Genomic DNA, 56,453 nt, shown 5'->3' with positions numbered 1-56,453 from the left:
CCGGTGCCCTCGCACGCCGCGCACATGCCGCCGAGGATGCTGAACGTGCGCTTCTCCTTGACCTGCTTCCCGCCGCGTTCCACGGTGATCGCACCCGCGCCGCTGGCCGAGGCGACGTTGAACGAGAACGCCTTCGGCGACCCGATGTGCGGCTCACCGAGCTTGCTGAACAGGATCCGCAGCATGGCGCCGGTGTCGGTGGCGGTACCGACGGTCGAGCGCGGATCGGCGCCCATGCGTTCCTGGTCGACGATGATCGCCGTGGTGAGCCCGTCGAGGACGTCGACGTCCGGCCGCGCGAGCGTCGGCATGAACCCCTGCACGAACGTGCTGTAGGTCTCGTTGATCATCCGCTGCGACTCGGCGGCGATCGTCGCGAACACCAGCGAGCTCTTGCCCGACCCCGACACCCCGGTGAACACGGTGAGCCGCCGCTTCGGCAGTTCGACGGTGATGTCGGCGAGGTTGTTCTCGCGCGCGCCCTGCACGCGGATGAGGTCGTGACTGTCGGCCGGGTGGGTCATCGGTTCTCCGCGAGGTCGATCGGACGGGTCGGGGCTGGTCGGGTCGGGGTGTGTCAGGGCTTGCCAAGGTCGAGCCGGAAGCGTCGTCAGCGGCGGGTCAACCGCACGACGGGATACACGCGATCACTCTTGCGCTGGTACTTCGCGATGCGCGGCTGAGCCTCGGCGATCCGCTGCCACGCCTCCTCGCGTTCGGCACCGTCGAGGACCTGCGGCGTGACGTCGACGGGCGACTGGCCGTGCCATTCGACGGCGACCGCGTCGGGACGGCCGGTGACGTTCGCGAACCAGTCCGGGTTCCGGCCGCCTCCGCCCGATGCGACGAGCAGCCAGCTGTCCTTGTTGTCGGGGTCGCCGTCGGCGAACCATGCGAGGGGCGTCTCGCGCGGTTCACCGCTTCGGTGGCCGACGGTGTGCAGGATCAGCAGGTCCATCCCCATCGAGCGGCCGCCCTTGCGGCGTATCCGGTTCGCCGTGGAACTGTTCGCGCGCCGCTGGAGCCACCGCGACAGCCCGCTCGGGCCCGCGTTCTTCGTCGCCATCGCCTGCCTCACCCCGCCTGCTGGATGCGGATCATGGTGCCGGCGGGGTCGCGCAGCGCGCAGTCGCGAATGCCGTACGGCTGGTCGATCGGCTCCTGCACGACCTCGACGTCGCCGCCCTGCTGGACCTTCGCGAACGCGGCGTCGACGTCCGGCGTCGACAGGTTGATCATGGCGAACGTGCCCTTGGCCATCATCTCCTCGATGAGGCGCCGTTCCTCGTCGGTGAGGCCGGGCGTCGAGGCAGGCGGGTAGAGCACGATCGACGTCCCCGGCTGGCCGGGCGGGCCGACGGTGATCCAGTGCATGTCGCCGTACTCGACGTGGTTGCGGACCTCGAAACCGAGCACGTCGCGGTAGAACGCGAGCGAGGCGTCGGGGTCGGCCAACGGGAGCATGGCCTGGGCGATAGTGAGATCTGTGCTGGTCATGGCATCAAACTAGGTCCTGTGCGCGCCGAGCGCTTCTCGATTCCTGATCGGTCGCGTCACCTGCTTGGCCACGCACGCGGGCATCCCCGCGGTCGCGCCCGCCTGCTCCGACCGATATCGACTCGGCGACATGCCGACCAGTTCCCGGAACCGCGTGCTGAACGTGCCCAGCGAACCGCAGCCGACCGCGAAGCAGACGTCGGTGACGCTCAGATCGCCGCGGCGCAGCAACGTCATGGCGCGTTCGATCCGGCGCGTCATCAGGTAGGCGTACGGCGACTCGCCGTAGGCCTCGCGGAACCGGCGGCTGAGATGGCCCGCCGACATGTGCACGCCGCGGGCCAGCGCCTCGACATCGAGCGGCTGGGCGTACTCCCGGTCGATCCGGTCGCGCACCCGCCGCAGCGACGCGAGCACCCGCATGCGCGCATCTGCATCGGTGGTCACCGGACAAGAGTGCCATGAACCCCCGACACCGCGGGTCCGTCAGTACCCCGGGGACTCCTCAGCGCCAGAGCCTCAGCGCCAGGGCACGTCGTCGAAGATCGCCGCCCAGTAGTGCGGCAACACGCGGTGCAGCGGGAGCCAGGTCGGCTCGGCCGGGTCGGCGCGCGTCGGCACCGCGACCACGACGTTCGGTCCGTGCGCCGCCAGTCGCTCCCGGCACACCCCGCACGGACTGAGCACGAGGAACCGGCCCGGTGCCTCGCGCGCGAGACACACCGACGCGACGACCGTCCGGCCCAGCCGGAACGCCGCCGTCAACGGTTCGACCTCGTGGCACAGCTCGACGGCCGGGTTGACGACGTCCGGGGCGGTTCCGGTGTGGATCGTGCCGTCGTCGAGCAGCATCGCCGCCGCGCCCCGCTCGATCTCGTCGGCGAAGCGCGTCTCGATGAGCTCCCGGCACGCGGCGACCGTCGAGGCCAGTCGCCGGGGGTCGGGAACGGTCGAGGTCACGCGCGTGACGGTACGACACGGCCCCCGGTCGCCACCACGAAAACGGGACGAATCGGGCCGTTTCGAGTTTTTTCGCGGCGGTGTCGATTCGCGGGGGTGCCCGTTCGACCTTGTGGTGAGAAGCTCCACCAGGGGGCTTCACAGCGAAGGAGCCGACGATGAAGTTCATGCTGATCATGCGGGCCACCGACGAGACTCTCGCCGCCTACGAGAACGTCGACTTCAACGAGGTCATCGCCGTCATGGGCAAGTTCAACGAGGAGATGATCAACGCGGGGGTGATGATCGGCGGCGAGGGCCTCGACCCCCAGGACCAGGGCGTGGTCGTCGACTACTCGGGCGACACCCCGGTCGTCACCGACGGCCCGTACGGCGAGACGAAGGAACTGTTCAACGGATTCTGGATGCTCGAGGTCGCCTCCAAGGAGGAGGCCGTCGAATGGGCCAAGCGCGCGCCGATGCAGGGGCCGGGCAGCAAGATGGAGATCCGCCGCGTCTCGGAGATCGACGAGTTCCCGCAGGACAACGAGTGGATCCAGAAGGAACGCGGCTGGCGGGAGCAGCTCGGCCAGAAGTGAGCCTCGGGTGACCGAGCACGTCGAGGCCAGGCGCCGCGTCGAGGCGATCTGGCGGATGGAGTCGGCGCGGATCGTCGGTGCGCTCACCCGCTACACCGGCGATTTCGCGCTGGCCGAGGACGTTGCACAGGAAGCCCTCGCGGAGGCGCTGGTCCACTGGCCCCGCGAGGGCGTTCCGCGTGACCCCGTGGCGTGGCTGCTGACGACCGGCCGGCGCCGGGCCGTCGACGCGTTCCGCAGGCGGTCCGCGTTCGACGAGCGACTGCCCGACCTCGCCGCGGCCTCCGGTGTCGACATGTCGCCTGACGGGGGCGGCTCCTCGGGGAGCGCCGCGGGTCCCGACGACTCCTCCGACGACGACGACGTGCTGGCGTTGATGTTCACCTCGTGCCACCCGGTGCTCTCGCGCGAGGCGCAGGTGGCGTTGACGTTGCGCGTGGTCGGCGGTCTGACGAGCGACGAGATCGCGCGGGCGTTCCTCGCCCCGACGGCCACCGTGCAGGCGCGCATCACGCGCGCGAAGAAGACACTGTCGGCGGCCCAGGTCCCGTTCACCGTGCCGCCGGACGACGAGCTCGGCGCGCGGCTCGGATCCGTGCTCAGCGTCGTCTACCTGATCTTCACCGAGGGGTCGTCGGCGAGCTCGGGCGACGCGTTGATCCGCATCGACCTCGCCCGCGAGGCGCGGCGGCTGGGCCGCGTGCTGACGCGCCTCATGCCGGGCGAGCACGAGGTGCACAGCCTGTCGGCGCTGATGGAGCTGACCGCCGCCCGGTTCCCCGCGCGCACCGACGCCGACGGCGAACCCGTGCTGCTCGAGGACCAGAACCGCCGGCTGTGGGACTCCTCGGCGATCCGCCGCGGACGGGCGGCGCTGGCGGCGGCGACGCGCATCGGCCGCGGACTCGGGTACTACGGGCTGCAGGCGTCGATCGCCGAATGCCACGCGGTCGCCCCGTCGGTCGCCGACACCGACTGGGACCGGATCGTCGTGCTGTACGAAGCGCTGGGCAGGCTGGCGCCGTCACCGATCGTGGAGCTGAACCGGGCCGTGGCGGTGTCGATGGCCCGCGGCCCCGCCGAGGCGCTCGACATCGTCGACGGTCTCGCCGACTCCGACGCCCTCGCCCGCTCGCACCAGCTGGCCGGCGTGCGCGCGGAACTGCTCATCCGGCTCGGCCGCGTGTCGGAGGCCCGCACGGAACTCGACCGCGCCATCTCCCTCTGCGCCAACCCCCGAGAACGCACCATCCTCCGCCGCAAACAAACCACCCTGTAACCGCCGCCGCCGTGTCAGCGTTCGGCGTCGCCGTGTCAGCGTTTCGCGTCGCCGTGTCAGCACCCCACGTCGTCGTGTTGGCAATCCACGTCGTCGTGTCAGCGTTTCGGGCGCGGGAAGTGGACCGCCAACTCGGCGACGTTGTCGAGGTACTCGGGGTCGATCTCGCCGTGGACCGGTTCCGTTTCGGCAATCACCGTGGTCTGCCGCATCCGCCGGGAGTCGTAATTGCGGCCGGTCCATTCGATATCGCCCGCCCCGACCACATGTCCCGGCAGTGGTGAGACGTTGCCGGTGCCGTACACGTCGGCGATCCTCCGCAACCGCGCGGCCTGCGCGGACGTCGGCATCCGAACCCAGGAGATCGACACGACCATGCGGTTCCCGTGCTCGTCGTCGAGGGTGAACAACGACCGGTCGAGCGACCGACACGGATTGCGGATCAGGAAACGTTGCACCTCGCCGTACGAGTTGATGCCGCATTCGAGGGCCCGCTCGACCTTCCGCGCCGGCCGTTTCAGTTTCAGGTGCCGCAGCGCCTGCGCCGGTCGGCCCTTCTTCACCGCCTGGGTGCTCTTGGTGAACGCCTGCGGGCTCGCCTGCGTCATTCCCGCCTTCATCGACATCCCACCCGTACCGGCCGTCATTCCACCGGTCACCGGTCCGTAGGCGACGACGGCCGTCACTCCCACGACGGCGACGCTGCGCTTCTTCGTCCAACGACCCTTCGAATCTCGAGGCTGATCCGGCCCGCCCACGTCCACCTCCCCAGCTCGACAACCGCCCGATCATGGGTGAAGCACTCGGAACCTCCAAGATCGCATTTCGATCTTCACCGGAACGGCGCAGTTCTTCCGACGTGGATCGCCAACGAACCGACGCAGATTGCTGACACGCCCGCATGGAATGCCAACACGGCGACGTGAGTTGCTGACACGCCCGCATGAGGTGCTGACACGGCGGGGGTCGTTTTAAACCTCGGTCACGCCAACGGAGCAATCTCGGGGCGTGCCGGGAAAGCGTGGCGGATCGTCGGCGAGCGGGCGGTTTCCAGGCGTGTTACAACCATTCTCGAGGTCCAATCCAGTGCCCTTTCGGGTGGGCGCATTCCGCACCGGGGCCGGGGCCGTGGGATCAGCGAAAGGGGACGGCCAACGTGTCTTCCGGTCGGAAGCCCGCTCGAACGACGCGGCGTGGGCCGCTCGCGCTGCTCGGTGTCCTGGCGTGTGTCGGCATGATGCTGATCCCGCCGCCTCCGACGGCCGCGCAGACCGGGAACACGGCGATCGTGCGCGCCTACGTCGGCGACATCCGCACCGGGCCGAGCACGATCGGACCGCTCCAGGGCGCCGAGTTCGGACTGTTCCCGACGAGTCCGGAGGCGAGCATCGACGACAACGACGGGTTCACCAGGCAAACGCCGTTGTTCAGCTGCACCTCCGACGCCCAGGGCTGGTGCACGTTCACCGTCGACACGGCGCAGTTGCCGCAGAATCGCCGGCTGTGGCTGGCCGCGACGGGCGCCGACGGCGGGCACTACGCGAACCCGCAGTGGCAGACCGGTCCGCTGCTGGGTAACCAGAACGACATGCGCTCGATCCGGCACGTCTTCCAGACGCCCGTGATCGTGGCCGGCCAGACGTACTCCTCGTACGGCGCCGACCGCAACTGGATCACCGACCCCGGCCTGCAGACGAGCCCGCAGAGCAACGTGCCCGAGTTCCAACGCCGGACCGCATCCGGTGGTGTCATCCCGATGTCGCGGGAGAACCCGCCGATGAACGAGGACTGCGGGCTGAACGTGGCGCTGGTCGTGGACCTGTCGAGTTCGGTCGGCGACAACGTCGAGCAGATCAAGGACGCGCTGGACAACTTCGTGACGTCGTTGCGCGGCACTCCGTCCAAGGCGGCGCTGCTGACGTTCGGCACGGACTCACCCGCGGCCGGCTACGACGGCAACACGGGTCTGCTCCCGGTCGCGACGAACTCCGACAACCAGGCGTTCCGCGATCTCTACGCCGACTGGGACTCGCCCGGGACCAACTACACGAACTGGGACCGGGGTCTCGCCGAGGTGGCGGAGGCCAACGAGACGGCGGCCGCGGACCAGCAGTTCGACATGGCGATCATGCTGACGGACGGCAACCCGACCGTGTACGGGCCCAATCCGGTGGGCAGCCGCGGACCGAACGACCCGGGCAGCGGCTACACCCGTTTCCGCGAACTGGGCAACGCCAACGCCTCGGCGAACCTGGTCAAGAGCCAGGGCACGCGGATCATGGCGGTCGGTGTCGGTGCCGGCGTCTCGACCGAGGGCGCCGCGTACAACCTGCGCACCATCTCGGGTCGCACCGGCTACGACGGCACGAACATCCACGAGGCCGACTACTTCCAGACGCCCGACTACGGCGAGGCGGCCGAGGCGCTGCACGGCCTGGTGCTGGGCAACTGCGCGCCCTCGGTGTCGGTGGTGAAGCAGATCGTGCCCTACGACGGGACGATCGACGACGCCTACACCCCGAACAACCCGTGGACGTTCGCCGCGGAGACCAGTTCCGGCACCGTCGAACCGGCGACCGCGCAGACCGATCCGCAGACGGGTGCGACGAACTTCGACCTCGAGTTCGACCCCGGGCCGGTCGACGTGGGCATCACCGAGACGCAGCAACCCGGCTACGAGTCGATGCCGCAGGAGACGGCGTGTGTCAACAAGGCGACCGGCGAGGACGTGCCGGTTCCGGTGACACCCGATCCGGACAACCCCGAGGCGTTCACGATCGAGGACATCGGGATGCACGGGTTCATCTCGTGCACCGTCTACAACAGAGCGCCGGACTTCACCGCGGGCTCGGCCGTCGTGCACAAGCAGTGGGAGGTCACGACGACCACCGGCCCGGACGGTGAGACCAGCACGACCAGCTACAACCACGGTTCGCAGCCGCCCGGGCTCACGGCGTCGCTCACGTTGGACGGCCCGGACGGTGCGCCCGCGAGCGCGCAGCCGTGGAGCGTGAGCCGCGAGGGATACAGCGTCGCCGACGACGGATCGGTGGCGGTGAACGAGAACGTCGGGATCAGTCCGACCAACTGCGAGTTGACGGGCAGCAGCATCGCGGGCACGGGCACCGACGGCACCGACATCACCCCGGGAACGCCGGCGAACATGCCGCTGCAACCGGGCGTCAACGAATGGACGATCACCAACGAGGTGGAATGCCACAGCCGGCTGCGCCTCACCAAGGTCGTCCACGGCGGCGAGCTCGACCCGCAGTGGTGGCAGCTGCAGGGCATCGGCCCGGACGGCGCGCTGCCCGGGCCGAGCGGACGCACCGAGACGGCATGGGCCGACGTGACGCCGGGCGCGGTGTACCAGCTCGCCGAGCAGGCCGACGAGCCCGAACCCGACGGACCCGCACCGCACGACGTCGTGCACTACGTGCAGAACGACCAGCGCACGCAGCCGTTGGAGTTCCCGCAGTCGACGGGTTCCTGGGGTTGCACGCAGACCACGGGCTCCGGTGGCGGCGCGTTCTCGACCGACAGCGAGGGTGCCGTGGCGGTGCCGCTCGGTGAGGACGTCGAATGCACCGCCGTGAACATGACGTCGACGATGAACGTCGTCAAGGTCGTCGAGGGCGGCGACGCGCAGCCGGAGGACTTCACGTTCCGATTGAGCCCGCGCGACCCGGTGCCGCCGGGCGGGCACGACCACGACGTCCCCGGTGGCGGCAACCAGCACGTGCGGCCGAACCAGCCGTACGCGATCGCCGAGGTCGACGGCCCGGACGGATACCTGCTGCACGACCTGACGTGCCGCACCGGCGTCACCCGTGCCTACCAACCGCTCGACCCGAACAACTGGCAGCTCGCGCCGGGCGGGCGAGCCGTGTGCACGGCGGTGAACCGCATGCTGTCCGAACTGACGGTGGAGAAGATCGACGCCGACGACTCCGATCCGTTGCCGGGCAGCGAGTTCGAGCTGTACCGCGACGTCGACGGGGACGGCGAGGACGGCTACACCGACGACGCACCCGATCCGGACGACGAACTCGTCGGCAGCTGCTCGACGGGCGAGGACGGCCGGTGCGAGGTCGGGGAGCTGGACTTCGGCGACTACTACTGGTTCGAGCGCACCGCGCCGGACGGTTACGACCTGCCCGCGGACCGCACGAGCGGCATCATCGCGGTGGACGCCGAGAACGCCGGCGATCCGCACGTCACGACCGTGACCAACAGCCGTACCCCCGATCCGACACCGACCACGACCCCGACGTCACCGACCACACCGACGTCGCCCACGTCGCCCACCACGCCCACGACACCGACGACACCCACGTCGCCGACGTCTCCGACCACGCCGACCCAGCCGCCGACGACCGGTCCGACGGACCCGACGGACCCGACCGGGCCTCCGGTGCCGACGGGGGCCGATCCGGGGCCGCCGCCCGGTGACCAGGGAGCGGTGCCGCCCGGCGGTCCACACGGGACCCACCCGGACGGCGCAGCGGGGGAGGACAAGCTGTCGCAGACCGGCGCGAACATCGGAGTGCCGCTCGCGCTCGGCGTGGCGTTGCTGGTGGCCGGTGCGGCACTGACGGCCCTGACCAAACGCCGCCGCAACGGCGAGTAAGAAGCCCCCGTGGGCCCCATGGTCGCTCCCACCCGTCTCCCACCGCCACCCAACCGGACACGCTCCGCGTGGCAGTGTTGACCAAGCGACATGGCCCTTGGGAACTCCTCGTGCGGGGCCGGGTGAAGGCCGGAATGGCTCCCGCATGGGAATCGCCATGGGCGGGGTGCGTATTACACCTCTGACCTGCGATTTTTCGCACTTTTGCGGGCTGGCGCGTGGGCCTGCGGACATGGCACATTCGGGGGTGCGTTGGGCCACGTCCCCCAGCGCCGAGGGTCTCTCCCGGCAATCCCATAACTCGCGAGTGCGGCAGCGTTATGCGCCGAGGCGTCGAGTCCTTCGCCAATGGGACGGCGAGCGCGGTTCAGGAAGGAGGTGTCACGATGCGAGTGATCTACACCGCGATTCGTCGCTATGTCGCCGAGCTGAACAGGATTCAGGATGTCGGCCGCGGCTTCGTTCCGTACCGGGGCGAGTCGGCCGGCCGCTGACACGCCGGCATCACGGCATTCCCTTGCTGGCAGGTCCGGCGTTCACACGCCGCGGTCGAACACCGGACCTGACCAAAGCCACAGAGCCACAGAGAAACCCATCGAGCCCGGGCCCCGAGCGGCCCGGGCTTTCGTGTTTCCGAAACTTTTCGGCGACCCCTCGCGCGGGCCACCCACTTGGCGTAGGCTGCGGTTGACGGCGCCGCCACGGCACCGAAAATCGCAGGTCACAGCGTTCTGAGCCGCTACTCGAAGCGGCCGCTCCGCGACCTCCGCGAAGATGAAGGCCCTTTCACGACAGCTTCACCGACGATTCAGCGCCGGGCCACAAGCTTGTTGTCATGGTCGAGTTGACAGGCAGCGGCGTGTTCACCCTCGCGGTGTTCGGTGTCGCGGTCATCGCGTGGATGACGGGAAAGCTGGACGACACGTTCGTCGGGCTTTCCGCTGCCGCCGTGCTCGTTTTCGGCGGGATCGTCCCGTCGGAGGAGCTGTTCGGCGCACTCGGCTCCGAAACCATCTGGCTGCTGATCGCCGCGTTCATCCTCGCGGCCGGGCTCACGAGGACGGGCCTGCCGACGCGGTTCGCGATCATCCTGTGCAGCAAGGCCACCTCGGTCCGCGGCCTGGCGCACCTGCTCACCGCGGCGCTCGTCGTCAGTGCGCTGGCGATCCCCGCGACGTCGGGCCGGGCCGCGCTGGCGCTGCCGATCTTCCTGGCACTGGCGGCCACCCTGGCCGACCGGCCCGCGGTGGTCCGCGCGTTCGCGCTGCTGTTCCCGACGGTGATCCTGCTGTCGGCGGCCGCGACGATCACCGGCGCGGGCGCCCACCTGATCACCAGCCAGCTGCTCGAGCAGAGCACGGGCAGCGGCATCGGGTACGCGCAGTGGCTGATGCTCGGCTTCCCGTTCGCGGTGGTCAGCTCGCACCTCGCGGCCGAGATCGTGCTGCTGGTGATGACGCGTCGGGCCGACCGCCGTGAGCGGATCGTCCTCGACGTCGACCGCCTCGCCGAGCACACCGGCATCGACGCCCGCGCCCCGCTGACGTCGGAGCAGCTGCGCGCGGTGACGGTCCTGGCGTTCGTCATCACGCTGTGGTGCACCGAGGCGTGGCACGGCATGTCGCCGGCGCTCGTCGCGCTCTTCGGCGCGATCGTCACGACCGCCCCCGGATTCGGACTCACCGCCCTGCCGAAGGCGCTGTCGACCGTGCCGTGGTCGCTGCTGCTGTTCATGGTGACGACCGCGGTGCTCGGCATGGCGCTCACGACGTCCGGTGCGGCGGAGTGGCTGGGCCAGTCGCTGCTGTCCGGCATGAACGGCGCGGCCGCGTTCCTCGTGGTGGTCGTCATCGTCAGCGCCGCCGCGCACCTGGTGCTGCAGTCGCGTTCGGCGCGCTCGTCGGTGCTGATCCCGCTGCTGATCCCGCTGGCGATGGCCGCAGGGCTCAACCCCGTCGCCGTCGCGTTCGCGTCCACGGTGGCCGCGGGCTTCTGCCACACCCTGCCGTCGTCGGCGAAGCCGGTGGCCATGTTCGCCGCCGTCACCGACGCCCCGACCTACCGCAAGTCCGACCTGCTGCGGATCTCCGCGTTCCTCGGTCCGCTCACGGTCGCCCTCGTCCTGGCATTCGCGCTGGCCGTCTGGCCGGCCATGGGCCTGTCGCTGCAGGCCCACTGAGAGAAGGAGACACCACCATGACCACGACCATTCCGATGCGTTTCGTCATCGCTCCGAGCGGCTTCAAGGAGTCGCTGGACGCCGAGTCGGTCGCGGCGGCCATGGCCGCGGGCATCCGTCGCGTGCTGCCGGGCGCGCACGTCGACACGGTTCCGCTCGTCGACGGTGGTGAAGGCTCCGCGAAGACCCTCGCGGCGGCGACGGACGGCGAGATCGTCCCGGCGACGGTGACCGGTCCGGTCGGCCGCCCCGTCGAGTCGCATTTCGCCGTGCTGGGCGGACCGGCCGACGCGCCGCGCACGGCATTCGTCGAGATGGCCGCGGCCGCCGGCCTGCGCCTGGTCCCGAACGACGAGCGCGACCCCGGTTACACGACGACCTACGGTGTCGGCGAGCTGATCACGGCCGCCCTCGACGCCGGGTGCCGCCGGATCCTCGTCGGCTGCGGCGACTCCGGCACGTCCGACGGCGGTGCGGGTGCGCTGCGCGCCCTCGGCGCCCGGGTGCTCGGCCCGGACGGCGAGCAGGTCGCCGACGGCGGCTACGCGCTCGCCGACGCGATCGACCTCGATGTGTCCGGTGTGGACCCGCGGCTGGCCGAGACCGAGATCCTCGTCGCCTGCAACCAGCACAACGTGCTGACCGGCGACAACGGCGTCGCGCGCATCTTCGGCCCGCAGAAGGGCGCGACCGAGGAGCAGGTCGGTCTGCTGGAGAAGGGCCTGACCCAGTGGGCCAAGCTGATCGAGTACCGCTGCGACCGCGATGTGCGCACCGCTCCGGGCACCGGCGCGTCCGGCGGTCTCGGCGCGGGCCTGGCCGGCGTGCTGGGCGCGCGGCTGCTGCCCCGTTTCGACGTGCTGCTCGACCACGTCGACCTCGACAGCAAGCTCGCCGGCGCGACCTGGTGCTGACGGCCGAGGGCGCGATCGACTTCCAGACCCCCAACGGCAAGATCCCCGCCGAGGTCGCCCGCAGGGCGAAGCTGCGCGGCAAGCCGGTGATCGCGCTGGCCGGCACGATCGGCCGCGGCGCGCGGGCCACACACGAGGCCGGCATCGACGCCTACACCGGCATCCTGTCGGCTCCGGTCGCGCTGAGCGAGGCCATGGAGACCGCGGAGAAGCTGGTCACCGACGCCACGGAGCGCACCCTCCGGCTGATCCTGGTCGGCAGCTCTCTGTGCGCCTGACCCACACGCCCGCCGTGTCAGCAATCCACGACGCCGTGTCGGCACAAAGCGGCGACGCGGAATGCTGACAGGCGTTAGTGGAGTGCCCGTTTCGACCGCAGCTGCGTGACGACGGCCAATGTGGACATCACGACGACCACGGCGAGTCCGACCGCGATCGGCGGCAGCGCATGTCCGAACACCAGTCCGACCACGCCGATGACCAGCAGGGCCGCCGCGGCCAGATACCGTTCGCGGGCCACCGCGCCGGTACGGGACCGCAGGAACAGAATGTTTCCTGCCAGGTAGATCAGCGGGCCGCCGACCGTCGTCAGCACCAACGGGGCGTCGGTGTGGTCGTGGCTGATCCGCAGCTCGATCGACACTGCGACGACGATCGCGCCCGCGACCATCAGCGCGTGGGCGTACGCGAACGCCGACCGCAGCGCGCTGGTGCTCTCGTCGCCGTGGCTGGCCTGCGTGTCGTGGCCGGCGAGCGCAAAGTACGCCCACCACATGACGAACAGGCCCACGAACCCGAACAGCGAGGCGAGCACGGCGCGGACCGTGATCTCCTCCATGCCGTACAGCGTGTTGCCCATGATGAGGATCGACTCGCCGAGCGCGATGATGAACACCAGCCGGTTGCGCTCGGCGAGATGTTCCGCGTCGGTCGCCACGTGTGCATGGGTGCGGATCCGAGCCCGGGGAAGCGGAAGTCGAACCGCGGCCCCGAGACGTCGATCAGCAACGCGATCGCCCAGACGATCAGCCGCGGCACCGTGTCCAGGAACGCACCGGCGAGGAAGAGCACGCCCGCGGACGAACTCCACGCGAGCAGGTTCGTGTAGTTCTTCGCGAGCACGTGCCCGCGCATCGCGACCGCCATGAATGCCGCCCTGCCGACCTGCGCGGCGACGTAGCAGGCGGCGAACAACAGTCCGTCCTCGGTGAACGCGTGCGGCAGGGCCAGCGCCATACCCAGCGAGGCGAGCATGAGCAGTCCGTTGAGGACCCGGACGAGACCGCTGCGCGGGTCGAGCCAGTTCATCGCCCACGCCGAGTAGTTCCACGCCCACCACACCGCGCCGAACAGCACGGCGAACTCGACGAAGCCGAGCCACGTCAGGTGGTCCAGGAGGGTGTGCGAGACCTGGATGATCGCGAAGACGTACACCAGGTCGAAGAACAGCTCGATCGGAGCGACCTCCGACCGTTCGCGCCCCTCGGGCCGCAGTAAGCGGGGCCGTACCACCTGCGAGTTCACGACGAGTCCTCCCGAGAACGTCGACCATGCCGCGCGGGATTCTAAGCATGGACAAGGACGTTCTGCCCGGCACGCGACGTGCCGCGTGCCGGGCAGAACCGTTCAAATAGGACTATTCCGGTGTAACGCGCGCGCCGTGTTGGCGATCCACGACGCCGTGTTGGCACAAAGCGGCGACGCGGAATACTGACACGGCGACGTGGGGTGCTGACACGGCGACGTGGGGTGCTGACACGGCGTTAGTGGAGGCGGTTTCTCGCCTCGCGGTGGGCGTCGTTGACGGCGGCGCCCGCGGCCAGGTGGCGTCGGTGGGGACGCGTTCCGTGCCGTCGTCGGTGGCGCGCCAGCTCGGCGGTTCCGCCTGCCCGCCGAGCGCCCACGCGGCCTGCCGCGCCGCGCCGACCGCCACGTGCTCCATCTCGGGCGGCACCACGACCGGCACGCCGAAGACGGCCGGGGCGACGGCGCGCACGGCCTCCGACCGGGACGCGCCGCCCGTCAGCAGCACGCGCCGCACCGGAACGCCGTGTTCCCGCAGCGCATCGAGGCCCGCCGCCAGGCCGCACAGCATGCCCTCGACGGCGGCGCGCGCGATGTTCGCCGGCGTCATGTTCGCCCGGCGCAGGCCCACCAACGATCCGGTGGCGTCCGGCAGGTTCGGCGTCCGCTCACCGTCCAGATAGGGCAGTAGCGTCACCCCGTCGGCACCCGGCTCGGCCGACAACGCCAACGCGTCGAGTCCCTCGAGGTCCGTGCCCAGCATCGTCGCCGTCGCGGTCAGTACCCGCGCGGCGTTGAGCGTGCACGCCAGGGGCAGGAAACGTCCGGTCGCGTCGGCGAAGCCGGCGACGACGCCCGTGCCGTCGGCGACCGGCTTGTCGGCCACGCCGAACACGGTTCCGCTGGTGCCCAGCGACACCGCGACGTCGCCGTCGGCGAGCTCGAGGGCCAATCCGGCGGCCATGTTGTCACCCGTGCCCGCGGCGACGAGCACCCCGTCGGCGGTGTACCCGGCGGGTTCGGCGGGGCCGAGCACCCGCGGCAGTTCCAGTTCCCTGCCGAACGCGTGCACCAGCAGATCCGGACGGTACCGACCCTCGGCCGGCGAGTAGTAGCCGGTGCCGGAGGCGTCGCCGCGGTCGGTCGTGGGCTCACCGGTGGCGCCGAGCAGCTGCCACGTCAACCAGTCGTGCGGCAGCAGCACGCGGCGGACGCGTTCGGCCGCTGCCGGTTCGTGCTCGGCCAGCCACCGCAGCTTCGTCACGGTGAAGCTGGCCAGCGGCACCGAGCCGACCGCGTCGGCCCACGCCTGCCCGCCGCCCAGTTCGTCGACGAGCTCCTCGGCCGCGGGCGCTGAGCGGACGTCGTTCCACAGCAGCGCATCGCGCACGACCTCGCCGTCGTCGTCGATGGTCACCATGCCGTGCTGCTGACCGGCGACCGCGACCGCGCGGACGTCGTCGAGCAGTCCGTCGCCCGCGGTGCGCAGCGCGCGCCACCACTCGGCCGGATCCACCTCGGTGGCGTCGGGATGCGCCGCCTGCCCGGTGCGCACCACATCACCGGTGGCGGCATCGATGACGACGACCTTGGTGGACTGGGTGGACGAGTCCACCCCCGCTACCAGCTCGCTCACGGTGTCAGACGTCCCTTCTGCTCGCGGCCGCCGACCCCGTGCTCACTGTCCGGACAACCGTTGTCCGGACGCCGGGTCGAAGGCGTGTACCTCCCCAGTGTCGCGCAACGCGACCCGAACCGTCTCGCCCAAACGGGGTGGGGTTCGGCCGTCGGCGCGCACGACCACGCGGTCCGGCTGCCCCTCGAGCGCCCCGTGCACGTAGGCGTCGGCCCCGAGCTCCTCGACGAGCTCGACCCGCAGGTCGAAACCGTCGTCGCCGGCGCCCACCAGTGTCAACGACTCGGGCCGAACGCCCACCGTCACCTCGGCGAGGTCGGTGCGCACGGGCAGGCCGAAGCTCAGGCCGCCGAGCTTGACGGTGCCGCCGTCCACGCCGACCGTCAGCAGGTTCATCGCGGGCGAGCCGATGAACCCGGCGACGAACACGTTGGCAGGGGTGTCGTAGAGCTCGCGGGGCGCGGCGCACTGCTGGAGCAGGCCGTCGCGCAGCACGGCGACCCGGTCGCCCATCGTCATGGCCTCGACCTGGTCGTGCGTGACGTAGATGGTGGTCGTGGCCAGGCGTTGCTGCAGGGCGGCGATGTTCGCGCGCGTCTCGACGCGCAGTTTGGCGTCGAGGTTCGACAGCGGCTCGTCCATCAGGAACACGGCGGGCTCGCGCACGATCGCCCTGCCCATGGCCACGCGCTGTCGCTGACCGCCGGACAGCGCCTTCGGCTTGCGGTCGAGGTACTTGGTCAGGTCGAGCAGCTCGGCCGCCTCGTCCACCTTGACCTTGATGTCCGCATTGGACACACCGCGGAGTTTCAGCGAGAACGCCATGTTCTCCCGCACGCTCATGTGCGGGTAGAGCGCGTACGACTGGAACACCATCGCGATGTCGCGGTCCTTCGGCGGAAGGTGCGTGACGTCGCGGTCGCCGATCGAGATCGTGCCCTCGTCGACGTCCTCGAGACCCGCGGCCATCCGCAGCGCCGTCGACTTGCCCGATCCGGACGGCCCGACGAGGACGAGGAACTCGCCGTCGCCGACGCACAGGTCGAGCCCGTCCACGGCACGGACGGCGTTGGCACCCGGGTAGATCCGGGATGCGCCGGCGTACTGCACTTGCGCCATCGGTAACTCCTTTACTTGACAGCGCCCATGGAAAGGCCGCGTACCAGGTGGTTCTGCGCGAACCAGCCGATGATCATCACGGGCAGCGAGGCCAGCAGCGCGGCCGCCGACAGCTGCGCCCAGAACAGGCCCTCGCTCGTGATGAAGCCGACGAGGAAGACCGGCACCGTGCCGGCCTGGGCCGCGGTCAGGTTCACCGCGTAGAAGAACTCGGTCCACGAGAAGATCACGCAGATCAACGCCGTCGCCGCGATACCGGGCGCCACGACGGGCAGGATCACGCGGTACAGCAACGTCGGCAGGCTCGCGCCGTCCACGCGTGCCGCCTCGATCATCTCCCGTGGCACCTCGAGGAAGAACGAACGCATCATCCACACCGCGAGCGGCATGTTCATGCCCGCGTACAGCACGATGAGCGCCCAGACGTTGTCCAGCATCCGGAAGTTCTGCGAGATCACGTACAGCGGGATGATCGCCGCGACCACCGGGAGCATCTTCGTGGACAGGAAGAAGCCGAGCGCGTTGGCCGTCTGCTTGATCGGTGCGAGCGACAGCGCGTACGCCGCGGGGATGCCGAGCAGCAGCACCAGCAGCGTCGAGGACACGGTCACGAACGCCGAGTTCGCCAGGTACGGCAGGAATCCGCGGTCGAGGATCGTCGTGAACTGGTCGAGCGTCGGCGTGAACGCGAACGTCGGCGGATCGGTCGCCGCGTCCACCTCGTGCTTGAACGAGGTGACGACCATCCAGATCACCGGGAACACGAACAGCAGCGCGAGCACCCACGTCACCGCGGTCAGCGCGCCGCGGCCGAGCCGGTGCGCGGCGGAGCCTCGGGACCTTGCCGTGGAGGACTTCGCCGCGGAGCCGCGGGACCTGGAGTCTTGGGACACTGTGGACACCATCGTCACTTCACCCCGCGGGAGACGTCGAAGGTGCGGAACATCAGGCGCAGCGCGAAGGTCGCCACGATCAGCGTCATGATCACCACGATGACGCCCATCGCCGACGACTGTCCGACGTCGAAGCCCTCGAATGCCCGTTGGTAGATGTAGAACGGCAGGTTGGTGCTCGCCGTGCCGGGGCCGCCCTGGGTCATCAGGTAGATCGCGTCGAAGCTGTTCACGATGTAGATCGCGCCCAGCAGCACCGCCAACTGCAGGTACCGCGACAGCTGCGGCAGGGTGATCGACACGAACGTGCGCCACCGGCCCGCGCCGTCCACCTGCGCCGCCTCGAGGACCTCGCGCGACTGCGCCTGCAGTCCGGCGAGGATCAGCAGCATCATGAACGGCGTCCACTGCCAGGTGATCTGGGCCATCACGGCGGCGAGCGGATAGTCCGACAGCCAGTCGACCTGCACGCCCAGCGCCCAGTTCAGCAGGCCGTAGGTCGGGTCGAACATCGTCGTCTTCCACAGCAGCGCCCCGGCCGCGGGCAGGATCAGGAACGGCGTGATCAGCAACGTCCGGACGACGCCGCGGCCGGGGAACGAGCGGTCCAGCAGCAACGCCAGGCCCAGTCCGAGCAGCATCGCGACGAACACGCAGACCACCGTCAACAGCACGGTGTTGACCAGTGCCTGCAGGAACACCGAGTCGCTGAAGACCGCGACGTAGTTGTCGAACCCGACGAAGTGCTGCGACCCGGGGCGCACCATGTTCCACGACTGGAACGAGTTGAACACCGTGACCAGGAACGGGATCTGGGTGACGGCGATCGTGAACAGCAGCGCCGGCAACAGCGGCGCGCGCCGGCGCCAGCCCTCGGCACGTTCCCGGCTGCGCACCTCCGACGGCGGTTTCTCCGGCCGCTCCGGCGCCGGCTGCAGAGTGGTCGTCATCGCTCACTCTCCTGATAGGACCTGCCGACGACCTCGGCGTACTCCTGCGCCTGCTGCAAGGCGTCGTCGGGCGACTTCTGGCCCGCGATCGCGGCCGAGAGCTGCTGCGACACGCGCGTGCCGAGGTCCTGGAACTCGGGGATGCTCAGGAACTGGAGTCCCTCGTACGGCACGGGCCGGGTCATCGTGTGGTCCTGATCGGCCACGCTGATCGCGTCGAGCGTCGGCTGTGCGTACGCCTCGGCGGCCTCGCGATACTCGGGAATGTCGTATGTGGACAGCCGGCAGCCGCTGGGGACCCGGTTCCAGCCGAACTCCTCGCCGACCGTCTGCACGAACTCCTTGCCGGTCATCCAGCGCAGGAAGTCCCACGACGCCTGCTTGTTGTCGGCGACCTTCGGGATGGCCAGCGACCACGTGTACAGCCAGCCCGCGGCGTCGGTGTCCTTGCGCGGCGCGGGAACGTACCCGGACTTGCCGACGACCTCACTGCTCTGCGGGTCCTCGTTGGTGCCGGCCATGACCGTCGCGTCGTACCACATCGCGGCCTGCCCACGGCCGTAGCGATTGCCGCACTCCTGGAAACCGGCCGACGCGGCGCCGACCTGGCCGTGCTCGCGGACGAGGTCGACGTAGAACTCCCACGCCTGCCGGAACTGCGGCGAATCGAGCTCGGCGTTCCAGTTCTCGTCGTACCAGCGGCCGCCGAAGGTGTTGACCACGGTGTTGAACGGGGCGAGGCTCTCGCCCCAGCCGGGCAGGCCGCGCAGGCAGATGCCCGAGACGCCGCTGTCGGGGTCGTGCAGCTCCGCGGCGAACTCCTGCACCTGCTCCCACGTCGGGTTGGCCGGCATCTCCAGGCCCGCCTCGGCGAACAGGTCCTCGCGGTAGGCCAGGAACGACGACTCGCCGTAGAACGGCACCGAGTACATGTCGCCCTGGTGCGACAGCGAGTCCTTGATGCTCGGGATGAAATCGCCGTCGTCGTAGCTCGGATCGGCGTCGATGTAGGGCTGCAGGTTCTCGAGCCAGCCGTTCTCGGCCCATTGCGGCGTCTCGTAGTTGCTGATCATCACGGCGTCGAACTCGCCGCCCTCGTTGGCGACCGATGCGGTGATCTTGGCGCGTGCCTGGTTCTCCGGCAGCTGCACGAACTTCAGGTCGATGCCCGGGTTCTCGGCCTCGACTGGTGCGACAGCGCGACCGCGTCCTCCATCTGCGGGTTCGACACGATCGCGATGACCAAGGTCTGGTCGCCCGCGCCGAGCGCGCCCGCGCCCGCGCAGCCCGCCGCAGGCAGCACCGCCGTCAGCAGGATCGCCAGCCGCGTCAACACCCCGCGCGGTCGCCCGGACCGGCCGCTGCTGGTGCGCCGGTTGTGGTTAGGCATCGCCGCCTCCGGGCAGCACCTGCGTCTTCAGTCCCTTGCCGCTGCGCATCAACTCCAGCGCCTCGGGGAACCGTTCGAGCGGGAGGCTCTCGGTGAGCAGCGACGTCGTGTCGATGGCGCCGGTGGCGACGAGGTTGAGCGCGGCGCCGTAGCTGTGCAGCACCGCCATCGAGCCGACGATGGTGATCTCGTCGTTGTAGATGCGGAACGGCGACAGCGATACGCGCGCCTCCTCGGGCGCGACGCCGAAGACGAGCAGTCGTCCGCCGCGGCGCAGCGAGTCGAACGCGGCCTCGATCGCCGGCGCGGCGCCGGTGCAGTCGACGGCGGCGTCGAACTTCTCGTCGTCGAGTTCCGCGACGTCGCCGACGACGGCCTCGGCGCCGAGTTCGCGGGGCCGGGCGAGCCGGTCGGGGTTGCGGTCGACCATCGTCACCGCGGCGCCCGCGCGCTGCAGCAGCTGCTGCAGGATCAGGCCCATCGTGCCCGCGCCGAGCACGAGGAACCGTTCGCCCGCCTCGACGCCGATGCGCCGGACGCGTGCACCGCGCACGACACGGGCTCGACGAGCGCCCCCTCTTGGAACGTCATGCCGTCGGGCATGCGGTAACAGGTGTCGGCGGGCACGGCGACGTACTCGGCGAATGCACCGTCGACCGTGTCCCCCGTGGCGCCCCAGTTGGCACACAGGTTCCCGTGGCCGGCGCGGCACGGACCGCAGTAGCCGCAGAACAACGACGGGTCGACCGCGACGCGGTCGCCGACGACGAAGCCGCCGGGCGCGTTCGCGCCCACCTCGACGATCTCGCCGGCGAACTCGTGTCCGGGGACGATGGGATACGGCGACGGCGGGAAGTGGCCGTCGGCGATGTGCAGGTCCGTCCCGCAGATGCCGCACGCGCCCACGCGCACGACGACGTCGCGGTCACGGGGTGTGGGATCGGGGACGTCGCCGACGCGGACCGAGCCCGGCGTATCGATGATCGCGCTCGCATGAGGCGCCACCCTCCTGATGCTCGAGCGACAGTGCTCTGCGGGTGAGGCGTGCTCGCCGGAGCGCTCACGGGGAGCGCTCACCTGTCCACCCGGCCGAGTTCTTCCACTCGGCCGATGCGGATGCGATGCTCAGCTGAGCAACTCCGCTCACTGTCCAAGACTCACTGCCTGGGTACTGACTGACAGGTGCATTCAAGGCTCGGGAGGTCGGTTAAGTCAATGTTTCCATGCGAACTTCGCGATAGATTGCTCATATGAGCACCAATCGACGACGTGGCCCGTCCGGACCGGCCGCGCTCCTGCAGGCCGCGGCGATCGGCCGGCGGTTCTATGTGCAGGGGGCGTCCAAACTCGAGATCGCGGAGGAGTTCGGGATCAGCCGCTTCAAGGTGGCGCGCATCCTGGACAACGCCTTGGCCAGCGGATTGGTGCGGGTCGAGTTCGACCTGCCGCTGCCGCTCGAGCGACGTTGTCGGACGAGGTCGCGCAGGCGTACGGCCTGCGCCGTGCCCTCGTGCTCGAACGAGCAGGAAGCACGGAGATCGAGCTCAGGAAGCGGATCGGCGCGATGACGGCCGACCTGCTCACCGAGATCGTCACCGAGGACGACGTGCTCGGCGTGGTGTGGGCCCGCACGGTGAACGCGATGACGAACTCGCTGCGGAGCCTCGCGCGGTGCCCCGTGGTGCAGCTGTGCGGGGTCTCGTCGCGGATCGACGCACGCGAACATTCGGCCGACCGGTCGGTGGAGACGGTGCGGCAGATCGCGGCGGTCTCGGGCGGCGAGGCGTTCCCCGTGTTCGGCCCTCTCGTGCTGCCGGACCACCGCACCGCGCACACGTTGCGCCAGCAGCCGGGGATCGCCGAGGCGTTCGAGCGATTCTCGCGCATCACGACCGCGGTGGTCAGCATCGGCGCGTGGCGCTCCGGTCAGTCCACTGTGTACAACGTGCTCGGCGAGCAGCAACGGGAGGCGTTGGCCCGCAAGGGCGCGATCGCCGAGGTCGCGGCGCGGCTGTTCGACGCCGACGGCAACGAGCTGTCCGGCGACCAGGGGCATCACGTGCTGGCGATCAGCGTCCCCGAGCTCAAGCGGGTGCCCGAGGTGATCGCACTCGGCGGCGGCGAGGAGAAGGCCGACGCCATCGCCGCGGTCCTCCGGTCCGGCATGGTCAACACCCTGATCACCGACGCCGGCGCCGCGCAACGCCTCGTCGAACTCGCCTGAACCGGACGCTCGTCGGCCGGGGGTCAGAAGTCGACCGCGTCGGCGACGTCGGCCTCGTGCACGTGGCGGACGTCGTTGCGGGGCGGAGGATCGGCGAACTTCGCCGCACCCGACTCGTTCAGCACGTACAGCCGTCCATTGTGGTCGGTGATGCCCTGGGTCATGCTGGGCGCGCGGTAGCACCGGGCCGTCGGGTCGATCTCGGTGGCGCCCTCGTCGACCGTGTAGATGTTGCTGCGGTTGGTGCGGCCGTACGAGGTGCTGTAGATGAACGTGCCGTCGGCGACCGTCATGCCCTGCGTCTTCATCGGCACTCGTACTCGGTGCCCTGGGTCAGCGTGCCGTCGGCAGCGACCGAGAAGGCGTGCATGACGTCGCGGTCGACGTCGTTGAACTTGCCGGAGTACAGCGTCGTGCCGTCGGTGCCGAGGAACGAGGCCGCCGGCACCTCCTGCGCCTCGCCGACCTGCGTGAGGTACGGGGTGCCGCCGGCCTGCAACGCATCGCCGAGTTCGTCGAGGTCGTACTTGCGGATCCGGTCGGAACCGCGGCCCGACACGAACGCCCAGTCGTCGACCACCGCGAGCCCGCCCACGTGTGCGCCGGCGATGGCGACCGAGCCGACGTGCTCGCCCGAGTCGGCCTCGATGCCGTGGATGCGCGCGTCGGCACCGTCCTGATAGGCGGTGACCAGCAACAGGTTCGTACCGCTGCCGTCCCAGTCCGCCCAGTGGCCGAGGCCCTGCGGGGTGAAGTCGTCGTCGAGGTGCGGGATCTCGGCGCCCTGCGAGTAGCGCTCGTCGTAGATCTCCGACGCCGATTCCCCGGGATAGAACGGATCGCTGCCCATTTCGGTCTCGCACGAGATCGCCTGTGCGGATGCGGGTGCGGTGGTGGTGTGGGTGGGCGCGGGTGCGGCGGTCGCTGCGGTCGGCGCGAGGCCGCAGGCCAGGGCCGTGCCGGCCACCAGAGCAAGGGTCTTCCGAGTGCCGGTCATGTCATCTCCCAGGCGTGCCGAAACCGGACAGGCCCCCGATGCTCCCGCCTCACCACCGCACCCACAACTCAATTGCGCCGAACGTGAGTTATCCACAGGGTCTGTGGTTGTCCACATTTCTGTGGACAACTCGCCGTGGATGGAGGCGCCTAACGCAACCGAGGGCCTTGGTTGCGCCTAACGCGACCAAGGGGCCTCGGGAGCAGGAAAATCAGACGGTGATGGATACCTGGTGGAGGCCGGGGCCTTCCGCGGAGACCGCGGCTTCGCCGTTGCCCGTGCGGTGCAGGGCGCGGACCGTCCACGAGCCGGGCGCGGCGTAGAACCGGAAGTCGCCCTCCGGGGAGGCCTGCACCTCGCCGACGAACTCGCCGTCGGCGTTGAGCAGCCGCACGTACGCACCGCCGAGAGCGCCCTCGGCACCTGTCACCTTGCCCGCGACGACGACCTGGTCGCCGGTGTCCTCACCGGTCACCACAGCGGTCTGCGCGGGAGCGCCGCAACCGTCCGACATGTCACTTCCCTTCGTTCGCGCCGGTCTCGACCGGGACGCCGACCAGCGAGCCGTACTCGGTCCACGAGCCGTCGTAGTTCTTCACGTCCTGCAGGCCCATCAGCTCGCGCAGCGCGAACCACGTGTGGCTGGAGCGCTCGCCGATGCGGCAGTAGGCGATGGTGGCCTTCGACGTGTCGAGGCCGGCCTCCTCGTAGAGCTCCTTGAGCTCCTCGGCCGTCTTGAACGTGCCGTCCTCGTTGGCGGTCTGCGCCCACGGCACGTTCAGCGCGACGGGATGTGGCCGCCGCGCTGCGCCGACTCCTGCGGCAGGTGCGCCGGAGCGAGCAGCTTGCCGGAGAACTCGTCGGGCGAACGCACGTCGACCAGGTTCTTCGTGTTGATCGCGTCGACGACCTCGTCGCGGAAGGCGCGCAGGTTCAGGTCCTGGTCGCTGGCCTGGTAGGTCGTGGTGGCGCGCTCCGGCACGTCCTTGACGAGCTCGCGGCCGTCCAGCTCCCACTTCTTGCGGCCGCCGTCGAGCAGCTTGACCTTGTCGTGGCCGTAGAGCTTGAAGTACCAGTACGCGTACGCGGCGAACCAGTTGTTGTTGCCGCCGTAGAGGATCACCAGGTCATCGTTCGAGATGCCCTTCGACGACAGCAGCTTCTCGAAACCGGCCTTGTCGACGAAGTCGCGACGAACCGGGTCCTGCAGCTCGTTCTTCCAGTCGATCTTCACGGCGCCGCGGATGTGGCCACCGTCGTACGCGGTCGTGTCCTCGTCGACCTCGGCGAACACGACACCGGAGGTGTCGAGGTTCTCCTCGGCCCACTGCGTTGTGACCAGGACGTCTTCACGGCTCATGGAGCGGCACTCTCTTTCTTCTTTCTCGGTGGCCTTGTCTTCCGGCCTGCTGCCTTGTGTGTCGTGTGCTCGGGTGTTGTCCAGGAAGGTGCTCTAGGAAGCACTGCCCGCTCGCGGCGCGAACCGTTTGGCCAGCAGGTACATCTCACAGCCCAGGCAGAAGTTGAACACCGCGTTGAGCAACGCGGCGAACAGTGCGAGGGCCGTGGCGACGACGCCGAGCGCGAGCACGCCACTGGCATACCCGATGGTTCCCACCAGCGCGAACGCGAATCCCACCGCCTGGGCGAACCGGAGGGGTGCGACGTCCTCGCGTTCGTCGGTCGGCTGCAACCGCGGCGCCACGAGCACCCGGTACAGCACCGCGTACGGGGCGGGCCGCAGCCCCACGAACGCACCGATCGCGAACACCACCGTCTGGGCCGCCAGCAGCGGCCACCACCCGGTGGCCAGCACGATCACCAGCACGGCCGACGTGACGGCCGCGGCGAACCGGGGACCGCGCGGATCGACCTGCTGCGGGGCGGACATGACACCTCCTGGAATCGCCGGCCCGGGTCGGCGCCGGCGGTGGTCGATCAGGTGTCGCCGAGCCTACTCAGGCTCCCTCGGCGCGGGAACCGTGTTCAGTCTGTGGGACGAGACGTCTCGGCCAGGGCCGGTTCGAGGGCGTCGAGCAGCGCATCCTTGCTCGGCACCCCGGACACCCTGAGCAGTTCGGCCCCGGTGGCCGAGTAGGCGATCGTGGTGGGCGTGCGCAGCACGCCGAGATCGCGCGCGATCTCGGGTTTGTCGGTGACGTCGAGGTCGACGTGGTGCAGGCCGGGAGTGTGTTCGGCGACGTGACCGAGCAGGGCCCGCGTGTGCCGGCAGGGCGCGCAGAAGGTCGTCGAGATCTGCACGAGCGTCACCGACCCCTCGGCCAGCGCCCCGCGCACCTCGGCGGGAACGTCGGAGGCCGGCACGGTCGTCGGCGTCGTCCCGGTCGTCGAGGTCGCGGTCATCCGTACCCTCCCGTTGCGCGCACGCAGCAGCAGGCCCACGCCCACGGCGGCCACCACGGTGACCAGGGCCGCGATGAGGCCCCACTGTCCCGTCACGAGCCCTCCTGCCTGCCTCGCCCGCGGGCTACCGCGTGATCGCCGCGTCCCCGAAGACGACGTCCTTCGCGTTGCCCTTCACCGTGATGCTGTCGTTGCCGACCTCGACACCGGTCGGGGTCACCGTGAACGGCAGGTCGCCGGTGTTGATGTCGGCCTCGAAGCTCGGCAGCAGCTGCTGCTGCACAGCCTGGGGAACAACCGTCGTCTCGCGGTCATTCCCGAACTGCAGGCGCTGCGGCGTGATCTCGACGGTCGTGCCGGACAGGCGGATCATGGCGAACGCGTAGATCTCCAACTCCTGGCCGGCGAGCTTCACCTTGCCGGACAGCCGGATGCCGGCCGAGGCGTCGTCGTTGTCCTCGCCGTCGGCGCCGACCTCACCGTTCTCGCCGTTCGAGTCGCCGCCGGTGTTGGCGGAGTCGTCGCCGTCGGTCTCCTGCGCCTGGGCGCCCGCGCCGTCGCCGTGACGCACGTACGCCTCGCTGGACGGCGCGATCCGCAGGTCCTCGATGTTGTCGAGGGGGCTGATCTGGTTGATGTCGCTGGCCTTGAGCGTCACCTCGCCGTCGACCTCGCCGATGTTGACGTTGTCGACATTGCCCTCGGTCAGGTCGGTCAGCGGAGCGTCGACGTCGCGCAACTCGGCCTTGACGTCGACGTCACGCAGCATGTCCTGCACCGGCACCGACTTGGCCTCCACCGTGATGCGGCCGTAGTTGCCGCCGATGGCCTGGGTGAGGAACGGGAAGCCGTGGATGCCGACCTCGGGGGCGTTCTCGACGCCCAACTGGTCCTTGCCCTGCTGGGAGACGGTGTGCTCGGCGAACGTCGCGGCGCCGAAGTCGACGGCGACGAGCACGCCGACGACCAGCACCAGAACCGTGATGATCCGGCGCACGCGTCGTCCGGAACGGCGCTTGGACGGCTGGGGCTGCTGGGACACGGGGTCACTCACGGCGGGTCTCACTCGGCTTCTGTTCGGCTCAGCGCGTACGGGGCTCTGAGCAGGGGACTCTAGGGGTAACCGGGGGCCGGCGGCCGACCGGCCGGGGATGGGCGGGTAACCGGATCGTGAACTCCCCATTGTGTGATGCCGGTTTCACGGCCGCAGACACCTACGTCCCGGTGGGGTTATTGTCACCGAAGACCTGCCCGGGGTGTCCTCGAGGCGATCGAAAACTGTGAGGCGGTGGCGATGAGCCTGGACTTGCTGGTACTCACTGCGGAATCCGACGCCACCTCGGTGCTTCCTGCTCTCGACCTGCTGCCGCACACGGTACGCGTGCGCGCTCCCGAGGTCACCGCGTTGCTGGACGCAGGGCACCGGGACGTCATCCTGCTCGACGCGAGAAGCGACCTGGCCTCGGCCAAGAGCCTGAGCCGGCTGCTCAAGGGCGCGGGCGACGAGGACGCCACGACCCCGGTCATCGCCGTCGTCGGCGAGGGCGGACTGGTCGCGGTCAGCTCCGAGTGGCGCACCGACGACATCCTGCTGCCCACCGCCGGCCCGGCCGAGGTCGACGCACGGCTGCGCCTGGCGACCACCCGCGACGGCGGCACCCCGCAGGTCGACGCCGAGCTGCGCGTCGGCGATCTCGTGATCGACGAGGCCACCTACACCGCGCGCCTGCGCAAGCGCACCCTCGAACTGACCTACAAGGAGTTCGAGCTCCTCAAGTACCTCGCCCAGCACGCGGGCCGTGTCTTCACGCGCGCCCAGCTGCTGCAGGAGGTGTGGGGTTACGACTTCTTCGGCGGCACCCGGACGGTCGACGTCCACGTGCGACGGTTGCGCGCCAAGCTCGGCCCCGAGCACGAGCAGATGATCGGCACCGTCCGCAACGTCGGCTACAAGTTCGAACGCCCGGCGAAGTCGAGCGGTCCGACCAAAGGAGGCAACCCCGGCGCAGGAGGGCCCGCCTCGCCCGCCGGCCTCACCTTCGCCGAGTCCGACGACGTCGGCGAGTACTCCGGGCGCTGACACCGAATCGGCCGACCCCGCAGCCGCGCCCCGCATTAGCCTGGCGGACATGGAGCTGGAATGGGTCGACAAGGTCGCGGACCTCGGTGAGGCGCGCACCGCCGCGGTGCACGCGCTGCTGACCGCCGCCCGGGACATCGACGGCAAGCCCGAGATCGAACCCGGCGGACCACTGCCGGGCGAGTTCGACGGCGGCCGGATGCTGCTGGCCACGGCCGGCGACCGGGTCGTGGGCGTCGCGCACGTCGACGTCGGCGGGGACTCGTTCGGCAGGAAGGTCGCCGAGCTCGTCATCCACCCCGACCATCGGCTCACCGGTCTCGGCGGCGCGCTCGGGGAGGCGCTGCTGGCCGAGTACCCGCGCAACCTGCGCCTCTGGGCGCACGGCGACCAGGCGGGTGCGGCGACGTTGGCCGAGCGGTTCGGGCTCGCCCGTGCGCGCGAGCTGCTGATCATGCACGTCGACGTCGAGGGTGCGGACTGGCCCGAGCCGACGCTGCCCGACGGCGTCACGCTGCGCACGTTCCGGCCCGGCGTCGACGAACAGGCGCTGATCGACGTCAACGCCAAGGCCTTCGACTGGCACCCCGAGCAGGGCGCACTCACCGTGGCCGAGCTGACCGCGACCGAGTCCGAGTCGTGGTTCGACCCCGACGGGCTGTTCCTCGCCGAACGCGACGGCACGGTCATCGGCTTCCACTGGACGAAGGTCCACCCGCCGAACCCGGCGAAGTTCGGCGGCAAGGCGGCCGGCGAGGTGTACGTCGTGGGCGTCGACCCGGCCGCGCAGGGCGGCGGGCTCGGCCGCGCGCTGACCCTCGCGGGCCTGCGTCACCTGCGCGAACGCGGTCTCGAGCAGGTGATCCTCTACGTCGAGGGCGACAACGAACCCGCCGTGGCCGTCTACCGGCGGCTCGGTTTCACGCCCTACGAGGTCGACGTCCAGTACGGCACCGCCGACACCGTGTGAGCTGTCACGAACGGCCTCCGACGGCGAGCGCGGTGGTAGCGTCGCGAGCGGCCAGTCGCACCCACGCACGTGGGTCAGGGAATCCGGTGCGAATCCGGAACTGACGCGCAGCGGTAAGGGCGACGGCCGGGACAACGCCAGCTCTGACCTGGTGAGCCACTGGACGCCCGCGCGGCGCCCGGGAAGGCGTTCCGGCCGGACGACCCCGAGTCCGAAGACCTGCTGGCCCCGGTTCGCCGACGAACCGGCCCCCGGTCCGATTCGGGCTCCGCGCATGAGCCCTCGACGCCCAAGGAACACCGTGCCGATCCGGTCGCTCACCGCTCGAACCGTCCCCGCCGCCGCGCTGACGCTCCTGCTGGCCGCCCCACTCGCCGCCTGTGGCGCGGGCCCGGCCGAGGACCGCGAGGCCGCCGCCGAGGGCTATCCGCGCACCATCGAGAACTGCGGCCACACCACCGAGGTGCACGAACCGCCGCAGCGCGTCGTCGCCCTGAACCAGGCCAGCACCGAACTGCTGCTCTCGCTCGGGCTCGGGGACCGCATCGTCGGCACGTCGATGTGGACCGATCCGGTGCTGCCGCACCTGCGCGAGGCCGCCGACGACCTGCCGCGGCTGGCCGAGAACATGCCGTCGTTCGAATCGGTGCTCGAGGCCGAACCGGACTTCGTCGCCGGGTCGTTCGCCGCCACCCTCGGCCAGGGCGGGGTGGCCACACGCGAGCAGTTCGACGAGCTCGGCGTGCCCAACTACCTCTCGCCCACCGACTGCGGCACGAAGGACAACGAGGCCGCGGGAGGCGACGGGGCGCGCACCGCGCCGTTGACCATGGACGTGCTGTACGGCGAGATCCGCGACCTCGCGCAGATCTTCGACGTCGAGGACCGCGGGGAGCGGCTCATCGACGACCTGCAGCGCCGCCTCGGCGCCATCGACGTCGAGGCACCCGACACGTCGATCATGTACTGGTTCGCCAACTCCGATTCGCCGTACCTCGCGGGCTGCTGCGGAGCGCCCGGGATCATGACGAAGGCCGTCGGCGCGCAGAACACGTTCGACGACACCCACGCCGAATGGCCGCAGATCAACTGGGAGAACATCGCCGACCGCGACCCCGACGTCATCGTCCTCGGCGACCTCACCCGGCGTTCGCAGACCGCCGAGTCGGCCGCCACGAAGATCGATTTCCTCGAGTCGCACCCGGTCACCAAGGACATGACGGCCGTGCGCGAGCAGCGCTACGTCGAGGTGTCCGGGCAGTCGCTGAACCCGACGATCCGCACCGTCGACGGCGCCGAGGAGCTGGCCGCGAAACTGCGCGAGTTCCGCATGGCCGAGTGACGCGCGGGACGACGATGACGATCAAGGTGCGCCGGACTCCGGGCGGGACGGCTCCGGGTGCGGCGGGTTCGCCGGAACCCAGCCGGTCGGGGCTCGCGGTACTGCTGCTCGGCGGGAGCGGTCTGCTGCTGCTCTCGATCGCCGTCGCCGTGACGATCGGGCCCGCGGACATCGGCGTCGGCGACGTGTTCACGACCGTGCTCTCGCGCCTGGGACTCGCCGATCCGACGCTGTCGGTGCTGCGCGACGGCATCGTGTGGGACCTGCGTATGCCGCGGACGCTGCTGGCCGCCGTGTGCGGCGCCGGGCTCGCGGTGTGCGGCGTCGTCATGCAGTCGCTGCTGCGCAACCCGCTCGCCGATCCGTTCGTGCTCGGCGTCTCGTCCGGCGCGTCCACGGGTGCGGTGCTCGTCGTGGTGCTCGGCATCGGCGGCGGCGTGCTGTCGATGTCGGGCGGGGCGTTCCTCGGCGCGGTCGCGTCGTTCGCGCTGGTGCTGACGTTGAGCCACACGCTCGGCGGAACGACCGACCGCGTCGTGCTCTCCGGTGTGGCCGTGATGCAGCTGCTGTCGGCGTTGACGTCGTTCATCGTGCTGACCTCCGCCGACGCCGAGACCACCCGCGGCGTGCTGTTCTGGCTGCTCGGGTCGCTGGCCAACGCCGGCTGGTCCGAGGTCCTCATGTGCGCGGTCGTGCTCGCCGGGACGCTGCTCGTGTGCGGCGCGTACGCACGCTCGCTGGACGCGTTCGCCTTCGGCGAGGACGCGGCGTCGACGCTCGGGGTCGCCGTCGGGCGGACGCGCGTGGTGCTGATGTCGGTGACCGCACTGCTGACCGCCGTGCTGGTCAGCTCGGTCGGGGCGATCGGCTTCGTCGGACTCGTCCTGCCGCACGCCGCACGGCTGCTCACCGGGCCCGGGCACGCGCGGCTGCTGCCGGTGAGCGCGCTCGCCGGCGCGGTACTGCTCGTGTGGGTCGACACCGTCGCCCGCACCGTCCTCGAACCGCAGGAGGTGCCGGTCGGCGTCGTCACGGCGTTGATCGGCGTGCCCGCGTTCGTGCTGATCCTCTACCGCTCGCGAGGTATCCGATGAGCGGCGGCGCACGTGGGGACGGGCCGCGCGGTGATCTCGCGGCGGAGGGTCTCGCGGCGGATCGGGTGTCGCGGCGGCTCGGCGGCGAGCTCGTGCTCGACGGGGTGAGTCTCACGCCCGCGACCGGGTCGACGGTCGGCGTTCTCGGGCCCAACGGTTCCGGCAAGTCGACATTGCTGCGCGTGCTGGCCGGCGTGCTGACGCCGACGTCCGGGGTCGTCACCGTGGACGGCCGCGACCTGGGCGACGTCGGCAGGCGCACCCTGGCCCGGCGGGTGGCCGTCGTCGAACAGCACGCCGACACGCAGATCCCGTTGACCGTGCGCGACGTCGTGGGCCTCGGCCGCGTGCCGCACCGGCGGGCGTGGCTGTCGGCCTCGGCCGACGACGAGGCCGCCGTCGCCGAGGCCCTCGAGCAGACCGGCATGACCACCAAGGGCCGGCAGCGGTGGCAGACGCTGTCCGGCGGCGAACGCCAGCGCGTGCAGATCGCCCGCGCGCTCGCGCAACGTCCGCGGGAACTGCTGCTCGACGAACCGACGAACCACCTCGACGTGCAGCACCAGTTCGAGCTGCTCGACCTGCTGACATCGCTGCCCGTGACGTCCGTGGTCGCACTGCACGACCTCAACCTGGCCGCGATGTACTGCGACGACATCGTCGTGCTCGACCACGGCGTCGTCGTCGCGGCGGGCAGCCCCGCGGAGGTGCTGACCGAGGCCCTGATCCTGCAGGTCTACAGCGTCAAGGCCGAGGTCACCACGAGCCCCGAGGGCCACCCGCACGTCCGCTTCATCCGCACCTGACCCGCCGTGTCAGCACCCCACGACGCCGTGTTGGCACCCCACGACGCCGTGTTGGCACCCCAGGGCGCCGTGTTGACAATCCGGGGCGCCGGGACGTGACGTCACCGTGCGCGAAACGCCAACACGGCGTCGCCAGATGCCAACACGGCGACGCCAAGTGCTGACACGCCCGCGCAGGATGCTGACACGGCGGTTTGTCAGCCGAAGCGGCCGGAGATGTAGTCCTCGGTCGCCTTCTGGTTCGGGGTGGAGAAGATCTTCGTCGTGTCGTCGATCTCGACGAGCTCGCCCGGCTTGCCCACGCCCTGCAGGTTGAAGAAGCCGGTCGTGTCGCTGACACGGGCAGCCTGCTGCATGTTGTGGGTGACGATGACGATCGTGTAGTTCTCCTTGAGCTCCAGCATCAGGTCCTCGATGGCCTGCGTGGAGATCGGGTCGAGCGCGGAGCACGGTTCGTCCATCAGCAGCACGTCGGGCTGCACCGCGATCGCACGCGCGATGCACAGGCGCTGCTGCTGACCACCCGACAGGCTCGAACCCGGCCGCGGGAGGCGCTCCTTGACCTCTTCCCACAGGTTGGCCGACTTCAGCGATCGCTCCACGACGTCGTCCATCTCGGACTTCTTGAGTCGCGTGTTGTTGAGCTTGAGCCCGGCGGCGACGTTGTCGTAGATCGACATGGTCGGGAACGGGTTCGGCCGCTGGAAGACCATGCCGATCTGCCTGCGCACGTTGACCGGGTCGACGCCGGGGCCGTACAGGTCGTCGTCGTCCATGACGACCGACCCCTCGACCCGTGCGTTCGGCACGAGCTCGTGCATGCGGTTGAGGGTGCGCAGGAACGTCGACTTGCCGCAGCCCGACGGCCCGATCAGCGCGGTGACCGACCGCGGCTGGATGGTCATCGACACACCCTGCACCGCGAGGAACTTGTCGTAGTAGATGTCGAGATCCTTGACCTCGATGCGCTTAGCCACAGTTACTTCCTAATCTTTCCGGGCGCTTCCGGGCCGTCAACGGGTCTTCGGGGCGAACAGCTTGGAGATGATGCGGGCGATGAGGTTGAGCAGCATCACGATGATGATGAGGATCAACGCCGCGCCCCAGGCACGTTCCATCGCGGCCTCGGCGAACAGGCCGGGGTTCTGATACTGGTAGTACGAGAACACCGACAGGGTCGTCATTCGCCCGTCGGTCGGGTTGGTATTCATCGCATCCGCCAGGCCCGCTGTCACGAGCAGTGGCGCTGTTTCGCCGATGACGCGGGCGATGGCGAGCGTGACGCCGGTGGCGATGCCGGCCAGGGCGGTCGGCAGGACGACCTTCACGATCGTCCGCCACTTCGGAACCGCCAGTGCGTACGAGGCCTCGCGCAGCTCGTTGGGCACGAGCTTGAGCATCTCCTCGGTCGACCGCACCACGGTCGGGATCATCAGCACGCTGAGCGCGACCGCACCGGCCAGGCCCATGCGGACGCCGGGACCGAAGATCATCACGAACAGCGCGTAGGCGAACAGACCCGCGACGATCGACGGGATACCCGTCATGACGTCGACGAAGAACGTGATCGCCTTGGCGAGCTTGCCCTTGCCGTACTCGACCAGGTAGATCGCCGTGAGCAGGCCGATCGGCACCGAGATCGCCGCGGCGAGACCGGTGATGATCAGCGTGCCCATGATGGCGTGGTAGATACCGCCGCCCTCGCCGGCGACACCGGCCATCGAGTGCGTGAAGAACTCGGCGTCGAAGCGCTCGACACCGTTCGAGATGACCGTGACGATCACGGAGATCAGCGGCAGCAACGCGAGCAGGAACGCACCGGTCACCACGGCGGTGACGAGCCGGTCCTTCGCCTTGCGCGGCCCCTCGACGGTGCGCGACCAGACGTAGATGACGACCGTGTAGGCCAGCGCCGCGAACACGGCGCTGCCAGCGACGGTCCAGTCGGCCGCGAAGTACAGCAGCAGGCCGAGCGCGACCGCACCGACGAGCAGGCCGGTGCCGGCTCCGCGGGGCAGCTGTCCCGCCGTCAGCGGCACCCCGCCCAGCGGTTCGTCGAGGTCCGGGCCCGGGCCGGAGGTCGTGGTCGAGGTTGACATCAGTTGGCTCCGGAGAAGTCTTTGCGCCGGTTGATGATCGCGCGGGCGGCCATGTTCACGACCAGCGTCAGGGCGAACAGCACCAGACCCGAGGCGATCAGCGTGTGCATGCCCAGCCCGGTCGACTCGGGGAACTGGAGCGCGATGTTCGCGGCGATGGTCGGCGGGTTGTCGCTGCTGATCAGGTTGAACGTGATGCCACCCGAGGCCGACAGGACCATGGCGACGGCCATCGTCTCACCGAGCGCGCGGCCGAGACCGAGCATCGACGCACCGATGATGCTGGAGCGGCCGAACGGCAGCGCCGCCATGCGGATCATCTCCCAGCGCGTCGCGCCGAGGGCCAGTGCCGCCTCCTCGTGCAGGGCCGGCGTCTGCGCGAACGCCTCGCGCACGACCGCGGTGATGATCGGCAGCACCATCACGGCGAGCACGATGATCACGACGAGCATGGTGCGGCCGGTGTTCGACGGCGGGCCCTCGAACATCGGGATGAAGCCCAGGTTCTGCGACAGCCACGTCGTGGGCGACACCGTCATCGGCGCGAGCACCTCGATGCCCCACAGACCGAAGATGATGCTGGGCACCGCGGCGAGCAGGTCGATGATGTACCCGAGGGCCTTCGCGAGGCTGCGCGGTGCGTAGAAGGTGATGAACAGCGCGATCGAGACCGCGAGCGGCACCGCGATGAGCAGCGCGAACACCGCGGAGATGATCGTTCCGAACAGGAGCGGCCAGATGTAGACCGCGAGTCCCTGACCGCCGGGGATGGTCTCGGGGTCGGCGATGATCGCCGGCCACGCCTCGGTGAGCAGGAAGGCTGCCACACCGGCGAGCACCACCAGGATGAGCGCACCCGAGCCGGTCGAGATGCCGGCGAAGATGCGGTCACCGGGCCGCTGCGGTACCCGGGTTTTCTTCCGGGGCGGGGCCTCGGTACTGGAAGCCACGTTCTATCCCTTCCGTTCTTGTGTTCGGCCGCCGCCGTGATTCACGTAGGTCTCCTGACACGCGTGTGTCCGGGTGGCCGCCTCGTCGTCGAGGCGGCCACCCGGACTACCGGCACGTTGAATAGTCGCAGCTTGGTGCTGGCGGCTACGGGTGGATCAGTTGCCGCCGCCGGCGGGGGCGATGGCGTCGACGGCCGGCTGAACCTGCTGGCGAAGCTCGTCGGAGATCGGCGCCGAACCGGCGGTCTCCTGCGCGGCCTGCTGGCCCTCTTCGCTGATGGTGTAGTTCAGGTAGTCCTTCACCATGTTCGCCTTGCCCTCGTCGTCGTACTGGGCGCACGCGATGACGTAGGAGACCAGGACGATCGGGTAGGTACCCGCCTCGGTCGTGTCGCGGGCGAGGTCGAAGGCGAAGCTGTGCTCGCCCCGGTCACCCTCGGCGCGCTCGGAGACGTCGACCACCGAGGCCGCGGCCTCGGGCGAGTACTCGACGAACTCCTCACCCACGCCGACGTTGACGCTGTTGAGGTCGCCGGCCTGGCTGGCGTCGGCGTAGCCGATGGAGCCGTTGCCGTTCTGGACGGCCTGGACGACACCGGCGGTGCCCTGCGCGGCCTCGCCGCCCTGGACCGGCCACTCGTCGCTGACCTCGTGCGGCCAGTCCTCGGGCGCGGCGGCCTCGAGGTACTCGACGAAGTTCTCGGTCGTACCGGAGGCGTCCGAACGGTTCACCGGGCTGATCGCGGTGTCCGGCAGGTTGGCGTTCGGGTTGTCCGCCTGGATCTCCGGGTCGTTCCAGTTGGTGATCTCCTGGTTGAAGATCTTCGCGATGGTGGCCGGCTTGAGGTTCAGCTCGTTGACACCCTCGACGTTGAAGACCACGGCGATCGGGGAGATGTAGGCCGGGATCTCGACGAAGCCGCCCTCGCCGCAGCGCTCCTGCGCGGCCTGGACCTCTTCGTCGTCGAGGTAGGAGTCCGAACCGGCGAAGTCCGTGCCGCCGCTGATGAACTGCTCACGGCCACCGCCGGAACCGACCGGGTCGTAGTTGATCGAGCCCTCGTTGTTCTCGAGGAACCCGGTCCGCCAGGCGGTCTGCGCGGCTTCCTGGGCACTGGCGCCGGCGCCGTTGATCGTCGTCCCGCCACCGCCTCCTTCCTCGTTGGCGGCGCCGCACGCGGCGATACCGAAGGCGAGGGCGGCCGTCGTCGGCAGCACCAGTGCGCGACCCAGGGTGGAACGCTTCACGATTGACCTCTTCCGGGATTCAGGGCGGCCGCCGTCCGCGAGCCACCCGCTCGGGGTTACTGCGTCGAACCGTATGGGCGGGACATGACACCGCTCCATGAAGCAGATGAACGCGATATGAACGAGGTGTGTCGCAGGCGGAACATCACGACGACATCACCGTGGGGTGACCGGCGGCTGTCGGCCGCCGGTTCCCAGGTCATACAGCACGTGTCCAACGCATGATCCGAGTGGATGAAGCCCAGTTGATCAGATGTCGCTGCCACTGTGATTTGGCATACGCCCAGTGACGACGAAGAGCATGCGGCGGGCCACCGACACCGCGTGATCGGCGTAGCGCTCGTAGAACCGGCTCAGCAGCGTGAGGTCGACGGCCGGCGAGACGCCGTGCTCCCAGTCGCCGTCCATGATCACGGTGAAGAGGTTGCGGTGGATCTCGTCCACCTCGTCGTCGTCGCCCTCGAGGGCCTTCGCGGCCTCGGCGTCGTCGCTGCGGACGACGGCCTCGAGCTGCCGGGCCAGGCGCACGTCCACCTGACCGAGGCGCTCGAACGCCGGGCGCACCTCCTCGGGCAGCACCGGGTTCGGGTGCCTGCGCCGGGCGGCCTTCGCGACGTGCAGCGCGAGGTCACCCATGCGCTCGATGCTCTCCGCCGCGTGCAATGAGGCCACGACGATCCGCAGATCGGTGGCGACCGGCGCCTGCAGGGCGAGCAGGCCGTAGGCCTTCTCCTCCGCGGCCGAGCGCGCGTCGTCGACCTTCACGTCGTCGGAGATCACCTGCTCGGCGAGCGCGAGGTCCTGCTCGAGGAGGGCCTTCGTCGCGCGTTCCATCGCCTCGGCGACGAGTTGGACCATGTCGCCGAGCTGGCCGCGCAGATTGTCGAGTTCGAGGTTGTAGGCATCCCGCATACGGCCGACTCTACGGCCCGCGATGGCCTAACGCCGAATGCGCATGTGAACCGTCCGTGAACCCGCCCTGACGTCTTCGTGAGTGCTGACCTGCGCGGGGATGTTGCCGGCCCGATCTTGCTCAACTGCCGCTCACCCGACGGGACCAACTCCGGCCTACTAGGAGACGGCCCCCGCCGCGGGCTGTTCGACGGCACGCTGTTCGTCCGGATCGCCCGACTCCGGTTGGTCCGGTTCCTGCCCGGGCAGCGGCGTGTTGTCGATGATCGCGTCGAACAGGGCACGTGAGTCCTGTTCCAACAGCACCTCGTTGCCGCGCTCGTTGGACTCGCCGACCGTCGGGATCGTCAGGAACTCCACGGCACCGGCGTCGAATCCGCGCATCGACTGGGCCAGGGTCAGCATCTCGTCGACACCGATGTTTTCGCCGTACGTCGACGCGGCGAACGCGTTGACGAACCGGGTCAGCTTGTCGGTGTCGAACAGGACGTCGCTCGAGAGCGTCTTCGTCAGCAGCGCCGACAGGAACTTCTGCTGCCGTTCCATGCGGCCGTAGTCGGAGAACGTCGGGTCGCTGTACACCTGGCGCGCCCGCACGAAGCTCAGCGCCTGCTCGCCCCGCAGCTCGACCGTGCCGTGCTCGGCGACGACGTCCCCGAGCACGCGTCGACGACCGGTTCGTCGATCTGCACCGGCACACCGTCCACCGCGTCGACCATGTCCTTGAAGCCGTGGAAGTCGATGCCGACGAAGTGGTTGATCTTCATGCCGGTGAGGTCCTGGACCACCTTGGTCACGCATTTCGGCCCGCCGACCGCGTACGCCGTGTTGATCTTGATGGCCTCGTTGGCCGGCGCCGTACCGCCGTACTCGCCCGTCTCGGGGTTCCAGCGCTCGCACTCCGGCCGGGAGATCTCCAGGTCACGCGGGAACGACACGACGACGGCGCGCTCCCGATCCTCCGGGATGTGGGCGACCATCAACGTGTCCGAACGCGCACCCGCCACCGCGTCGGTGTCGCCGATGTTCTCCTCTTCCTCCGCGCCCTCCCGCGTGTCCGAGCCGAGGATGATGAAGTTCTCGTCGCCGATCTGACCGGGCAGGATGCTGTCGGAGTTCTCGTCGAGCGCGGCGATCTGGTTGAACTTGGACTCGAACCACGTCTTCGCGCCCCACGCCACGCCCGTTGCCAGGAAGACGAGCGCCGCGAGGGTCACCGCGCACACCCTCGTCGCCAACCGCGCCCGGTCGTTCTTGCGCTGCTTCTTCTCCTGCAGGCGCGTGCGGGCGGCCCTGGTCTCGGCGTCGTCGGTGCCGGTTTCGTGGTGGGCGGCGCTCTCGGGGTCGTCGGTGTCCTTGGCGTCGTTGTCCCTGTCGGCGTTGTTGTCGTCGTCGCCGACGGCCGATCCGCGGTTGCCGATGGTCGACGTGACGACCGCCTGCAGGCGCGTGCGCGTGTGGTCGAGCCGTGCGGCGAGTTTCGCCTTCTTCGCGCGCCGCTCCTCCTCCTCGGCCTCGAGTTCGTCGTGGGCGGCCGAGAAGCGGGCGAGCGTGTTGTCGATCTTGCGCTTGTACTGCGTCTGCTCGTCGACCGGCTCCATCTGGTCGGTCATGGTGAGCCGGTCGCGCCGGGCGTCCTCGTCGGGCCGCGGACTCAGCGGGCGACGCGGACGCGGCGGTGCCGGCACGGGCGCGGCCCCGGAGTGGGACGCGGCGGCGACGTCCCGCGCGGGGCGTCGTCGTGGTCCGGGCGTCGTGGTCCGGGACGTCGTGGTCCGGGACGTCGTCGGGGTCCTGACGGTTGCCGCCCAGCGCGGCGCCGACACCCGCACCGGCAGCGGCGCCGCCCAGCATCGCTGCGACGGCGCCGGGCGCGATCGGCGGCTCGTCCCGTTCGGGCTCGCGCGGCCGGGGCTCCCGCGGACCGCGCGGCCCGGGTTCGCGGACGGGCTGTTCACGGGCCTGCGGGTGCCGTACGTCGTGCGCATACGGGTCGCGGACGGGCGGGCCATCGGCCGGCGCGGGGTGCGGCCGCGGCCGCGGCCGCGGAGGGCGAGGTAGCCCGTTCGGACCCGGCGCGTTCGGTCCCCGGCCGTTGGGGCTCTGGCCGTTCGGGCCCTGGCCGTTGACGCCGGCACCGTTGACGCCGGCACCGTTGACGCCGGCGCGTTGGGGCCGGCGCGTTGGGGCCCGGGCGAGGGGGCCGTGGGCCCGGCGGGACGCGCGGGGCCGCCGGAGTTCCCGGCGGGACCTGTTGGGGACCGGAGTGCTGCGGCTTCCGCGGACCGGGCGGCGGCGCGGGCGCGGCACCGTCCGGACGGCCGCCACGTCCCGGCGGCGGGCCCGGGCGCGGTTTCTGCGGCGGCCCCGGGGGCGGGCCCTGCTGGGGGCTCGCCTGCGGGGCGGTGGGGCAGGCCGGGCATCGGCGGACGGCCGCGGCGGAGCGTCCGGACCGCGCGGCGGAGCGTCCGGACCGCGCGGCGGCGCGTCGGGTCCGGACCGGAGTGCGTCGGGTCCACGCGGGGGTGCTGCCGGCGGGCGCTGCGCGTCGACCGGCCTGCGGGGAGGTGCGGCAGGCTCGGGAGGCGCCGGGGGCTGCTCCGCGAACGGCGCGAACGACGCGGGCGGAGCGGCTGGGGCGGGTACCGCGCGGGGCGCCGGGCGGGCGTCGGGTGCGGGCGAGCGGGGCGCCTCCGGACGCTGCTCCGGTTCCGGGCGCTGTCGGGGCTGCTGGGCTTGTTCGGGTTGTCGGGGTTGTTCTGGTTGTGCGGGTCTGCCCACCGGGGCGGGGCCGGACTGATTGCCGCCGCGCGGTTGCGATTCGGACATCCGCGTCGGCGCGTCGACGTCGGCCGGGTTGATGCGGGCCGCGCGCGCCTCGGTGCGGTCGATCTGGCCGGCCGCCGCGTACGCATTCTTCCGGTCGAGACCACCCGAGCCGGGCGCACGCCGTTGCCCGCGTAACCGTTGCCGTTGCGGCCTGCGCCGTTGCCGTTCCCGTTGGTGGCGTTCCCGTTGGTGCCGTGGCCGGCGCGTCCCGGCTGCGGGGTGTATCCGGTCTTGGCGAGGAGTTCGGAGACGCTCGTGCCGCCGTCGGCCTCGAGGGAGCGGCGGCGTTTGCGTTCGGAGTTCGCCCGGTTGCGTTCGGCGCGGGCGCGCCATTCGGCGATCTGGTCGGCGGCGATCTGGGCATGCCGGGAGGAGGGCGTGTTGTGGTCGTCCGACACGCACACTCCTTCCCCATGAGCCTGGTCAACGCATTGGCGCGACGTCCCAACACGGTTGCCGGCTAGATCGTCTCGGTGGCAGTGAGCGTTATCGTACGGACGTCCCTCTTTCGTGACGACACCAAGCCGTGAACTTTTTACTCAGCGTTGCCGCAGTTCGGACGAATGGTCGCACTCAGGTGACGTGGGTGATGCCGTCCTTACGAAGGCGTCGCGGGGATATGCGCACTCTGCGTACGCAGCAGCTGAACCTCGCCGCCGCTGGAGAACGCCACCGAGTTGCGACCCCCTCGTTTTGCCTGGTACAGGAGCCGGTCGGCGGCGCGGAGGGCGCTGTACGGATCGCTGTCGGCGGCCGCGACGCCGGCGCTGACGGTCACGGCCAGCCCGGGCCGCACCCGCGACCACGGATACGCCTCGACCCGGTCCCGCGCGCGGTGCACCACGCGGACGGCCACGGCCGTCGACCGCGCGGGAACGGCCAGCACGAACTCCTCCCCGCCGTAGCGGGCGCAGAACGCGCCGGGCGGCAGCGTCTGCCGGACGATCCGTGCGACCTGCCGTAGCACGCGGTCGCCTACGTCGTGCCCGAAGCGGTCGTTGATGTCCTTGAAGTGGTCGAGATCGATCATGGCGAGCGCGGCGGAGCCGAGTCCGGGCAGCACGCGGTCGAGGTAGCGACGGTTGTAGGTGCCGGTGAGCGCGTCGGTGAGGCTCTCCCGGCGCAGCCGTTCGACCTCGTACTGGGGCGCCGCGACGGGAGCTGTCGTGGGCACGGTGCGGGCCTGCGCCTGACTGACCTGCAGTTCGCGGGCCTGCAACTGACGGGCCTGGTGCAGGGCGGAGCGCAGCTGTTCGTAGGCGCTGCGCCAGTCGCCCTGCTCGGCGTACGCGCTGGCCCGCGACTCGTGCGCGGCGAGCAACGTGGACGGGTCGGCGTCCCGGGTCTGCGCATGCTGCGTGCGGGGCCGTGTCACCACGTCACCTCCGTCGATCGATCCCCCATGCACTGGGTGTCGACAGGAGGGACGGAGCGCTTGAGCGACATACACCCGCGGAACACGAGAATCGCTCGGGAGGACGAGTCAGAGCCGGAACAACCGGGTGAAGACGGCGAGGAGTTCCTTCGGTCCGGTGACGGCGACGAGCCCCTCGTCGAGCGCGGTGCCGGCGTCGACCTCGCCGGCGAGCACGGCGCGGATGGCCGGTCCGCTCTCGATGACCAGATCGGGCTCCGCCTCCGGTGCCGCGCCGACGCCCGCGGTGAGGACCCCCGCGGCGACGTGGGCGTGCACGACGACGTCGCCGAGGCGCAGTTCGAACCGCACGTCCGACTCGGTGGCGGCGGCGCCGGCCCGGAACGCCGAGCGCAGGGCGATGACCATCGAGTCCGGGGTGACGATCTCGTCGGGCCGCGGGTCGCCGAGCGACCGGGCGCCCCAGCGGCCGAGGGCGAGCACGACGTCCTCGAGGTCGGCGCCGTACTCGGTGAGTTCGTAGACGACCGAGCCGTCGGGCCGGGGCAGCAGGCGGCGCTCGACGATGCCCGCGGCCTCGAGTTCCTTGAGCCGGGTCGACAGGACGTTGGTGGGGATGCGCGGCAGGCCGCGTTTCAGATCGGTGTAGCGCTTCGGCGACACGAGCAGATCGCGGACGATGAGCAACGCCCACCGCTCGCCGACCAGTTCGACCGCCCGAACCAGCCCACAGAACTGTCCGTACTGACGCTTGCCCACCGGCCGATCCTACCCGCCCCTACACCAGCAAAACCACACTTGCAATTCCGCACCAGCGCGCCGTGCGATGCCGGTCAGCCGCCGGAGTGCATCATGTCGGCGCCTTCGGGGACGCAGGGGTCGTCGGGGTCGTCGAGCCAGCCGTGGGGCAACGTGACCTTGCCGGGCGAGCCCTGCCTGCCACGCGGACCGAGCGCGTCGGCGGGGAACGGCGCGTCGTGGTCGAGCCGTTCGATCAGGTCGTCGAGCTGCTCCAACGACGACACCGTCGCGAACGACCGGCGCAGCTCCGATCCGACGGGGAAGCCCATGAAGTACCAGGCCATGTGCTTGCGGATGTCGCGCATGGCCTTGTCGTGCCCGTCGTGGGAGATGAGCAGCTCGGTGTGCCTGCGCAGCACGCGCGCCACCTGGCCGAGGTTCGGCGCCTCCGGCGCGGGCCGCCCCTGGAACGCGGCCTCGAGCTCGCCGAACAGCCACGGCCTGCCGAGGCAGCCGCGGCCGACGACGACCCCGTCGCAGCCCGTCTCGCGCACCATGCGCAGCGCGTCGTCGGCGGTGAAGATGTCGCCGTTGCCGAGCACCGGGATGCTCGTGACCGCTTCCTTCAGCCGCGCGATCCGGGTCCAGTCGGCCTGGCCGGAGTAGCGCTGCGCGGCCGTGCGCGCGTGCAGCGACACCGCCACCGCACCTTCGGCCTCGGCGATCCGCCCGGCGTCGAGGTACGTGTGGTGCTCGTCGTCGATGCCGACGCGGAACTTCACCGTCACCGGCACGCCCGCGGGCTCGGCGGCCTCCACGGACGCGCGCACGATGTTGCCGAACAGCTTCCGCTTGTACGGCAGCGCCGAGCCGCCGCCCTTGCGCGTCACCTTCGCGACGGGGCAGCCGTAGTTCTGGTCGATGTGGTCGGCGAGCCCCTCGCCGACGATGATCTTCACGGCCTCGCGCATCGTCGCCGGGTCGACGCCGTAGAGCTGCATCGACCGCGGGTACTCGCCCGCGGCGAAGGTCATCATGTGCATCGTGCCGGGGTGGCGTTCGACGACGGCGCGCGCGGTGATCATCTCGCACACGTACAGGCCGGCGCCGTATTCCTGACACAACTGGCGAAACGCGACATTCGTGATGCCCGCCATCGGTGCGAGCACGACCGGCGGGTCGACCCGATAGGGGCCGACCTGCAGCGCAGGCGTCGTCATGGTGGCGGTCATACCCCCCAGGTTAATGGCCGCCGTGTCAGCACCCCACGCCGCCGTGTCAGCATCCTGCGTCGCCGTGTCAGCATCCTGCGTCGCCGTGTTGGCATCCTGCGTCGCCGTGTTGGCATCTCGCGTCGCCGTGTTGCGGATCGGTGCCGCCGTGATGGACCCTCGGGAGATCACGACGGCGGCCGCCCCGACGGCCCGCGGATCAACCTAACGGTGTTCACAGGGCATTGTCCGCGGATTACCCGCACCGACAATTCCCGTTTCGCAGAATTTCCCCCACTACCCCGAACAGCCGCCGGTGAATTCGCTCGGTAATAGTATCGATCACCGATCGGAGCTATCCCGGCGAGAATAACGGTGGCTATCTTCGCTCTTGTGGGCACGCAATGTGCACGCCCACGGCGAACGAGGACATGGATTCGGGGGGCCACAGATTCGGGGCCGAAGATGGAGCGCCACAGTGAATTCTTCTCGGACATCTTCGACGAGTCCGAGCAGTACGGGCCGCTGACCGGCCGGACGGGCGACGAAGCCCCATCGATCCCACACCAGGCCGACCGGGAAGCTTGGGACTACCACGTGGAGCGCAAACACGCGGAGACGACGGTGTTGACGGAGGCCGTCGCCGCGCAGGTCCGCGCACTCGAATCGGTGCTCGTGGACGCGCTCGCGCAGCCACCGTTCGACTTCTCCCGACTGCGGCGTTCGTTCGAGCCCGTCGAGTTCGCCCCCGATCCGCAGTTGACGGCGCACACGTCCATGCCGGACTGGGACGACTATCGCCCGCCGTCGTCCACATTGGATCGCCTGTTCCCCGACGGACGGCGAAGGGCGCTGCGGAAGGCCCGTGCGCGGTTCGAGGCCGACCTCGCCGAGCAGAAACGGCGCGAGACCGACCGCCGTAGGCGACTGCGGGACGCGCGCGCCGAGCACGACGCCGCCGAGCACGCCCGCGCGCAGGAGGTCGCCCGGCACAACGTGTACGTCGACGAACTCGAGCAAAGGGTGCGTGAACTCGATCCGCACGCGGTCGCCGAGTACTTCACCCGCGTCGCGGAGGCGCATCCCGTTCCCGCCCACGTCGCGGGCGCCGTCGACATCTCGTACGACCCGGAGGCAGGCGGCTGTTCGTGGCGCGGATGCTGCCGGACGTCGACGTGATCCCGGACGTCACCGAGTACCGCTATCTCGCCGCCCGCGACGAGATCGTCGCCGATCAGCGGAGCACGGCCGAGATCCGCTCGCGCTACGCCGCGCTCGTGGCGCGGCTGGTGCTGCGCACGATGCGCGACGTGTTCGAGGCGCATCCGCGCAGGGTGGTCGACGAGGTCGTGGCCAGCGGGCACGCGCGCACGCGCGACAAGGCGACCGGGCAGCCGTCGGCGCCGTGCCTGGTGAGCGTGTCGGCCACACGCGGGGAGTTCTCCGACCTGGTGCTCGACCGGCTCGACCCGACCGAATGCCTCCGCCACCTGCACGCACGCGTGTCGCCGCATCCGTGGGACCTGGAGGCGGTGCGGCCGATCTTCGAACCGGACCTGTCGGACTACCGCATGGCACCGCCGCGGGACGCGTCCACCGAGGCGGCCGCCGACCTCGACGGCCGGCCCGTGCTCACGCACCTGTCGCCGACGGACTTCGAACATCTCGTGCGGCAGTTGTTCGAGGCGATGGGCATGCGCGCGTGGACGACGCAGGCCTCCCACGACGGGGGTGTCGACGCGGTGGCCGTCAACGAGGACCCCGTCGTGGGCGGGTTGTGCGTGGTGCAGGCGAAGCGCTACCGCTCCGCGGTTCCGGCGGACGCGGTGCGGTCGTTGGCGGGGGTCGTCGACGACCGCCGCGCCAACCGGGGCGTGCTGGTGACGACGTCGTGGTTCGGCCCGTCGGCCCACGACTTCGCCCGCCGGAACGGCCGGATCCAGCTCATCGAGGGCGGCGAACTCAAGCACCTGCTCGCCGAGCACCTGTCCCTCGACGTCACCACCGGCGTCCCCGGCGCCCCGGACGACGCGGCCTGACGACCGCGCCGCCGGGAAGCCGTGCTCAGAGGTCGACGTTGATGCAGGCGAGGCGTTCGCCCGCCTCGCCGGCCTCGCCCGGGTGGGTCGAGGTGTGGTGCTCGTGGATGATCACCGAGCCGGGACGGCGCTCGTCGTCGTACGGCCAGTCCACATGCGACTTCGCGAAACCGTTGCCGTGCGCGGACGTCGTGAAGTCGAGCCACACCTCGTTGTCCGGGTTGGCGTACTCGGGGTCGGTCGAGGGCTGGTTCGGGTCGAGCTCGTGCTGGTAGTGCGGGCCGGCGTCGGCGCCGTCGGCACCGCACGGGTGGTCGTGCACGTGGGCGCCGTAGTGGCGGTCGGGCACGAGGCCGCGGACGGCGAGCTTCGTGGTGGTACCCGGCCCGTCGGCCGACAGGGAGAACACCGAGGCGTGCGCACCGCTCGGCACGAGCTCCTCGTCGTACGTCGTGGCGGTGGCGCCGTCGGTGTAGGGACCGAACGTGCCGTGCGCGAACGCGACGGCCGCCTGCTTCGACGAGTGCGACCGCTCGGCCGATTCGGCGGCGGTCGCCGTGCCGGCACCCACGAGGGCAACGGCGGACGTGAGGGCGAGGACAGCAGGGAGTCGTTTCATGGCCTCGTCCCTAACGCGAACGCGTGATGCGAGGCAAGGCGCGTCACACGGTCGTGGGATCCCACTCCGTGACACGGCCGCAGCCGGTGCCGGCGCGGCGGTCGTAATCTGGCCCGTGTGACTTCGGAGAACACCGCCGCGCCGGCCTCGAATCCGGCCGGGAGCAGGGATCGGACGTGGCTCGTGGCGATCGCGGCCGCACTGTGGGGCACCGACGGGCTGCTCCGCCTGCCGCTCGCGACGGACCTGCCCGCGAGCACGGTCGTGTTCTGGGAGCACCTCATCATCGTCGCGGTGCTGGCGGCGTTCGTCCCGCGCGCGGTGCGCGCGCTGGCCCGGTGCGGCCTGCGGGAACGGATCGCCGTGCTGATCATCGGCGGTGGTTCGTCGGCGCTGGCGACGGCGTTGTTCACGGCGGCGTTCCAGACCGGCGACGCCATCACGCCGTTGGTGTTGCAGAAGCTGCAACCGTTGTTCGCGATGTTCGCCGCGTGGGCGGTGCTGGGCGAACGGCTCCGCGGCGGGTACGTCTTCTTCGCGGCGCCCGCGGTCGCGGGAGCGTGGCTGCTGGCGTTCGCCGACCCGCTCGACGTGCACGTCAGCGCCGCTCGCGCCGCGCTGCTGGCGCTCGGCGCCGCCGCGCTGTGGGCCGCGGGAACCGTGCTGGGGCGCATGGTGTCGACCCGCATGCCGTCACGTGACGTGACCACGCTGCGATTCAGCGTAGGACTTCCCGTCGCGGCGATTATCGTTGCGGCTCAAGGGAACCCTTTCACGGTGGGCTGGGAGAACGCACCCGGGCTGCTCGGGCTCGCGCTGATTCCCGGCCTGCTGGCGCTCAGTCTCTACTACGTGGGACTGCGCGCGACGCCCGCCGCCCGCGCGACGCTCGGAGAGCTCGCCTACCCGGCGACGGCCGTCGTCATCGGTGTGTCCTTCTTGGACGAGACGATGAGTGCGACACAGTGGATCGGGCTCGTCCTGGTCGTGTCGACGGTGACGGCACTCGGCTGGCACGAACGGCGGGCGCGACGCGACCCCGTGGTCGCCCCGAGCGACCCCGAACCGGTGCCGGTGGGCGGACGCGAGTAACCCCTGGAAGGAGGCCGCCCGTGCGTGGAACGACCCGAGTCTGCCGCGAGGACACACGCGCCGTGGACACCGACGGGGAGTCGCACCATCAGCGGCTGACACGCAACATCAACGAGCTGCTCGGCGAGTTGCGAGTGGCGCAGGCCGGGGTGCAGATCCTGTTCGGCTTCCTGCTCGCGGTGGCGTTCACGGCGCCGTTCCGCGACGCCAGCGGGTTCGAGAAGACCGTGCACCTGGTGACCGTGTTGTTCGCGGCCGCGGCGACGGCGCTGCTCACCGCGCCCGCCGCGTGGCACCGGATGCTGTTCCGCGCAGGACGCAGGCCGACAATCCTGCGCGTCGGGAACCAGCTGGTCATCGCGGGACTGGCCTGCCTGGCCGTCGCCGTGACGCTCACCGTCGGGCTCATCGCGAAGGTCGTCTACGGCCCGATCCTGATGGCCGTCGCTGTCACCGTCGTCGGCACCCTCTTCGCCACCCTCTGGTTCGTCATCCCCTCCCGCCTGTAGCGGGCTCGGGCCGCTCAGTCCTCTTCCGTGAGGTAGGGGTGGAGGCCCCGGGTGTCGGTGTAGCGGGGGTCGGGGGTGAACCAGGTGATGACGTCGCTGTCGAAGGCGTCGAGGTCGGAGATGTCGTAGAGCTCCTCGTGCGCGCCGTCGGGGAAGGCGTAGTCGTCGAAGTGGGCGAGGATCTCGGTGACCCGCTCCTCCGGGACGGCCTCGGCGAGGTCCAGTTCGAGCTCGGCCCGCGACTTGACGACGTGCAGCGCGAGCGCCTCGGCCACGCACAGCGGCGCCGTCCACTCCTCCTGGGTGAGCCGGTAGCCGAGGATCGCGGTGGTCACGAGCAGCTGCTTGGCGAACAGCACCGTGTACTGGTCGGCGAACTGCTGGGGCAGCTCGTCGAGCACCCACAGCGCCTCGACGTCGACGGCGGTGGCGTCCTCGTCCTCGAGCAGCTGGATGTCGCCGAACAGCTCGTCGGTGACCATCTCGACGCCGTGCATGATCGCGCCGGCCACGTAGCGCGCCTCGTTCTCGGTGACGTCGCCGCCGTCGGTGTAGCCGAAGGCGTCGAGCTCGAACGCGGTGAGGTACTGGGAGGCGTCCAGCAGCCGTTGCCTGCGCTCGGCGAGTTCGGCCTGGTCCTGCGGGTCGATCTCGATGACGCCCTCGGGTTCGGCCGACGCGGCGAGCGCGCTCTCGAGCTGGTCGTCGGTCGCGGTCACGGCGCAGTGCTTGACCTGCCACCCGCGGAGCAGCTCGGTCTCCTCGAGCAGCTGTTCGAGCACGGCCCTGGTGGCGTCCTCGGCGAACACCAGCGCGGGCGCGTCCAGCAGCCAGCTGACGTTCGCGCCGCCGAGGTGGGCGTGCACGGTGTGTTCGACGGGCGTGATCTCGACACCGTCCGGCCCCTCGATCCCGGCCAGCCGGGACAGCCGCGTGTCGAGCAGCGCCACCACGCCGACTTGCTGGAGGGCGTCCAGGTCGGGACCGGATTCCGGGGCGGTGAGCTCTGCCGACAGTTGGTACTCCACGGCGTGCAGTGTGGCACGACACGGGCCGCGTCAGGCCATCAGCTCCAGTTTCGCGAGCTCTCCGCGGCCCGTCACGCCGAGCTTCGGATACGCCTTGTACAGGTGGTAGCCGACGGTTCGCGGGCTCAGATACAGCCGGGCGCCGATGTCGCGGTTGCTGAGCCCGTCGGCGGCGAGCGCGGCGATGCGCCGTTCCTGCGGGGTCAACGTCTCGACCCCGGCCCGCTCGACCCCGGCCGAGCTGCCGTCGGAGCCGCGTGTCTCTGCGGCCGGTTCCGACGAGGCCCCGGCGGCGCGCAGTTCGGTGCGGGCCCGCTCGGCCCACGGCGCGGCGCCGAGCCGGTCGAAGGCCGACAGGGCCGCGCGCAGGTGCGCCCGCGCCCGCGCGGGCCTGCGTTGCCTGCGCAGCCATTCGCCGTGGACGAGTTCCGTGCGCGCCTGTTCGAACGTGCCCGCGTGTGCGGCCTCGACGAGCGCGGCCTCCGGGTCGGCCTGCTCGAGCAGTGCCCTGCTCCGGTTCGTCACCGCCCGCACCCAGCCACTGTCGGACGCATCCGACCAGGCCACGAGGTTCGCAAGCGCTTGCGGGGCGACGTCGCGACCGACCGGGGAGGTGTCCCCGTCCCGGGCCACGGCCTCGACGAGGTCGGGCAGCCGGAACAGGCCGAGGACGCCGGCGTCGACGGCGCACGCCATCCGTTCGACCGCCGCGCTCGCCCGCCCCGCACCCAGGTCGAGCATCGCGGCGGCGTGCTCGGCGTCGACCGGGCCGGCGTCGGCGGTGTGGTCGGCGACGCGCCCGCGGTCGCCGCGCAGTCCGGCGACCAACGCCAGCACCCCGGACGCCTCGGCGATGCCGCGGCGCTGCCCGATGGACGTCGCGGTGGCCAGCGCCTCCTCCGCGGACGCGACAGCGCCGTCGAGGTCGCGAGGTGCAGTTGCGCCCGCGCGAGCACGGTCAGCGCACCGGGCAGGACGCCGCCTGCCGCGTGCGTTCTGGCCTCGGCGACCAGGTCGAACGCCTCCGCCCTCGCCGTGTCGTACCGGCCGAGCAGCGCCCACCAGGACGCCCTGCGCGTGCGCACGCGCAGGTTGAGCTCGAGGTCGGCGCACTGTCCGACGGCCGCGCAGTCGACGTCGAGCAGCTCCCGCAACGCCTCGACGGCCTCGCGTGGACCGCCGCGGACGGCCGTGTCGAGCAGGCGCACCCGGCCGACGTGGGCCACGCCGAGCGCCTCGGCGAGGTCGGCTGCCTCGCCCGCCCGGTCGAACTCGCCTGCCGACCACGCCGTCTCGACCGCCGCGAACAGCAGCTTGCCCGCGGAGCCGGGCGCCCCGCCCGCGAGCCGTTTCGCGGCGGCGACCAGCGTGTGGTGGGCGTCGATCGGCCGGTTGTCGTCCTGCGCCAGTTCGGCACGCACGATCGCCGACCACGTCGCGTCCTCCGGGTCCGGCAACAACGCGGACGCCTGGTCGGCGAGGTGCCGGGCGCGTTCCGGCTGTCCCGCGTCGGCCGCGGCGCGGGCGGCGGACGTCAACCTGCGGCCCTCGTCGCGCGGCGCGGGCGACAAGCGGGCGGCGCGTTCGTAGGCGTCGGCGACAGCGGACATGCCACCGCGCATCCTGGCCTGGTCGACGCCGTCCTCCAGTTCGGCGGCGACGGACTCGTCGGGCGTGGTCGTCGACGCGGCGAGGTGCCGGGCGCGCCGGTCGGCGTCGGTCTCGGCGCTGAGGACGTCGACGAGCGCGCGGTGCGCCTCGAGCCGGCGCGTGAACGGCGCGGCGCGGTACACGGCCGGGCCGATCAGCGGGTGGCTGAACCCGAAGCACCCGTCGGTGAACGCGACGAGTCCGGCGTCCTCGGCGACACGCAGGTCGTCGATGCCCGCGCCGAGTTTGCCGGCCGCCGCGAGGATGGCGTCGGTGTCGCACGTGTCGTCGACGGCCGCGACGAGCAGCACCGTGCGTGCCGCCCCGGGCAGCGCGTCGAGGGCGGCGGCGAAGGGACCCGCATCGACCGGACCGTCGGTGCCGATCTCCCGCAGCGCCGCCGGGATCCCCCACGACGCCGCGATCACCGAAGCACGCCGATGGGGCGGCAGGTCCGTCTCCTCGAGGATCCGGGTGGCCGCGGCGTCGTCCACACCGGACAGTCGTAGCTGCGGAATCCCGCCCGCGGGCTGCGAATCCGTTGCCGCCACGAGGATTCCGACGCGTTCGCCCGCGAGCCTGCGGGAGACGAACAACAGGGCGTCCGTCGACGCCGCGTCCATCCACTGCAGATCGTCGACGAGCACCAGCACCGGCCGGCCGGCAGCGAGCCGGCTCAGCAACTCGAGCAGCGCCACGCCCACGGCGAAACGCTCGCCAGGGTCGCGGCCGGCCAGCACACGGCGGAGCGTGTCGGCGTGCGCGGCCGTGTCGATGCCGGGGTCGGTGTCGGTGTCGGTGTCGGTGAGGTTCGCGACGTCGGCGGCCACGGGACGGAGGAGCTGGTGCAGACCGGCGTAGGGGATCGACATCTCGGCCTCGGCGCCCGCTGCGCGTAGGACGAACAGGCCGTCGCACTGCTCGCGGCATGTGCGAGCAGCGCCGACTTCCCGATACCGGCCTCCCCGCGCAGCATCAGGGCCTGCCCACCCCCGGTTCGCACCTCGCCAGCATCCGGTCGATGCGGCCGAGTTCGTCGTCGCGTCCGTGCAGTCGCGTGAACGTCATGGGCACGAGCCTGCAACCTCGAGCATGGTCGAGGTCAAGCATGTCACGCGTACGGGCGGTTCGACCGCGCGTCCCGCAGTGCCCGTCCCCACCAGTCGAGCTGGTTGAGCATGCCCTTCGCGGCGGCTGCGGTGGACTCGGCGTCGCGCGGCGTGCCGTCGTCGTCGAAGCGGTCCCAGAAGTTGTGGAAACTGACCGTGTCGCGAACGGTCATGGCGTGCAGTTCGGCGAACACGGTGCGCAGGTGCTCGACCGCGCGCAGGCCGCCGCCCATGCCGCCGTAGGCGACGAACCCGACGGCCTTGGTGCGCCATTCGTCGTGGAAGTAGTCGATGGCGGCCTTCAACGGCGCCGGGTAACTGTGGTTGTACTCGGGTGTGACGACGACGATCGCGTCGGCGTCGCCGAGGCGGGCGCCGAGCGCGTCGACGTCGGCGGACCGTCGAGCGAGTTCGGCAGGTCCAGGCCGGCGAGGTCGACCAGGTCGACGTCGAACCCGTCGTGCTTGCGAGCCTCCCCGGCGAACCACGAGGAGGGCACCGGCCCGAACCGGTCCGTCCGCGTACTCCCGATGACAACGGCCAGCCGAAGCCGGTCACGACCACCCGTGGCGCCGGCGGTGTCGTTGCTGGTGTTGGTGTCGTGTGCGCCGGTGGCGCTGATGTCGTTGGTCATGGCGTAGACGCTAGGAACGACCATGACCGGCCGGCATCTGTCAACCGACCGGCGCCCGACTGACACCCCCGTGTCAGCACTTCGCGCCGGGCGTGTCAGCACCCCACGTCGCCGTGTTGGCGTTCTGCGTCACCGTGTTGGCACCCCACGACGCCGTGTTGGCACCCCGAGGTCGGCGGTCAGCGCGCCGGTGCTGCAGCGTGGACCACCCGCGGACCACCCCACAAGCGCTGCGACGCGGGGCGGCTAAGCTGGGGCCGGCAGGGCCGTTAGCTCAATTGGCAGAGCAGGGGACTTTTAATCCTCGGGTTCTGGGTTCGAGTCCCAGGCGGCCCACCGAATCCCCTCCGATCACCTGGGCTTACGCCGAGAGCGGATGGATGCGCTCGAGTTCGTCGCCGAGTGCATCGCGAGCGGTCTCGCGGTCGTAGAGCTCCTGCAAGCCCGTCCAGAAGCCCTCGGACATGTTGAAGAAACGCGACAGGCGTAGTCCGGTGTCTGCGGTGATGCTGCGCCGTCCGGCGATGATCTGCGACAGGCGCGCCTGATCGACCCCGATCTCCTTCGCGAGTCGATACGCGGAGATGCCCAGCGGGTCGAGGAACTCTTCCTTGAGGATCTCGCCGGGGTGCACCGGCGGCATGGTGGTCATGGCTCTCCCTAGTGGTAGTCGACGATCTCGACGTGCTCAGGGCCGCTGTCGGTCCAGGTGAAGCAGACGCGCCACTGGTCGTTGATGCGGATACTGTGTTGCCCTGCCCGGTCCCCGCGTAGTTGTTCGAGGCGATTGCCGGGTGGAACTCGCAGGTCGTCGAGCTGACCCGCCTTGTCGAGCATCGCGAGCTTGACCCACGCCCGGCGTCGAACGTCGGGCGGAAGCCGGGTGTCGCGACGGTGCCAGATCTTTTCGGTGCGCTTGTTCGCGAACGATCGGATCATGACACCCTACTTGTGCGCCTCACAAGTGCTAGCGTACATCGATACTAGTGGGACGCACAAGTACGCACGAAGCCGGGCGCCGTGTCCCTACCGCCCACTTCAAGATCACCGCGTTCGAACCCGCGGACTTTGCATCCTCGGGTTCTGGGTTCGAGCACGTGGCTGGGCTGCGATCCATGACTAACGGCACTGCTTCCGTCGGCGGCGTTCGCCCTAACGTCAAGTGGACCCAACCCTTTGGAACAGATCACCGATGACTACTGACGCTCTTCGCCGTACGCCCCTGGCCGCCCGACTCTTCGCCGTCTTCGCCGGCACCGTCGCGATCTGGGCGCTGATGAGATGGGCGAGCAGCACCTTCGGCGACGACGAGTTGACCATCCCCACGCGGATCATGAACGCGGTGCTGGTCTGCGGCCTGGCCGTACCGATGGTCATCGCGGCCCGGCGCTACCTGGACCGTCGTCCGCTCGCGGGCCTCGGGTTGGACAACCCGCGCAGGGCTTGGCGGCCGTTCCTCGTCGGCGTGGCAGCGTTCGCACTGCCCTCGGCACTCGGTCTCACCGCCGCGCTGGCGACCGGGTGGGTGGACCTGCAGCCGCAGGTCCCGTGGTCCACGATCCTGGGCTGGGCGGTGCTACTGATCGTCCTCGTCTTCGTCTTCGAGGCACTGCCCGAGGAACTGATCTTCCGCGGCTACCTCCAGCGCAACCTCACCACGGTGCTGCCGCCGTGGGTTGCCGTGATCGGCCAGGCCGTCCTGTTCACCGTTTTCGGCACCGGCCTGTGGGTGGCCTCCGAGGGGTGGGGCGTCCTCACCGAACGCGGGATCATGTTCTTCGCGGTGGCCGTGGTGCTCGGCCTGCTGCACATCCAGACCGGCAGCCTGTGGACTCCGATCGGGTTCCACCTGGCGTTCCAGGTCGTGGCCCAGAGCCTGCTCAGCGACCGCATGACGACCAGCAACGAGAACGCGTTGCTGCTGGCCGGCATCGCCAGCGCCTTCGTCCTCGCCACAACCGTGGCGGCGTTCCTGGGTCAACGTGAGGACGTCAACTGGTCCCGCCCCGAACCGGAGTGAGACTGTCGGGGACGCCCCTTACGGCCGCCAGGGCGCCGTGTGGACGATGGCCTGGGTCGACGCGGGTTTCCCGTGCTGTGACGGTGAAACCCGCCCGCTCGATTCGCCGGGCCAGGGCGTCGACCGGCCAGTAGTACGCCGTCGCCACCGCGTGGTCGAACGGTGCCGACTCGGGGCCCTCGAAGAAGCCCACCAACAGTCCACCGCCCGGTTCGACGCAGCGCGCGAACTCCGTGAGGATCACGTCGACGTGCTCCGGCGGTGTGTGGATCAACGAGTACCACGCGAGGATGCCCGACAGGCTCGCATCGGTCACGGCCAACGACTCGCCGCTGCCGACGGTGAAGTCGACGTCCGGGTAGCGGCTGCGGGCGTGCTCGACGAACTCGGGCGTCGGGTCCACACCGGACACCGACAATCCCCGTTCGTGCAGCCACTGCGTCCACTGTCCGGGTCCGCAGCCGACATCGAGGATCCGCCCGGAGCCGAGGTCGTCCGCCCACGCACCCACGAACGCGCGGTCCGGCTCGGCCAGCGCATCGACGGTGCCGAGGAGGTCGATGTACTCCACGGCCCGGTGGCCATACGCCCGGCTCGTACGTTCGGTCGACACGACAAGCATTGTCCCGCACGCGCCGTCACGGGAGGTGAGGGGCGGGGTTTTGTGGGACGATTCTTCGCGTGCGAATGTCCATCTTCACGCCCAGCCACACCGCGACGTACCTGGACGGATGCCACCGGTCGGTCATTGCGCAGACGCACCGGGACTGGGAATGGATCGTCCTGCTCAACGGATCCGCCGAATGGGAACCGCCCGAGCCCGATCCGCGTATTCGGGTGGTGCGCGGTGAATCCACGGGAAACGTCGGCGCGGCGAAACGGGAGGCCTGCGCTTTGGCCGCCGGCGAGGTTCTCGTGGAACTCGACCACGACGACGTGCTCGCCTCGAACTGCCTCGAGGAACTCGTGTCGGTGTTCACCGACGACCACGAGGCCGTGTTGGCCTACTCCGACTTCGCGCAGATCAACGCGGACGGTTCGGCCAATTACGACAAGTTCAACCTCGCCATGGGCTGGACGTATGCATCGGACGATGTCGACGGCCTGCGCGTCAACCGGTGCCACGCCCTGGAACCGAGCCCGCACAACGTGTCCTACATCTGGTACGCCCCGAATCACGTGCGCGCGTTCCGCCGCTCGGCGTACGAGAAGGTCGGCGGTTACGACCCGGCACTCGAGGTTCTCGACGACCAGGACCTGATGATGCGCCTCTACGAGATCGGCGATTTCGTGCGCATTCCGCACTGCCTGTATCTGCAACGGATCCACGAGAGCAACACCCAACGCGACAAACGCATCAACAAACACATCCAGACCGACACCGTCGCCCGATACCACCGCGGCATTCGCACACTCGCCACCGCGTGGTCCCGGCGGAACGGACTCGCCGCACTCGATCTGCGCGTCCCGGAATGGCCGGGCGAACCGGCCGACGACCTCACTCCCGTCGACATCGACCCACAGGAACCGCGACTTCCCTGTCCCGACGAATCGGTGGGCGTCGTCGTCGCCACCGAACTGCTGCAACGAATTCCGGACCGCCGCGCGCTGTTCGAGGAACTGCACCGCGTGCTCGTCCACGGTGGACTCGTCCTGACCACCACACCCAGCACCGATGGACGCGGCGCGTTCCAGGACCCGACGCACGTGTCGTTCTGGAACCAGAACAGCTTCTGGTACCTGACCCAGCGGCAACTCCGCGACCGCGTGTTCCCCGGCTCGTCGATGCGGTTCCAGGTCAGCGCCCTGCGTACGTACTTCCCCACCGACTTCGACAAGACCCACAACATCGCCTACGTCGGCGCGAACCTCCTCGCAGTCAGGAGCGGCCCGCGCCACGGCGGACCGCTCCTGAGTTGAGCCGTCAGTTCACGCGCTGCACGTTGATGCTGCCCGTGATACCCGCGAGGCCGCTGTTGTGCGTCACGACGGCGGCACCGTTGTAGAGGTTCAACGTCTGGACCGAACCCACCGTGATCGTGATCGAGTTCGCCACCAGGCCCTCGATGCCCGCCTGCGTACCGGTCGTGGACTTGACGCGCGAACCCGGGACCTCCGTACCGGCGAGCGTCAGGTAGGCCGACACGATCTCCGACGACGCCTGGCCCGAACCCGACGCGTCGGCCTGCCACGAGTAGTCGATCACATAGGTGCCGGGCGCCAGGCTGACCCCGCCGCCGACCTGCGTGACACCCGTTCCGTACACCGACGCGGCGGTCACCATCGGGACCACCGAGTTGGCCCCGTTGCCGGCGGTGGACGTCGTGTAGAAGTAGCCGCCGGCCGGCTGCACGCCGGGCCCCTGCGGACCCTGCGCACCCGGGGCACCCTGCGGACCTGGCTGGCCCGTGGCACCCGTCGCACCCTGCGGACCGGGCGGACCCTGCGGGCCGGCCGCACCCTGCGGTCCGGGCGGACCCACGATCGACGCACCGTCGGCACCCGGCGTACCCGGAGCACCCTGCGGGCCCTGGGGACCCATCGGCCCGGTCATGCCGGGCGGCCCCTGCACACCCGAGTCACCCTGCCCACCTTGCGGACCCTGGAGACCCTGCGGCCCCATCGGCCCCTGCGGACCGGTGGCACCGTCCGCGCCATCGGCGCCCTGCGGACCCTCGGGGCCTTGCGGACCGTCGGCACCCTGGGCGCCGTCCGCACCCTGGGCACCCTGCGGGCCCTCGTCGCCCTGCGGTCCCTGCGGGCCTGCCTCGCCGTCCGCGCCGTCGGCACCATCGGCTCCCTGCGCGCCCTGGGGACCCGCGTCGCCCTGGGGGCCCTGCGGTCCGGTCTCACCGTCGGCACCGTCGCACCCGGTGCACCCTGCGGACCTGCCTCGCCCTGCGGACCTCGGGTCCGGCGGGGCCGGCCGGGCCTGCCGGTCCCTGCGGACCGGTCGCACCCG

Annotated in this window: 54 protein-coding genes, 1 tRNA gene, 6 pseudogenes and 1 riboswitch (1 of these 62 running past the window's edge); of the genes and pseudogenes, 20 read left to right on the top strand and 41 right to left on the bottom strand. The window is 70.3% G+C overall.

Annotation, left to right across the window (positions count from 1 at the left end; translation table 11 throughout):
• The 5 genes from BJF85_RS09065 to BJF85_RS09045 all read right to left on the bottom strand — a co-directional run.
• Positions 1-524: the beginning of an excinuclease ABC subunit UvrA gene (locus tag BJF85_RS09065; RefSeq protein WP_075846596.1), read on the bottom strand. 1,828 nt of this gene lie to the left of the window's left edge; the window shows 524 of its 2,352 coding nt (coding positions 1-524); its start codon is at positions 522-524; its stop codon lies off the left edge, out of view.
• 86 nt (positions 525-610) lie between these two features.
• Positions 611-1,066 (bottom strand): nitroreductase family deazaflavin-dependent oxidoreductase, encoded by a 456-nt coding sequence (locus tag BJF85_RS09060; protein WP_075846624.1) that lies wholly within the window; start codon positions 1,064-1,066, stop codon positions 611-613.
• Between the two features lie 8 nt (positions 1,067-1,074).
• Complete coding sequence (locus BJF85_RS09055; protein WP_075846595.1) at positions 1,075-1,497, bottom strand: VOC family protein; 423 nt, start codon at positions 1,495-1,497, stop codon at positions 1,075-1,077.
• A 9-nt stretch (positions 1,498-1,506) separates the two neighbouring features.
• Positions 1,507-1,920: a helix-turn-helix transcriptional regulator gene (locus BJF85_RS09050; protein ID WP_187346890.1), complete on the bottom strand. Its 414-nt coding sequence runs from the start codon at positions 1,918-1,920 to the stop codon at positions 1,507-1,509.
• Between the two features lie 96 nt (positions 1,921-2,016).
• Positions 2,017-2,457: a cytidine deaminase gene (locus BJF85_RS09045; RefSeq protein WP_222844476.1), complete on the bottom strand. Its 441-nt coding sequence runs from the start codon at positions 2,455-2,457 to the stop codon at positions 2,017-2,019.
• 158 nt (positions 2,458-2,615) lie between these two features.
• Between BJF85_RS09045 and BJF85_RS09040 the strand changes: the two genes are divergently transcribed.
• Positions 2,616-3,035 (top strand): YciI family protein, encoded by a 420-nt coding sequence (locus BJF85_RS09040; RefSeq protein ID WP_075846593.1) that lies wholly within the window; start codon positions 2,616-2,618, stop codon positions 3,033-3,035.
• A 55-nt stretch (positions 3,036-3,090) separates the two neighbouring features.
• Complete coding sequence (locus BJF85_RS09035; RefSeq protein WP_075846622.1) at positions 3,091-4,314, top strand: RNA polymerase sigma factor; 1,224 nt, start codon at positions 3,091-3,093, stop codon at positions 4,312-4,314.
• 98 nt (positions 4,315-4,412) lie between these two features.
• On the opposite strand, the gene BJF85_RS09030 is transcribed toward BJF85_RS09035, so the two are convergent.
• Positions 4,413-5,072 carry a hypothetical protein gene (locus BJF85_RS09030; RefSeq protein WP_075846621.1) on the bottom strand — a complete coding sequence of 220 codons (660 nt, stop codon included), beginning with the start codon at positions 5,070-5,072 and terminating at the stop codon, positions 4,413-4,415.
• A gap of 398 nt (positions 5,073-5,470) precedes the next feature.
• Between BJF85_RS09030 and BJF85_RS09025 the strand changes: the two genes are divergently transcribed.
• From BJF85_RS09025 to BJF85_RS09015, 3 genes and pseudogenes are all read left to right on the top strand, one after another.
• Entirely contained in the window at positions 5,471-8,944 is a 3,474-nt protein-coding gene (locus tag BJF85_RS09025) for a SpaA isopeptide-forming pilin-related protein (protein WP_139320542.1), read from the top strand.
• Positions 8,945-9,779: 835 nt separating this feature from the next.
• Positions 9,780-11,123: an SLC13 family permease gene (locus BJF85_RS09020; protein WP_075846591.1), complete on the top strand. Its 1,344-nt coding sequence runs from the start codon at positions 9,780-9,782 to the stop codon at positions 11,121-11,123.
• Between the two features lie 17 nt (positions 11,124-11,140).
• Positions 11,141-12,315: pseudogene (locus BJF85_RS09015) on the top strand (glycerate kinase).
• Between the two features lie 74 nt (positions 12,316-12,389).
• On the opposite strand, the gene BJF85_RS29875 reads toward BJF85_RS09015, so the two are convergent.
• From BJF85_RS29875 to BJF85_RS08980, 8 genes and pseudogenes are all read right to left on the bottom strand, one after another.
• The gene (locus BJF85_RS29875; protein WP_255375499.1) at positions 12,390-12,974 is read right to left on the bottom strand and encodes a low temperature requirement protein A; all 585 of its coding nucleotides are present in this window, start codon (positions 12,972-12,974) and stop codon (positions 12,390-12,392) included.
• Positions 12,975-13,081: 107 nt separating this feature from the next.
• Positions 13,082-13,471 (bottom strand): annotated as a pseudogene (locus BJF85_RS29870) (low temperature requirement protein A); the annotation flags it as partial.
• A gap of 202 nt (positions 13,472-13,673) precedes the next feature.
• On the bottom strand, positions 13,674-15,197 hold the full coding sequence (gene xylB, locus BJF85_RS09005; RefSeq protein ID WP_139320541.1) for a xylulokinase: 1,524 nt from the start codon (positions 15,195-15,197) through the stop codon (positions 13,674-13,676).
• 42 nt (positions 15,198-15,239) lie between these two features.
• Complete coding sequence (locus tag BJF85_RS09000) at positions 15,240-16,316, bottom strand: ABC transporter ATP-binding protein (protein WP_075846590.1); 1,077 nt, start codon at positions 16,314-16,316, stop codon at positions 15,240-15,242.
• 11 nt (positions 16,317-16,327) lie between these two features.
• Positions 16,328-17,221, bottom strand: coding sequence for a carbohydrate ABC transporter permease (locus tag BJF85_RS08995; protein ID WP_083666139.1), 894 nt, complete (start codon positions 17,219-17,221; stop codon positions 16,328-16,330).
• Positions 17,222-17,223: 2 nt separating this feature from the next.
• The gene (locus BJF85_RS08990) at positions 17,224-18,159 is read right to left on the bottom strand and encodes a carbohydrate ABC transporter permease (protein WP_075846589.1); all 936 of its coding nucleotides are present in this window, start codon (positions 18,157-18,159) and stop codon (positions 17,224-17,226) included.
• A pseudogene (locus BJF85_RS08985) lies at positions 18,156-19,495 on the bottom strand (sugar ABC transporter substrate-binding protein). Before BJF85_RS08985 ends, BJF85_RS08990 begins: the two are co-directional and overlap by 4 nt.
• Before the next feature lie 46 nt (positions 19,496-19,541).
• A pseudogene (locus tag BJF85_RS08980) lies at positions 19,542-20,554 on the bottom strand (zinc-dependent alcohol dehydrogenase family protein).
• A 245-nt stretch (positions 20,555-20,799) separates the two neighbouring features.
• On the opposite strand from BJF85_RS08980, the pseudogene BJF85_RS08975 reads away from it, so the two are divergent.
• Positions 20,800-21,773 (top strand): annotated as a pseudogene (locus BJF85_RS08975) (sugar-binding transcriptional regulator).
• 23 nt (positions 21,774-21,796) lie between these two features.
• Here BJF85_RS08975 and BJF85_RS08970 read toward each other — a convergent pair.
• From BJF85_RS08970 to BJF85_RS08940, 7 genes and pseudogenes are all read right to left on the bottom strand, one after another.
• On the bottom strand, positions 21,797-22,081 hold the full coding sequence (locus BJF85_RS08970; RefSeq protein WP_139320540.1) for a glutaminyl-peptide cyclotransferase: 285 nt from the start codon (positions 22,079-22,081) through the stop codon (positions 21,797-21,799).
• The gene (locus tag BJF85_RS08965) at positions 22,078-22,770 is read right to left on the bottom strand and encodes a hypothetical protein (protein WP_139320539.1); all 693 of its coding nucleotides are present in this window, start codon (positions 22,768-22,770) and stop codon (positions 22,078-22,080) included. Before BJF85_RS08965 ends, BJF85_RS08970 begins: the two co-directional genes overlap by 4 nt.
• Positions 22,771-22,981: 211 nt before the next feature.
• Positions 22,982-23,284 carry a DUF1416 domain-containing protein gene (locus BJF85_RS08960; protein WP_075846586.1) on the bottom strand — a complete coding sequence of 101 codons (303 nt, stop codon included), beginning with the start codon at positions 23,282-23,284 and terminating at the stop codon, positions 22,982-22,984.
• Between the two features lies 1 nt (position 23,285).
• Positions 23,286-24,130 (bottom strand): annotated as a pseudogene (locus BJF85_RS08955) (sulfurtransferase).
• Between the two features lie 93 nt (positions 24,131-24,223).
• The gene (locus BJF85_RS08950; protein ID WP_075846585.1) at positions 24,224-24,661 is read right to left on the bottom strand and encodes a DUF4395 domain-containing protein; all 438 of its coding nucleotides are present in this window, start codon (positions 24,659-24,661) and stop codon (positions 24,224-24,226) included.
• 95 nt (positions 24,662-24,756) lie between these two features.
• Positions 24,757-25,230 (bottom strand): thioredoxin family protein, encoded by a 474-nt coding sequence (locus tag BJF85_RS08945; protein WP_075846584.1) that lies wholly within the window; start codon positions 25,228-25,230, stop codon positions 24,757-24,759.
• Between the two features lie 28 nt (positions 25,231-25,258).
• On the bottom strand, positions 25,259-26,131 hold the full coding sequence (locus BJF85_RS08940; protein ID WP_075846583.1) for a DUF2993 domain-containing protein: 873 nt from the start codon (positions 26,129-26,131) through the stop codon (positions 25,259-25,261).
• 297 nt (positions 26,132-26,428) lie between these two features.
• On the opposite strand from BJF85_RS08940, the gene BJF85_RS08935 reads away from it, so the two are divergent.
• From BJF85_RS08935 to BJF85_RS08915, 5 genes are all read left to right on the top strand, one after another.
• Positions 26,429-27,214, top strand: coding sequence for a response regulator transcription factor (locus BJF85_RS08935; protein ID WP_075846619.1), 786 nt, complete (start codon positions 26,429-26,431; stop codon positions 27,212-27,214).
• 49 nt (positions 27,215-27,263) lie between these two features.
• Positions 27,264-28,184, top strand: coding sequence for a mycothiol synthase (gene mshD, locus BJF85_RS08930; protein ID WP_075846582.1), 921 nt, complete (start codon positions 27,264-27,266; stop codon positions 28,182-28,184).
• Positions 28,185-28,219: 35 nt separating this feature from the next.
• Positions 28,220-28,426, top strand: a riboswitch (cobalamin riboswitch).
• Positions 28,427-28,485: 59 nt separating this feature from the next.
• Positions 28,486-29,526 (top strand): ABC transporter substrate-binding protein, encoded by a 1,041-nt coding sequence (locus BJF85_RS08925; protein WP_255375496.1) that lies wholly within the window; start codon positions 28,486-28,488, stop codon positions 29,524-29,526.
• A 14-nt stretch (positions 29,527-29,540) separates the two neighbouring features.
• Positions 29,541-30,620, top strand: a complete 1,080-nt coding sequence (locus tag BJF85_RS08920; RefSeq protein ID WP_083666137.1) for an iron chelate uptake ABC transporter family permease subunit — start codon at positions 29,541-29,543, stop codon at positions 30,618-30,620.
• Positions 30,617-31,426, top strand: coding sequence for an ABC transporter ATP-binding protein (locus BJF85_RS08915; protein ID WP_075846581.1), 810 nt, complete (start codon positions 30,617-30,619; stop codon positions 31,424-31,426). The genes BJF85_RS08920 and BJF85_RS08915 overlap by 4 nt, the downstream gene beginning before the upstream one ends.
• Positions 31,427-31,623: 197 nt before the next feature.
• Here BJF85_RS08915 and pstB read toward each other — a convergent pair whose 3' ends face one another.
• From pstB to BJF85_RS26520, 7 genes are all read right to left on the bottom strand, one after another.
• The gene (gene pstB / locus BJF85_RS08910) at positions 31,624-32,403 is read right to left on the bottom strand and encodes a phosphate ABC transporter ATP-binding protein PstB (RefSeq protein ID WP_075846580.1); all 780 of its coding nucleotides are present in this window, start codon (positions 32,401-32,403) and stop codon (positions 31,624-31,626) included.
• Positions 32,404-32,439: 36 nt separating this feature from the next.
• The gene (gene pstA, locus BJF85_RS08905; protein WP_075846579.1) at positions 32,440-33,525 is read right to left on the bottom strand and encodes a phosphate ABC transporter permease PstA; all 1,086 of its coding nucleotides are present in this window, start codon (positions 33,523-33,525) and stop codon (positions 32,440-32,442) included.
• Positions 33,525-34,475 carry a phosphate ABC transporter permease subunit PstC gene (gene pstC, locus BJF85_RS08900; protein ID WP_075846578.1) on the bottom strand — a complete coding sequence of 317 codons (951 nt, stop codon included), beginning with the start codon at positions 34,473-34,475 and terminating at the stop codon, positions 33,525-33,527. The genes pstA and pstC overlap by 1 nt, the downstream gene beginning before the upstream one ends.
• Before the next feature lie 156 nt (positions 34,476-34,631).
• Entirely contained in the window at positions 34,632-35,723 is a 1,092-nt protein-coding gene (gene pstS / locus BJF85_RS08895) for a phosphate ABC transporter substrate-binding protein PstS (protein WP_075846577.1), read from the bottom strand.
• A 249-nt stretch (positions 35,724-35,972) separates the two neighbouring features.
• Positions 35,973-36,635, bottom strand: a complete 663-nt coding sequence (gene phoU, locus BJF85_RS08890) for a phosphate signaling complex protein PhoU (RefSeq protein ID WP_075846576.1) — start codon at positions 36,633-36,635, stop codon at positions 35,973-35,975.
• Positions 36,636-36,794: 159 nt separating this feature from the next.
• Positions 36,795-37,298, bottom strand: coding sequence for an LCP family protein (locus BJF85_RS29865; RefSeq protein WP_075846575.1), 504 nt, complete (start codon positions 37,296-37,298; stop codon positions 36,795-36,797).
• Positions 37,238-38,248 (bottom strand): LCP family protein, encoded by a 1,011-nt coding sequence (locus BJF85_RS26520; RefSeq protein ID WP_255375494.1) that lies wholly within the window; start codon positions 38,246-38,248, stop codon positions 37,238-37,240. The genes BJF85_RS29865 and BJF85_RS26520 overlap by 61 nt, the downstream gene beginning before the upstream one ends.
• Between BJF85_RS26520 and BJF85_RS08875 the strand changes: the two genes are divergently transcribed.
• Entirely contained in the window at positions 38,247-38,696 is a 450-nt protein-coding gene (locus BJF85_RS08875) for a hypothetical protein (protein WP_158056850.1), read from the top strand. The two genes, BJF85_RS26520 and BJF85_RS08875, sit on opposite strands and share 2 nt — an antisense overlap.
• Before the next feature lie 1,366 nt (positions 38,697-40,062).
• Here BJF85_RS08875 and BJF85_RS08870 read toward each other — a convergent pair.
• The 3 genes from BJF85_RS08870 to dusB all read right to left on the bottom strand — a co-directional run bounded on the left by BJF85_RS08870 (position 40,063) and on the right by dusB (position 42,812).
• On the bottom strand, positions 40,063-40,839 hold the full coding sequence (locus tag BJF85_RS08870) for a GGDEF domain-containing protein (protein WP_075846616.1): 777 nt from the start codon (positions 40,837-40,839) through the stop codon (positions 40,063-40,065).
• Positions 40,840-40,947: 108 nt separating this feature from the next.
• Positions 40,948-41,598, bottom strand: a complete 651-nt coding sequence (locus BJF85_RS08865; protein ID WP_075846572.1) for a helix-turn-helix domain-containing protein — start codon at positions 41,596-41,598, stop codon at positions 40,948-40,950.
• Positions 41,599-41,672: 74 nt separating this feature from the next.
• On the bottom strand, positions 41,673-42,812 hold the full coding sequence (gene dusB / locus BJF85_RS08860) for a tRNA dihydrouridine synthase DusB (protein WP_075846571.1): 1,140 nt from the start codon (positions 42,810-42,812) through the stop codon (positions 41,673-41,675).
• Between the two features lie 22 nt (positions 42,813-42,834).
• Here dusB and BJF85_RS27915 point away from each other — a divergent pair, with 22 nt between their 5' ends.
• The 3 genes from BJF85_RS27915 to BJF85_RS08845 all read left to right on the top strand — a co-directional run bounded on the left by BJF85_RS27915 (position 42,835) and on the right by BJF85_RS08845 (position 44,830).
• A complete protein-coding gene (locus BJF85_RS27915) occupies positions 42,835-43,020 on the top strand; it encodes a hypothetical protein (protein ID WP_158056848.1) in 186 nt (61 codons plus the stop codon).
• Positions 43,021-43,256: 236 nt separating this feature from the next.
• Positions 43,257-43,970, top strand: a complete 714-nt coding sequence (locus BJF85_RS08850; RefSeq protein WP_075846569.1) for a hypothetical protein — start codon at positions 43,257-43,259, stop codon at positions 43,968-43,970.
• Complete coding sequence (locus BJF85_RS08845; protein WP_255375504.1) at positions 43,949-44,830, top strand: restriction endonuclease; 882 nt, start codon at positions 43,949-43,951, stop codon at positions 44,828-44,830. Before BJF85_RS08850 ends, BJF85_RS08845 begins: the two co-directional genes overlap by 22 nt.
• A 25-nt stretch (positions 44,831-44,855) precedes the next feature.
• Here the strand turns inward: BJF85_RS08845 and BJF85_RS08840 are convergent, their stop codons facing one another.
• Positions 44,856-45,449, bottom strand: coding sequence for a superoxide dismutase family protein (locus BJF85_RS08840; RefSeq protein ID WP_075846568.1), 594 nt, complete (start codon positions 45,447-45,449; stop codon positions 44,856-44,858).
• A gap of 183 nt (positions 45,450-45,632) precedes the next feature.
• On the opposite strand from BJF85_RS08840, the gene BJF85_RS08835 reads away from it, so the two are divergent.
• Together BJF85_RS08835 and BJF85_RS08830 are read left to right on the top strand one after the other, a co-directional pair.
• Complete coding sequence (locus BJF85_RS08835; RefSeq protein WP_075846614.1) at positions 45,633-46,541, top strand: DMT family transporter; 909 nt, start codon at positions 45,633-45,635, stop codon at positions 46,539-46,541.
• 20 nt (positions 46,542-46,561) lie between these two features.
• Entirely contained in the window at positions 46,562-47,050 is a 489-nt protein-coding gene (locus tag BJF85_RS08830) for a DUF6328 family protein (RefSeq protein WP_369822126.1), read from the top strand.
• 14 nt (positions 47,051-47,064) lie between these two features.
• Here BJF85_RS08830 and BJF85_RS08825 read toward each other — a convergent pair whose 3' ends face one another.
• The 5 genes from BJF85_RS08825 to BJF85_RS31285 all read right to left on the bottom strand — a co-directional run bounded on the left by BJF85_RS08825 (position 47,065) and on the right by BJF85_RS31285 (position 51,471).
• Positions 47,065-48,078 carry a hypothetical protein gene (locus BJF85_RS08825; RefSeq protein ID WP_075846566.1) on the bottom strand — a complete coding sequence of 338 codons (1,014 nt, stop codon included), beginning with the start codon at positions 48,076-48,078 and terminating at the stop codon, positions 47,065-47,067.
• Between the two features lie 30 nt (positions 48,079-48,108).
• Positions 48,109-48,603 (bottom strand): helix-turn-helix transcriptional regulator, encoded by a 495-nt coding sequence (locus BJF85_RS26515; protein ID WP_158056846.1) that lies wholly within the window; start codon positions 48,601-48,603, stop codon positions 48,109-48,111.
• Entirely contained in the window at positions 48,600-50,600 is a 2,001-nt protein-coding gene (locus tag BJF85_RS27910; RefSeq protein ID WP_158056844.1) for a hypothetical protein, read from the bottom strand. Before BJF85_RS27910 ends, BJF85_RS26515 begins: the two co-directional genes overlap by 4 nt.
• A 239-nt stretch (positions 50,601-50,839) precedes the next feature.
• A complete protein-coding gene (locus tag BJF85_RS31290) occupies positions 50,840-51,187 on the bottom strand; it encodes an NADPH-dependent FMN reductase (protein WP_369822129.1) in 348 nt (115 codons plus the stop codon).
• Positions 51,139-51,471, bottom strand: a complete 333-nt coding sequence (locus tag BJF85_RS31285) for an NADPH-dependent FMN reductase (RefSeq protein WP_369822125.1) — start codon at positions 51,469-51,471, stop codon at positions 51,139-51,141. The genes BJF85_RS31290 and BJF85_RS31285 overlap by 49 nt, the downstream gene beginning before the upstream one ends.
• A gap of 263 nt (positions 51,472-51,734) precedes the next feature.
• On the opposite strand from BJF85_RS31285, the gene BJF85_RS08810 reads away from it, so the two are divergent.
• Positions 51,735-51,807: transfer RNA gene (locus tag BJF85_RS08810), tRNA-Lys, on the top strand.
• 25 nt (positions 51,808-51,832) lie between these two features.
• On the opposite strand, the gene BJF85_RS08805 is transcribed toward BJF85_RS08810, so the two are convergent.
• Complete coding sequence (locus BJF85_RS08805) at positions 51,833-52,123, bottom strand: HigA family addiction module antitoxin (protein WP_075846565.1); 291 nt, start codon at positions 52,121-52,123, stop codon at positions 51,833-51,835.
• A gap of 8 nt (positions 52,124-52,131) precedes the next feature.
• Positions 52,132-52,410 carry a type II toxin-antitoxin system RelE/ParE family toxin gene (locus BJF85_RS08800; RefSeq protein WP_075846564.1) on the bottom strand — a complete coding sequence of 93 codons (279 nt, stop codon included), beginning with the start codon at positions 52,408-52,410 and terminating at the stop codon, positions 52,132-52,134.
• A gap of 253 nt (positions 52,411-52,663) precedes the next feature.
• On the opposite strand from BJF85_RS08800, the gene BJF85_RS08795 reads away from it, so the two are divergent.
• Positions 52,664-53,491: a CPBP family intramembrane glutamic endopeptidase gene (locus BJF85_RS08795; RefSeq protein WP_075846563.1), complete on the top strand. Its 828-nt coding sequence runs from the start codon at positions 52,664-52,666 to the stop codon at positions 53,489-53,491.
• On the opposite strand, the gene BJF85_RS08790 is transcribed toward BJF85_RS08795, so the two are convergent.
• Positions 53,463-54,104 (bottom strand): class I SAM-dependent methyltransferase, encoded by a 642-nt coding sequence (locus BJF85_RS08790; protein WP_222844474.1) that lies wholly within the window; start codon positions 54,102-54,104, stop codon positions 53,463-53,465. The two genes, BJF85_RS08795 and BJF85_RS08790, sit on opposite strands and share 29 nt — an antisense overlap.
• Positions 54,105-54,178: 74 nt before the next feature.
• On the opposite strand from BJF85_RS08790, the gene BJF85_RS08785 reads away from it, so the two are divergent.
• A complete protein-coding gene (locus tag BJF85_RS08785) occupies positions 54,179-55,411 on the top strand; it encodes a glycosyltransferase (protein ID WP_075846561.1) in 1,233 nt (410 codons plus the stop codon).
• A 4-nt stretch (positions 55,412-55,415) separates the two neighbouring features.
• Here the strand turns inward: BJF85_RS08785 and BJF85_RS08780 are convergent.
• Positions 55,416-56,453: hypothetical protein (locus BJF85_RS08780; RefSeq protein WP_075846560.1), on the bottom strand; the 1,038-nt coding region annotated here is incomplete at its 5' end.

Origin of the sequence: Saccharomonospora sp. CUA-673 (assembly GCF_001942305.1) — a bacterium.
In the GTDB taxonomy this organism is placed as follows: domain Bacteria; phylum Actinomycetota; class Actinomycetes; order Mycobacteriales; family Pseudonocardiaceae; genus Prauserella.
This window is presented reverse-complemented; position numbering and strand designations above follow the sequence as displayed.

Bases quoted from the DNA above. Each gene is read 5' to 3' on its own strand.
- BJF85_RS09060 (WP_075846624.1), bottom strand. From the start codon at position 1,066: ATGGCGACGAAGAACGCGGGCCCGAGCGGGCTGTCGCGGTGGCTCCAG.
- BJF85_RS09055 (WP_075846595.1), bottom strand. From the start codon at position 1,497: ATGACCAGCACAGATCTCACTATCGCCCAGGCCATGCTCCCGTTGGCC.
- BJF85_RS09050 (WP_187346890.1), bottom strand. From the start codon at position 1,920: ATGCGGGTGCTCGCGTCGCTGCGGCGGGTGCGCGACCGGATCGACCGG.
- BJF85_RS09040 (WP_075846593.1), top strand. From the start codon at position 2,616: ATGAAGTTCATGCTGATCATGCGGGCCACCGACGAGACTCTCGCCGCC.
- BJF85_RS09035 (WP_075846622.1), top strand. From the start codon at position 3,091: ATGGAGTCGGCGCGGATCGTCGGTGCGCTCACCCGCTACACCGGCGAT.
- BJF85_RS09020 (WP_075846591.1), top strand. From the start codon at position 9,780: ATGGTCGAGTTGACAGGCAGCGGCGTGTTCACCCTCGCGGTGTTCGGT.
- BJF85_RS09000 (WP_075846590.1), bottom strand. From the start codon at position 16,316: ATGGCGCAAGTGCAGTACGCCGGCGCATCCCGGATCTACCCGGGTGCC.
- BJF85_RS08995 (WP_083666139.1), bottom strand. From the start codon at position 17,221: ATGGTGTCCACAGTGTCCCAAGACTCCAGGTCCCGCGGCTCCGCGGCG.
- BJF85_RS08990 (WP_075846589.1), bottom strand. From the start codon at position 18,159: ATGACGACCACTCTGCAGCCGGCGCCGGAGCGGCCGGAGAAACCGCCG.
- BJF85_RS08970 (WP_139320540.1), bottom strand. From the start codon at position 22,081: ATGAAGACGCAGGGCATGACGGTCGCCGACGGCACGTTCATCTACAGC.
- BJF85_RS08965 (WP_139320539.1), bottom strand. From the start codon at position 22,770: ATGACCGGCACTCGGAAGACCCTTGCTCTGGTGGCCGGCACGGCCCTG.
- BJF85_RS08960 (WP_075846586.1), bottom strand. From the start codon at position 23,284: ATGTCGGACGGTTGCGGCGCTCCCGCGCAGACCGCTGTGGTGACCGGT.
- BJF85_RS08950 (WP_075846585.1), bottom strand. From the start codon at position 24,661: ATGTCCGCCCCGCAGCAGGTCGATCCGCGCGGTCCCCGGTTCGCCGCG.
- BJF85_RS08935 (WP_075846619.1), top strand. From the start codon at position 26,429: ATGAGCCTGGACTTGCTGGTACTCACTGCGGAATCCGACGCCACCTCG.
- mshD (WP_075846582.1), top strand. From the start codon at position 27,264: ATGGAGCTGGAATGGGTCGACAAGGTCGCGGACCTCGGTGAGGCGCGC.
- BJF85_RS08920 (WP_083666137.1), top strand. From the start codon at position 29,541: ATGACGATCAAGGTGCGCCGGACTCCGGGCGGGACGGCTCCGGGTGCG.
- BJF85_RS08915 (WP_075846581.1), top strand. From the start codon at position 30,617: ATGAGCGGCGGCGCACGTGGGGACGGGCCGCGCGGTGATCTCGCGGCG.
- pstA (WP_075846579.1), bottom strand. From the start codon at position 33,525: ATGTCAACCTCGACCACGACCTCCGGCCCGGGCCCGGACCTCGACGAA.
- phoU (WP_075846576.1), bottom strand. From the start codon at position 36,635: ATGCGGGATGCCTACAACCTCGAACTCGACAATCTGCGCGGCCAGCTC.
- BJF85_RS08875 (WP_158056850.1), top strand. From the start codon at position 38,247: ATGGTGAGCCGGTCGCGCCGGGCGTCCTCGTCGGGCCGCGGACTCAGC.
- BJF85_RS26520 (WP_255375494.1), bottom strand. From the start codon at position 38,248: ATGACCGACCAGATGGAGCCGGTCGACGAGCAGACGCAGTACAAGCGC.
- dusB (WP_075846571.1), bottom strand. From the start codon at position 42,812: ATGACCGCCACCATGACGACGCCTGCGCTGCAGGTCGGCCCCTATCGG.
- BJF85_RS08850 (WP_075846569.1), top strand. From the start codon at position 43,257: ATGGAGCGCCACAGTGAATTCTTCTCGGACATCTTCGACGAGTCCGAG.
- BJF85_RS08845 (WP_255375504.1), top strand. From the start codon at position 43,949: ATGCTGCCGGACGTCGACGTGATCCCGGACGTCACCGAGTACCGCTAT.
- BJF85_RS08840 (WP_075846568.1), bottom strand. From the start codon at position 45,449: ATGAAACGACTCCCTGCTGTCCTCGCCCTCACGTCCGCCGTTGCCCTC.
- BJF85_RS27910 (WP_158056844.1), bottom strand. From the start codon at position 50,600: ATGTCGATCCCCTACGCCGGTCTGCACCAGCTCCTCCGTCCCGTGGCC.
- BJF85_RS31285 (WP_369822125.1), bottom strand. From the start codon at position 51,471: ATGACCAACGACATCAGCGCCACCGGCGCACACGACACCAACACCAGC.
- BJF85_RS08805 (WP_075846565.1), bottom strand. From the start codon at position 52,123: ATGACCACCATGCCGCCGGTGCACCCCGGCGAGATCCTCAAGGAAGAG.
- BJF85_RS08800 (WP_075846564.1), bottom strand. From the start codon at position 52,410: ATGATCCGATCGTTCGCGAACAAGCGCACCGAAAAGATCTGGCACCGT.
- BJF85_RS08795 (WP_075846563.1), top strand. From the start codon at position 52,664: ATGACTACTGACGCTCTTCGCCGTACGCCCCTGGCCGCCCGACTCTTC.
- BJF85_RS08785 (WP_075846561.1), top strand. From the start codon at position 54,179: ATGTCCATCTTCACGCCCAGCCACACCGCGACGTACCTGGACGGATGC.